The 55,059-nt window shown below is 67.6% G+C and carries 54 protein-coding genes, 1 tRNA gene and 1 pseudogene (2 of these 56 running past the window's edge); 23 read left to right on the forward strand and 33 right to left on the reverse strand.

Annotation, left to right across the window (positions count from 1 at the left end; translation table 11 throughout):
* Positions 1-225, reverse strand: the beginning of a protein-coding gene (locus tag ACLBWX_RS08285; protein WP_447676593.1) for a superoxide dismutase. 375 nt of this gene lie to the left of the window's left edge; the window shows 225 of its 600 coding nt (coding positions 1-225); the start codon lies at positions 223-225; the stop codon falls past the left edge of the window.
* A 232-nt stretch (positions 226-457) separates the two neighbouring features.
* Here ACLBWX_RS08285 and ACLBWX_RS08290 point away from each other — a divergent pair, with 232 nt between their 5' ends.
* A complete protein-coding gene (locus tag ACLBWX_RS08290) occupies positions 458-1,387 on the forward strand; it encodes a hypothetical protein (RefSeq protein ID WP_447676594.1) in 930 nt (309 codons plus the stop codon).
* Positions 1,388-1,414: 27 nt separating this feature from the next.
* On the opposite strand, the gene ACLBWX_RS08295 is transcribed toward ACLBWX_RS08290, so the two are convergent.
* From ACLBWX_RS08295 to ACLBWX_RS08310, 4 genes are all read right to left on the reverse strand, one after another.
* Entirely contained in the window at positions 1,415-3,205 is a 1,791-nt protein-coding gene (locus ACLBWX_RS08295; RefSeq protein ID WP_447676595.1) for an HWE histidine kinase domain-containing protein, read from the reverse strand.
* Between the two features lie 191 nt (positions 3,206-3,396).
* Positions 3,397-4,167, reverse strand: a complete 771-nt coding sequence (gene trmB, locus ACLBWX_RS08300) for a tRNA (guanine(46)-N(7))-methyltransferase TrmB (protein WP_447676596.1) — start codon at positions 4,165-4,167, stop codon at positions 3,397-3,399.
* Positions 4,168-4,171: 4 nt separating this feature from the next.
* A complete protein-coding gene (metK, locus tag ACLBWX_RS08305) occupies positions 4,172-5,350 on the reverse strand; it encodes a methionine adenosyltransferase (RefSeq protein WP_447676597.1) in 1,179 nt (392 codons plus the stop codon).
* A gap of 143 nt (positions 5,351-5,493) precedes the next feature.
* A complete protein-coding gene (locus ACLBWX_RS08310; protein WP_447676598.1) occupies positions 5,494-5,919 on the reverse strand; it encodes a helix-turn-helix domain-containing protein in 426 nt (141 codons plus the stop codon).
* Between the two features lie 488 nt (positions 5,920-6,407).
* On the opposite strand from ACLBWX_RS08310, the gene ACLBWX_RS08315 reads away from it, so the two are divergent.
* On the forward strand, positions 6,408-6,605 hold the full coding sequence (locus tag ACLBWX_RS08315; RefSeq protein WP_447676599.1) for a DUF2735 domain-containing protein: 198 nt from the start codon (positions 6,408-6,410) through the stop codon (positions 6,603-6,605).
* 217 nt (positions 6,606-6,822) lie between these two features.
* On the opposite strand, the gene ACLBWX_RS08320 is transcribed toward ACLBWX_RS08315, so the two are convergent.
* Positions 6,823-7,041 carry a hypothetical protein gene (locus ACLBWX_RS08320; RefSeq protein WP_447676600.1) on the reverse strand — a complete coding sequence of 73 codons (219 nt, stop codon included), beginning with the start codon at positions 7,039-7,041 and terminating at the stop codon, positions 6,823-6,825.
* Between the two features lie 105 nt (positions 7,042-7,146).
* Complete coding sequence (locus ACLBWX_RS08325; RefSeq protein WP_447676601.1) at positions 7,147-7,632, reverse strand: Lrp/AsnC family transcriptional regulator; 486 nt, start codon at positions 7,630-7,632, stop codon at positions 7,147-7,149.
* Between the two features lie 106 nt (positions 7,633-7,738).
* Between ACLBWX_RS08325 and ACLBWX_RS08330 the strand changes: the two genes are divergently transcribed.
* Entirely contained in the window at positions 7,739-10,132 is a 2,394-nt protein-coding gene (locus ACLBWX_RS08330) for a transketolase (RefSeq protein WP_447676602.1), read from the forward strand.
* A gap of 18 nt (positions 10,133-10,150) precedes the next feature.
* Here the strand turns inward: ACLBWX_RS08330 and ACLBWX_RS08335 are convergent, their stop codons facing one another.
* The 4 genes from ACLBWX_RS08335 to ACLBWX_RS08350 form a co-directional block, all read right to left on the reverse strand.
* Positions 10,151-10,681, reverse strand: a complete 531-nt coding sequence (locus tag ACLBWX_RS08335; RefSeq protein WP_447676603.1) for an inorganic diphosphatase — start codon at positions 10,679-10,681, stop codon at positions 10,151-10,153.
* Positions 10,682-10,818: 137 nt separating this feature from the next.
* On the reverse strand, positions 10,819-14,025 hold the full coding sequence (locus ACLBWX_RS08340) for a helicase HerA domain-containing protein (protein ID WP_447676604.1): 3,207 nt from the start codon (positions 14,023-14,025) through the stop codon (positions 10,819-10,821).
* 14 nt (positions 14,026-14,039) lie between these two features.
* A complete protein-coding gene (locus ACLBWX_RS08345; RefSeq protein WP_447676605.1) occupies positions 14,040-14,735 on the reverse strand; it encodes a hypothetical protein in 696 nt (231 codons plus the stop codon).
* The gene (locus tag ACLBWX_RS08350) at positions 14,732-15,772 is read right to left on the reverse strand and encodes an endonuclease domain-containing protein (RefSeq protein WP_447676606.1); all 1,041 of its coding nucleotides are present in this window, start codon (positions 15,770-15,772) and stop codon (positions 14,732-14,734) included. Before ACLBWX_RS08350 ends, ACLBWX_RS08345 begins: the two co-directional genes overlap by 4 nt.
* Before the next feature lie 284 nt (positions 15,773-16,056).
* Here ACLBWX_RS08350 and ACLBWX_RS08355 point away from each other — a divergent pair, with 284 nt between their 5' ends.
* The 4 genes from ACLBWX_RS08355 (at position 16,057) to ACLBWX_RS08370 (ending at position 17,814) form a co-directional block, all read left to right on the forward strand.
* Complete coding sequence (locus ACLBWX_RS08355; protein ID WP_447676607.1) at positions 16,057-16,821, forward strand: DUF72 domain-containing protein; 765 nt, start codon at positions 16,057-16,059, stop codon at positions 16,819-16,821.
* A 198-nt stretch (positions 16,822-17,019) separates the two neighbouring features.
* Positions 17,020-17,096 (forward strand) — tRNA-Arg (locus tag ACLBWX_RS08360).
* A gap of 130 nt (positions 17,097-17,226) precedes the next feature.
* The gene (locus ACLBWX_RS08365) at positions 17,227-17,451 is read left to right on the forward strand and encodes a hypothetical protein (RefSeq protein ID WP_447676608.1); all 225 of its coding nucleotides are present in this window, start codon (positions 17,227-17,229) and stop codon (positions 17,449-17,451) included.
* 54 nt (positions 17,452-17,505) lie between these two features.
* A complete protein-coding gene (locus ACLBWX_RS08370) occupies positions 17,506-17,814 on the forward strand; it encodes a hypothetical protein (RefSeq protein WP_447676609.1) in 309 nt (102 codons plus the stop codon).
* Positions 17,815-17,837: 23 nt separating this feature from the next.
* Here the strand turns inward: ACLBWX_RS08370 and ACLBWX_RS08375 are convergent, their stop codons facing one another.
* From ACLBWX_RS08375 to ACLBWX_RS08400, 6 genes are all read right to left on the reverse strand, one after another.
* Positions 17,838-19,130, reverse strand: a complete 1,293-nt coding sequence (locus ACLBWX_RS08375) for a Y-family DNA polymerase (RefSeq protein WP_447676610.1) — start codon at positions 19,128-19,130, stop codon at positions 17,838-17,840.
* Positions 19,109-19,582, reverse strand: a complete 474-nt coding sequence (locus ACLBWX_RS08380) for a LexA family protein (protein WP_447676611.1) — start codon at positions 19,580-19,582, stop codon at positions 19,109-19,111. Before ACLBWX_RS08380 ends, ACLBWX_RS08375 begins: the two co-directional genes overlap by 22 nt.
* A 97-nt stretch (positions 19,583-19,679) precedes the next feature.
* On the reverse strand, positions 19,680-21,227 hold the full coding sequence (locus ACLBWX_RS08385) for a P-loop ATPase, Sll1717 family (RefSeq protein WP_447676612.1): 1,548 nt from the start codon (positions 21,225-21,227) through the stop codon (positions 19,680-19,682).
* 133 nt (positions 21,228-21,360) lie between these two features.
* Positions 21,361-21,978 (reverse strand): hypothetical protein, encoded by a 618-nt coding sequence (locus tag ACLBWX_RS08390; protein WP_447676613.1) that lies wholly within the window; start codon positions 21,976-21,978, stop codon positions 21,361-21,363.
* Positions 21,979-21,990: 12 nt separating this feature from the next.
* Positions 21,991-22,458, reverse strand: coding sequence for a hypothetical protein (locus tag ACLBWX_RS08395; protein WP_447676614.1), 468 nt, complete (start codon positions 22,456-22,458; stop codon positions 21,991-21,993).
* A complete protein-coding gene (locus tag ACLBWX_RS08400; RefSeq protein WP_447676615.1) occupies positions 22,455-22,949 on the reverse strand; it encodes a hypothetical protein in 495 nt (164 codons plus the stop codon). The genes ACLBWX_RS08395 and ACLBWX_RS08400 overlap by 4 nt, the downstream gene beginning before the upstream one ends.
* Positions 22,950-23,419: 470 nt before the next feature.
* On the opposite strand from ACLBWX_RS08400, the gene ACLBWX_RS08405 reads away from it, so the two are divergent.
* Complete coding sequence (locus tag ACLBWX_RS08405) at positions 23,420-23,659, forward strand: hypothetical protein (protein ID WP_447676616.1); 240 nt, start codon at positions 23,420-23,422, stop codon at positions 23,657-23,659.
* 79 nt (positions 23,660-23,738) lie between these two features.
* Positions 23,739-24,431 (forward strand): recombinase family protein, encoded by a 693-nt coding sequence (locus ACLBWX_RS08410; RefSeq protein WP_447676617.1) that lies wholly within the window; start codon positions 23,739-23,741, stop codon positions 24,429-24,431.
* Between the two features lie 166 nt (positions 24,432-24,597).
* On the opposite strand, the gene ACLBWX_RS08415 is transcribed toward ACLBWX_RS08410, so the two are convergent.
* From ACLBWX_RS08415 to ACLBWX_RS08430, 4 genes are all read right to left on the reverse strand, one after another.
* Positions 24,598-25,035 (reverse strand): hypothetical protein, encoded by a 438-nt coding sequence (locus ACLBWX_RS08415; RefSeq protein WP_447676618.1) that lies wholly within the window; start codon positions 25,033-25,035, stop codon positions 24,598-24,600.
* A gap of 92 nt (positions 25,036-25,127) precedes the next feature.
* Positions 25,128-29,147: a hypothetical protein gene (locus ACLBWX_RS08420; RefSeq protein ID WP_447676619.1), complete on the reverse strand. Its 4,020-nt coding sequence runs from the start codon at positions 29,145-29,147 to the stop codon at positions 25,128-25,130.
* The gene (locus ACLBWX_RS08425; RefSeq protein WP_447676620.1) at positions 29,135-29,533 is read right to left on the reverse strand and encodes a hypothetical protein; all 399 of its coding nucleotides are present in this window, start codon (positions 29,531-29,533) and stop codon (positions 29,135-29,137) included. Before ACLBWX_RS08425 ends, ACLBWX_RS08420 begins: the two co-directional genes overlap by 13 nt.
* Positions 29,534-29,544: 11 nt before the next feature.
* Complete coding sequence (locus tag ACLBWX_RS08430) at positions 29,545-29,904, reverse strand: hypothetical protein (RefSeq protein ID WP_447676621.1); 360 nt, start codon at positions 29,902-29,904, stop codon at positions 29,545-29,547.
* 164 nt (positions 29,905-30,068) lie between these two features.
* Here ACLBWX_RS08430 and ACLBWX_RS08435 point away from each other — a divergent pair, with 164 nt between their 5' ends.
* Positions 30,069-30,227 carry a hypothetical protein gene (locus ACLBWX_RS08435; RefSeq protein WP_447676622.1) on the forward strand — a complete coding sequence of 53 codons (159 nt, stop codon included), beginning with the start codon at positions 30,069-30,071 and terminating at the stop codon, positions 30,225-30,227.
* A 158-nt stretch (positions 30,228-30,385) separates the two neighbouring features.
* Here ACLBWX_RS08435 and ACLBWX_RS08440 read toward each other — a convergent pair whose 3' ends face one another.
* From ACLBWX_RS08440 to ACLBWX_RS08450, 3 genes are all read right to left on the reverse strand, one after another.
* Positions 30,386-31,705 (reverse strand): tyrosine-type recombinase/integrase, encoded by a 1,320-nt coding sequence (locus ACLBWX_RS08440; RefSeq protein ID WP_447676623.1) that lies wholly within the window; start codon positions 31,703-31,705, stop codon positions 30,386-30,388.
* A 445-nt stretch (positions 31,706-32,150) separates the two neighbouring features.
* The gene (locus ACLBWX_RS08445) at positions 32,151-33,524 is read right to left on the reverse strand and encodes an O-antigen ligase family protein (RefSeq protein ID WP_447676624.1); all 1,374 of its coding nucleotides are present in this window, start codon (positions 33,522-33,524) and stop codon (positions 32,151-32,153) included.
* A 327-nt stretch (positions 33,525-33,851) separates the two neighbouring features.
* A complete protein-coding gene (locus ACLBWX_RS08450) occupies positions 33,852-35,009 on the reverse strand; it encodes an acyltransferase family protein (RefSeq protein ID WP_447676625.1) in 1,158 nt (385 codons plus the stop codon).
* 244 nt (positions 35,010-35,253) lie between these two features.
* Between ACLBWX_RS08450 and ACLBWX_RS08455 the strand changes: the two are divergent.
* Positions 35,254-36,347: pseudogene (locus ACLBWX_RS08455) on the forward strand (IS630 family transposase).
* Positions 36,329-36,907 carry a YARHG domain-containing protein gene (locus tag ACLBWX_RS08460; RefSeq protein ID WP_447676626.1) on the forward strand — a complete coding sequence of 193 codons (579 nt, stop codon included), beginning with the start codon at positions 36,329-36,331 and terminating at the stop codon, positions 36,905-36,907. Before ACLBWX_RS08455 ends, ACLBWX_RS08460 begins: the two are co-directional and overlap by 19 nt.
* Here ACLBWX_RS08460 and ACLBWX_RS08465 read toward each other — a convergent pair.
* The gene (locus ACLBWX_RS08465; RefSeq protein ID WP_447676627.1) at positions 36,829-38,145 is read right to left on the reverse strand and encodes a hypothetical protein; all 1,317 of its coding nucleotides are present in this window, start codon (positions 38,143-38,145) and stop codon (positions 36,829-36,831) included. The genes ACLBWX_RS08460 and ACLBWX_RS08465 overlap by 79 nt on opposite strands.
* A gap of 190 nt (positions 38,146-38,335) precedes the next feature.
* Between ACLBWX_RS08465 and ACLBWX_RS08470 the strand changes: the two genes are divergently transcribed.
* Positions 38,336-39,514 (forward strand): acyltransferase family protein, encoded by a 1,179-nt coding sequence (locus ACLBWX_RS08470; protein ID WP_447676628.1) that lies wholly within the window; start codon positions 38,336-38,338, stop codon positions 39,512-39,514.
* Between the two features lie 363 nt (positions 39,515-39,877).
* Here ACLBWX_RS08470 and ACLBWX_RS08475 read toward each other — a convergent pair whose 3' ends face one another.
* Positions 39,878-40,096 (reverse strand): DUF6894 family protein, encoded by a 219-nt coding sequence (locus ACLBWX_RS08475; RefSeq protein ID WP_447676629.1) that lies wholly within the window; start codon positions 40,094-40,096, stop codon positions 39,878-39,880.
* A 537-nt stretch (positions 40,097-40,633) separates the two neighbouring features.
* Between ACLBWX_RS08475 and ACLBWX_RS08480 the strand changes: the two genes are divergently transcribed.
* Positions 40,634-40,858, forward strand: a complete 225-nt coding sequence (locus ACLBWX_RS08480) for a hypothetical protein (protein ID WP_447676630.1) — start codon at positions 40,634-40,636, stop codon at positions 40,856-40,858.
* 245 nt (positions 40,859-41,103) lie between these two features.
* Positions 41,104-41,853 carry a methyltransferase domain-containing protein gene (locus ACLBWX_RS08485; RefSeq protein WP_447676631.1) on the forward strand — a complete coding sequence of 250 codons (750 nt, stop codon included), beginning with the start codon at positions 41,104-41,106 and terminating at the stop codon, positions 41,851-41,853.
* Positions 41,854-42,018: 165 nt separating this feature from the next.
* Here ACLBWX_RS08485 and ACLBWX_RS08490 read toward each other — a convergent pair whose 3' ends face one another.
* Both ACLBWX_RS08490 and ACLBWX_RS08495 read right to left on the reverse strand, forming a co-directional pair.
* On the reverse strand, positions 42,019-42,495 hold the full coding sequence (locus ACLBWX_RS08490; protein WP_447676632.1) for a hypothetical protein: 477 nt from the start codon (positions 42,493-42,495) through the stop codon (positions 42,019-42,021).
* A gap of 295 nt (positions 42,496-42,790) precedes the next feature.
* Entirely contained in the window at positions 42,791-43,693 is a 903-nt protein-coding gene (locus ACLBWX_RS08495) for a LysR family transcriptional regulator (RefSeq protein ID WP_447676633.1), read from the reverse strand.
* 96 nt (positions 43,694-43,789) lie between these two features.
* Between ACLBWX_RS08495 and ACLBWX_RS08500 the strand changes: the two genes are divergently transcribed.
* Positions 43,790-44,908: an aldo/keto reductase gene (locus ACLBWX_RS08500; protein WP_447676634.1), complete on the forward strand. Its 1,119-nt coding sequence runs from the start codon at positions 43,790-43,792 to the stop codon at positions 44,906-44,908.
* A gap of 100 nt (positions 44,909-45,008) precedes the next feature.
* Here ACLBWX_RS08500 and ACLBWX_RS08505 read toward each other — a convergent pair whose 3' ends face one another.
* Entirely contained in the window at positions 45,009-45,224 is a 216-nt protein-coding gene (locus tag ACLBWX_RS08505; protein WP_447676635.1) for a hypothetical protein, read from the reverse strand.
* Positions 45,225-45,288: 64 nt separating this feature from the next.
* A complete protein-coding gene (locus tag ACLBWX_RS08510) occupies positions 45,289-45,492 on the reverse strand; it encodes a hypothetical protein (RefSeq protein WP_447676636.1) in 204 nt (67 codons plus the stop codon).
* Positions 45,493-45,974: 482 nt separating this feature from the next.
* Between ACLBWX_RS08510 and ACLBWX_RS08515 the strand changes: the two genes are divergently transcribed.
* The gene (locus ACLBWX_RS08515) at positions 45,975-46,154 is read left to right on the forward strand and encodes a hypothetical protein (protein ID WP_056471896.1); all 180 of its coding nucleotides are present in this window, start codon (positions 45,975-45,977) and stop codon (positions 46,152-46,154) included.
* Between the two features lie 24 nt (positions 46,155-46,178).
* Here ACLBWX_RS08515 and ACLBWX_RS08520 read toward each other — a convergent pair whose 3' ends face one another.
* Positions 46,179-46,361 (reverse strand): hypothetical protein, encoded by a 183-nt coding sequence (locus ACLBWX_RS08520; protein WP_447676637.1) that lies wholly within the window; start codon positions 46,359-46,361, stop codon positions 46,179-46,181.
* 79 nt (positions 46,362-46,440) lie between these two features.
* Positions 46,441-47,349: a LysR family transcriptional regulator gene (locus ACLBWX_RS08525; RefSeq protein ID WP_447676638.1), complete on the reverse strand. Its 909-nt coding sequence runs from the start codon at positions 47,347-47,349 to the stop codon at positions 46,441-46,443.
* A gap of 105 nt (positions 47,350-47,454) precedes the next feature.
* On the opposite strand from ACLBWX_RS08525, the gene ACLBWX_RS08530 reads away from it, so the two are divergent.
* Positions 47,455-47,898, forward strand: a complete 444-nt coding sequence (locus tag ACLBWX_RS08530) for a PACE efflux transporter (RefSeq protein WP_447676639.1) — start codon at positions 47,455-47,457, stop codon at positions 47,896-47,898.
* 206 nt (positions 47,899-48,104) lie between these two features.
* On the opposite strand, the gene ACLBWX_RS08535 is transcribed toward ACLBWX_RS08530, so the two are convergent.
* Positions 48,105-49,013, reverse strand: coding sequence for a LysR family transcriptional regulator (locus ACLBWX_RS08535; RefSeq protein ID WP_447676640.1), 909 nt, complete (start codon positions 49,011-49,013; stop codon positions 48,105-48,107).
* Between the two features lie 154 nt (positions 49,014-49,167).
* On the opposite strand from ACLBWX_RS08535, the gene ACLBWX_RS08540 reads away from it, so the two are divergent.
* The 5 genes in view from ACLBWX_RS08540 to ACLBWX_RS08560 are tightly spaced (at most 54 nt apart) and all read left to right on the forward strand, a layout consistent with a single transcriptional unit that may run on beyond the window.
* The gene (locus ACLBWX_RS08540; protein WP_447676641.1) at positions 49,168-50,694 is read left to right on the forward strand and encodes an ABC transporter substrate-binding protein; all 1,527 of its coding nucleotides are present in this window, start codon (positions 49,168-49,170) and stop codon (positions 50,692-50,694) included.
* Between the two features lie 54 nt (positions 50,695-50,748).
* A complete protein-coding gene (locus ACLBWX_RS08545) occupies positions 50,749-51,663 on the forward strand; it encodes an ABC transporter permease (RefSeq protein WP_447676642.1) in 915 nt (304 codons plus the stop codon).
* Positions 51,664-51,713: 50 nt separating this feature from the next.
* Positions 51,714-52,613: an ABC transporter permease gene (locus ACLBWX_RS08550; protein ID WP_447676643.1), complete on the forward strand. Its 900-nt coding sequence runs from the start codon at positions 51,714-51,716 to the stop codon at positions 52,611-52,613.
* Between the two features lie 38 nt (positions 52,614-52,651).
* On the forward strand, positions 52,652-54,073 hold the full coding sequence (locus tag ACLBWX_RS08555; RefSeq protein WP_447676644.1) for a M20 family metallopeptidase: 1,422 nt from the start codon (positions 52,652-52,654) through the stop codon (positions 54,071-54,073).
* A gap of 2 nt (positions 54,074-54,075) precedes the next feature.
* Positions 54,076-55,059 carry the 5' portion of an ABC transporter ATP-binding protein gene (locus tag ACLBWX_RS08560; protein WP_447676645.1) on the forward strand. 630 nt of this gene lie beyond the right edge of the window, so only the first 984 of its 1,614 coding nucleotides appear in the window; the start codon lies at positions 54,076-54,078; its stop codon lies beyond the right edge, outside the window.

Consider the following 55,059-nt stretch of genomic DNA (forward strand, 5'->3'; position numbering starts at 1 on the left):
GTAGTGCTGGCCGGCATTGTTGAAGAGCGGCTGGTTGTTGCCGTAGGCCGAGGTCAGGACCTCCTCGACGCTCTTGCCCTCGAGACCCGTGCCCTCGAGCAGCTTGTTGCCGGTGTCGACATAGGCCTTGTGGTGCTTGTCGTGGTGAAACTCGAGGGTTTCCTTCGACATGTAGGGGCCGAGCGCGTCGTAGGCGTAGGGCAGTTCGGGCAGGGTGAAGGTCATGGGCAACTCTCCGGCTCGTGAGACATTGGACGGGGGACGCCGCGCGACCTGCGCGCGACCCTCGCACCAACGCGCCGTTACGTAAGTCGATGCCGGGGCGAAGTCGACCACCATCGACGGAACCGCGGCCCGCGCGGCCGCCCCGGGCGGCCGGTCGCGCATTTTGCAAATGCCTCCCAGGCCTTTAGTGTGCGCACCGCACCTGAAGGTGCAGGCGTTTGTCGAGAAGTCCATGAGCATCGCGCTGTTCGCGCTGGCCGCCGTCATGATCGTCGGCGGCATCGTATCGGTCATCCAGGGTTTCCCCTTCGTCCGGCTGGAGAGCGGCCTCGCCATGACCATCGCGGGCGCCACGACGGCCTCGGCCGGCGCCGTTGTGCTGGGCCTGGCGGTGATCGCGGGCCGCCTGCGCAGCCTCGCGCAGTCCCTCGGGGACGCGCGCGCCGCGCCGCCCCGGCTCGCTCAGGTCGAGCCAGGGTCCGCCGGACCCGCGGCGGAACCGGGCGCCCCCCACCGCGCCCGGCCGAGCCTGGCCGCCACCGCCGCGAGCCTGGGCGCCGGTGCGGGCCTGGGTGCGAGCCTGGGCGTCGCCTCCACCCGCCCCGGCCTGGAACCGACCTTCCTCGATCCGGCCCCGGAGCCGCCCGAGCCGTCCGCCGCCGAGCCGTTGCTGCCGAACCTGCTGCCCGCGGAAGAGCCGCAGGTTCATCCGCACCCTGCCGATTCCACGACGGAACCGGAGCTGCGCGCGACGGAAAGCGACCTGTTCGCGCGCCCGGCGCCCGGGCCGGCGGCCCCGCCGGCGGGCGCGCCCCTGTTCGTGGGGCCCGAGCCGGAGCCCGTCCACGAGCCGGCGCCCCATCCCGCGCCCGAACCCATCGCCCTGCGCCCCTCCCTCGTCGAGACCGGCGAGCCGGTGGAGGTGCCCGCCGACAAGCTGGAGCCGGCTCCGGAGCCGCCGGCGGCGGAGGCCGCGCCCGTCGTCGAGGAGGAGCCCCAGGTGGTGGGCACCTACGCCTCGGGCGGCAACACCTACGTCATGTATTCCACCGGCGTGATCGAGGCGGACACGCCGCGCGGCCGCTTCACCTTCGGCTCCCTCGACGAGCTGAAGGCGTTCGTCGAGGCGGGCGGGGAGAGCGACAGCCGCGGCGCGGCCTGACCGAAGGGGTCGGGCGCGTCGGCGCCCTCACGCGAGCGGGTTGAGCGCCGCGTTGCGGATCGGCAGGGGCGCGCGCATCGTCAGGGCAAATCCTTCCGGCGGGTAGTCCATCGTGACCTCCGCCCGCACCTGAGCCGTCAGCACGCGCTGGAGCAGCCGCGAGCCGAAGCCCTGGCGCTTGGGCGGGCTGACCGCCGGGCCGCCGCTCTCGACCCAGGTGAAGTGCAGGGTCCCGGCCGGGCCGCCGGGCTCCAGTGCCCAGGTGATCGCGACCCGGCCGTCGCGGGTCGACAGGGCCCCGTACTTGGCGGCGTTCGTGGTCAGCTCGTGGATCGCCATGCCGATCGGCACCGCGATCTCGGACGACATGTCGACGGGCGGCCCCGACAGCTGGATCCGGGCGTCGCGCTCCCCCGTGGCGTCCAGGGCGCCCTCCGCGTAGGGCTTGAGTTCGTTGGCGAGCAGGGTCCGCAGGGACGCCGTCTGCCAGGTGTCCTCGGTGAGGACCGAATGGGTGTGGGCCAGCGACATGATCCGGCCGACGAAGGCCTCGTAGAAGCTCTCGATGCTGGAGGCGGTGCGGGCCGTCGATCCGACGATGGCCTGCACCGTGGCCAGGGTGTTCTTCACCCGGTGGTGCAGCTCGCGGATCAGCAGGGTCTGCCGCTCCTCCGCGAGCCGGCGCTCCGTCACGTCGGCCACGACCCCGATCAGGCGGCGCGGCAGGCGGTCGGGGGCGTCGCGCTCGAAGCGCCCGGCGAAATCGAGGGTCCGCCAGGCGCCGTCGCTGCGGCGGATGCGGCCCGAGACGGACAGAATGGTGTCCTCGCGCAGGGCCCGCGTGATGGCGGCGCGGAAGCCGGCACGGTCCTCCGGGTGGAGCAGGGTCTCCAGGAATTCGCGCTTTCCCACGGCCCCGTCGGCGGGACTGCGCCCGAAGATCGCGAACATGCGATCGTTCTCCCAGACGGCATGGTCGTCCAGCATGTGCCACTCGAAGATCCCGAGGGCGGCGAGCGAGGTGGCGATGCGCAGGCGCTGCTCGCCGGCGCGCAGGGCCTCGCGGGCCTCGACGCGGGTGGTGACATCCTCCACGACGCCGACGAGCGTCGTCGGCCGCGCGGCCCCCTCGCTCGCCGGGGCGGCCTGTCCCCGGACCTCGACGTCGATCGCGGCGCCGTCGCGGGCGCGGCGCAGGCGGCACTCGAAGGCGAAGGGCCGGGCTTCGCGCAGGGCGGCACGAACCTGGGCGCGGATGCGGGCGACCTCGCCGCCCTCCAGGGCGGCCTGGAGGAGGCCCCAGGTGAGCGGGGCGTCGGCGGCGTGGCCGAGGAGATGGGCGGCCCGGCGCGACAGGACGACCCGGCCGTCGCTGAAATCGTAGCGCCACTCGCCGAGCCCCGCCGCCGTCAGGGCGGCGCGGTTCTCCTCGGCCCGCACGACCTCGTCGGGATCGACCGCCTCGACGACGAGGACCTGCAGGTCGTCGCGCCTCGGCGCGGGACGGATGCGCATGTCGAGGCCGGTCCCGTCCGCGCGCAGCCAGCGCCGGATGCAGACGCGCTGGGCCACCGCGCCGAGGACCGAGAGGGCGCGCCCGTCGAGCGCGCCGGGCGCGTAGCCGAGGAGGTCGCAGAGGTGGGGGTTGGCCTCGCGGATGAGCCCGGCCCCGTCGACCACGAGGAGACCGATCGGTGCCTGGACGAAGGCGGTGCCGTGCAGATCCCGACCCGGCCCGGCATCCGGTCCCGGATCGGGCTCCGAGGCCGGGTCCGCTCCGACGCCCGCGGTGGAAGATTGGTCCGAAGCGTCGTGCACGCCACATCCTCGCTCAGCGGGTCCGACGTCGTGTCATGGACTCGCGGCCGCGCTCCGCCGTCAGGCTCGGACGCGATCGGCGTCCATCTGACAACCGAAGACCGGGCGGGACAAGGCCGGGATCAGATGGGGAAGGCCTGTTTCCCGAACAACCCCATCAAAAGGATGACGGCGACCCGGGAGCCGCTGCCCTAGGGTGCGACGCGGCGGAATTCGAGGTAGCTCGGCGGACGCCCCGCGGCCAGGGCCTTGGCCTCGTAGCGGGTGCCGGGCCAATCGGGCCAGGGCCGCGTCCAATCGGGAGCCGCCTCGGCGGTCCAGGCGAGGCCGGGACAGCGCGCGGCGCGCACGAGGGTCCAGCCCGCGTAATCGTCGATGTCGCTGGCAAAGCGGAACACGCCGCCGGGCCGGAGCACGCGGGCGATCTCGGCCAGGGCGGTGTCGGAGACGAACCGGCGCTTGCGTTGCCGGCGCTTCGGCCAGGGATCGGGGTAGAGGAGGTAGACGCGGGCGAGGCTGGCGTCCGGCAGGGCGGCGAGCAGGGCCGTGGCGTCCTCGTCCCAGACCCGGACGTTGCGCAGGGCGGCCTCGTCCACCGCGCGCAGGAGCTTGACCACGCCGTTCACGAAGGGCTCGGCGCCGATGATGCCGGTGCGGGGATGGGCGGTCGCCTGGGCGGCGAGGTGCTCGCCGCCACCGAACCCGATCTCGAGCCAGACCTCGTCGACCGGCCCCGGAAACAGGCTCGGCGGGTCGAGGTGCCCGCCGGCCGGCGGCAGGCTGAGGCGGAGTTTCGGCAGCAGCTCGGCCAGGCGATGCTCCTGGCCTGCGCGCAGGCGCTTGCCCTTGCGGCGGCCGTAGAAGGCACGATCGGCGCCTTCCACACCCGGACCCTCCGCGATCCGGCCCTCGGAGCCGTGTCCGCCCGGATGGGGCGGGAGATGGTCCCGCCCCAGGCTCATGGGATCAGGACAGGGCCGACTTGAGGCTGTCGGCGAGGTCGGTGCGCTCCCACGAGAAGCCGCCATCGGCCTCCGGCGCGCGGCCGAAATGGCCGTAGGCGGAGGTGCGGGCGTAGATCGGCTTGTTGAGGCCGAGCTTCGTGCGGATGCCGCGGGGCGACAGGTCGAGGGCGTTCATCAGCACGTCCTCGAGCCGGGCCTCGTCGACCTGACCGGTGCCGTGCAGATCGACGTAGATCGACAGGGGCTTGGCCACGCCGATGGCGTAGGCGAGCTGGATCGTCGCCCGCGTCGCGAGTCCGGCCGCGACCACGTTCTTGGCGAGGTAGCGGGCCGCGTAGGCCGCCGAGCGGTCGACCTTCGTCGGATCCTTGCCCGAGAAGGCGCCGCCGCCGTGGGGCGCCGCGCCGCCGTAGGTGTCGACGATGATCTTGCGGCCGGTGAGGCCGGCATCGCCGTCGGGACCGCCGATGACGAACTTGCCCGTGGGGTTCACGTGCCAGACGGTCTCCTCGGAGACCCAATTCTGCGGCAGGGCGGCCAGGATGTAGGGCTCGACGATGGCGCGCACGTCGGCCGAGTCGAGGGACTCGTCGAGGTGCTGGGTCGAGAGCACGATCTGGGTCACGCCGACCGGGCGGCCGTTCTCGTAGCGGACGGTGACCTGGCTCTTGGCGTCGGGGCCGAGCTTGGCGGCGTCGCCCTGCTTCGCCTTGCGGGCGTCGGCGAGGTCCTTGAGGATCTTGTGGGCGTAGTAGATCGGCGCCGGCATCAGCTCGGGCGTCTCGTCGGAGGCGTAGCCGAACATGATGCCCTGGTCGCCCGCGCCCTCGTCCTTGTTGCCGGACGAATCCACGCCCTGCGCGATGTCGGCGGACTGGGCGTGCAGGTAGATCGCGATGTCGTTGTTCTTCCAGTGGAAGCCCGACTGCTCGTAGCCGATATCCTTGACCGCCGCGCGGGTCAGCTCGGTGAGATGGTCGAAGGTCACCGAATCCGGGCCGCGCACTTCGCCCGCGATGACGATGCGGTTGGTGGTGGCCAGGGTCTCGACGCCGAGGCGCGCCTCGGGCATCGCCGCGAGGTAGGCGTCCACGACGGTATCGGAGATCCGGTCGCAGACCTTGTCGGGATGGCCTTCGGAGACCGACTCACTCGTGAACAGGTAGTTCGAACGCGGCATTGAAGGCCCCCGATAGCTGTGAGCGCCCAGGCTGTCGCGGCGCCATCCTAGTCGTTCAGGGGCGAGTGTCTGGCAGGCAAGCTGCGGAGGGTCAAGGCGGAAGACCGGACAAATCCGTCAAAGCGAACGAACAGACCGATAAATCAGCCGCGGAGCTGGCCGCCGATCGCGTGCAGGATCGCGGCGAACTGATGCCGGTCCTGTTCGGGGAAATGGCTGTTCACGTGCTTGACCACGACGTCGGCCAACCCGAGCCAGGGATTGTCGCCGGCGTAGACCTGCTGCCGCGCTTCGGCGAAGCCTGGCGTTGCGGCGTCTGCGGGAATCGGCGCGTCGCCGCGATCCATTCCGTCGAAGAAGTAGGCGATCGGCACACCCGTCAACCGGCTGAAGGTGTCGAGATGGATCGCGCTGATGCGATTGGTCCCCTTCTCGTATTTCTGCAGCTGCGCGGCCGACATCCCGAAGCTCTGAGCGACGCGCTTCTGGGTGAGGGACGCCTTCTTGCGCTGCTCGGCGAGCCGCTGTCCCACGTGCACGTCCCGTGCGTCGGTTTTCTGCCCAGCCATCTCGCCCGTCCCACACTCTGCTTCGCGCCCTTGCGGCGCCCGGGCATGACGAGGGCTCGACCATTCGCCCCGGCGAAGGCTCCGCTGCGGAGACGACATCCCTTCCGTTTGCCCGGCGGGACGGTATGGCCCCCTCCCGCACGCGTCAAACCGAAGCCGGCAGCAGCCGAGCCGGACGCGGCCGATCGTGTGGACAATCGGATCCGATCTCACGCCGGCCACGGGGGCATTCCCGGTGGAACTCGCACGCCGGTGCCCGAGCCGGAACCGGACGCAGCGAAACCGGTCAGGTCAGGAAACGATCATGCCCGCTTTCGCGCCTGGAACGGTCAGAGCTATTGACCGATCCTGAAAGAATATGCGGCACGCCTATATTTCTCGCATCCTGATGATTTCGCGAGCCCTTCATGATGCAAAACGTATCTGGCGCGCCTATACTCATCGTCAACGGCGCCGCGAAGGCAGCGCATAAAAGGACCGTACGATCCATGACTATGGGACACCATCAGCAAACCGCCACCATCCTGCCTTTCCGCGCGCGGCAGGGATCGTCGCCCCTCGGATCGACGCTGCTCGGCAAGTCGAACGCCGAGACCAAGGCACAGAACCTGCCTCACGCGACCTACCAGGACAGCTGGTACCACCAGGCCGCCATCGAGGAAGCGTCCCGCACCCGCAAGCCGTAAAGAGCCGCTCCCTTCGAGGGCGCTGGCCACACCGGTATGGCGCGTCACACCGATGCCGCGGCCCGGCACCGCGCCGAAGATCCGGCGACGGCGCGTCGATGCAGGTCGAGAGCCGCGACCTTCGACGCCGCGCCTGTGAACGAGGACGCAGCGTTCGCCTCCGGGTCTCGCGAAAGACGGTACGCCTCGCGCGACGGGATACCGCGCGATCGCGCTGCTAGCCCCCGGCCCGCCGCTCGTGCCGCCAGAGCGCCACGGCCTGTCGGCGCGCCTCGTAGGCTTGGCGCATCGGCGAGCCTTCTTCGCCGCGTCCCTCGGGGCTGTAGCCGAAGTGCAGGACGCCATCGGGACCGTGCCGACGGGTCACCTCGAACCGCCAGGCTTGGTCGGCGCGCGCCAGACCCGCTTCAGTCTCGGCGAGTCGGTTCGTGTGCATGGTCGCGGCCTCGCAGGGGAGAGGTATGGGTAACGTCGGCCGGCGTCGTTTGCTCCCGCTTCCGAACCGGCCGCGCGTGGCCGGAGGACGTCCGCACCGGGCCGCTCAGCCACGCTCGACCAGCGGGATGGGCAGTGCGTTCGCGCGCTTGACCTGGCCCAGGGCGAAACTCGATTCGATCGCCGCGACACCGTCGAGGCGGGTGAGCTTCTCCTTGAGGAAGCGCTCGTAGGCCTCGAGGTCCTCGACCACGATCCGGAGCAGGTAGTCGCGCTGCCCGGTCATCAGGTGGCAATCCACCACCTCGGGCCAGCGGGCGACCGCTACGGCGAAGCGGTCGAGTTCCTCCTCGCGCTGGCGCTCGAGCCGAACCGAGGCGAAGACGCTGACCGGCAGGCCGACCGCGACCTGATCGACGACGGCCACGTAGCCCTTGATCACGCCCGCCGCCTCCAGCAGGCGCACCCGCCGGGCGCAGGGCGAAGCGGAGAGGCCGACCCGGTCGCCGATCTGCTGTACCGTCAGACGGGCATCCTCCTGCAGGCAGGCGAGAATGCGGCGATCGATGGCGTCGAGAACCGGTTTTGGCATGAACGGCGCCCCTGGAAGACTTTAGCGACCTATCTGAGCCAGGGAGCGGCGTTTCGACAAGCGGATTTGGCCAGTTTCACCACCGGAAGGCGCCTAGGATCGTGCGATGAGCGATCCGCGACTGCCCTACCTCGCCGCCCTGGCCGCCAAGAGCCTCTGGCTCGCGACCTGGACCATCCACAACGCCAACCACCTGCGCGCCTCCGCCGACGGGCTGAAGGTGGGCGGGCACCAGGCTTCCTCGGCCTCCCTCTGCGCGATCATGACGGCGCTCTACGGCGCCGTGCTGCGTCCCGAGGACCGGGTCGCGGTCAAGCCGCATGCGAGCCCGATCTTCCACGCCCTGCAATATCTGTTCGGCCACCAGACCCGGGAGAAGCTGGAGACCTTTCGCGGCTTCGGCGGCGCCCAATCCTATCCCTCGCGCACGAAGGACGTGGACGATGTCGACTTCTCCACCGGCTCGGTCGGACTCGGCGTGGCGCAGACGCTCTTCGCGTCGCTGACCCAGGACTACGTGCGGGCCAAGGGCTGGGGCGGCGACCGGCCCGAGGGCAAGATGGTGGCGCTGATCGGCGACGCCGAGATGGACGAGGGCAACATCTTCGAGGCCCTCCTGGAGGGCTGGAAGCACGGCCTGCGCAACACCTGGTGGATCGTCGACTACAACCGCCAGAGCCTCGACGCGGTGGTGCGCGAGGGGCTGTGGGCGAAGTTCGAGGCGATGTTCCGCAACTTCGGCTGGGACGTGGTGGTGCTGCGCCACGGCTCGCTTCAGCAGGCGGCCTTCGCGGAGCCGGGCGGGGGGGGCCTCAAGGCCTGGATCGAGGCCTGCCCGAACCCGATCTACTCGGCGCTGGCCTTCCAGGGCGGCGCGGCCTGGCGCCGGCGCCTGACGGAGGAACTCGGCGACCAGGGCGAGGTCTCGGCCCTGATCGACCGGCGCTCGGACGCCGAACTCGCCGCCCTGATGGGCAATCTCGGCGGCCACGACCTGCCGATGCTGCTGGAGGCCTTCGAGGCGGCCCGCGCCCATGACCGCCCGGTCTGCTTCATCGCCTACACCATCAAGGGCCACGGCCTGCCGCTGGCCGGCCACAAGGACAACCATGCGGGCCTGCTGACGCCGACCCAGATCGAGGCCTTCCGGGCCGAGATGGCGATCCGGCCCGGCCACGAATGGGAGCCCTTCGAGGGCCTCGCCGTCGCCCCCGACGCCATGCGCCGCTTCCTCGCCGAAGTGCCCTTCGTGCAGCGGGGCCGCCGCCGCTACGCGGTGCCGGCGATCCCCGTCCCCGAGCGCCTCGTGGCTCCGAAGCAGGCCGCGCTCTCGACGCAAGGAGGGTTCGGCCTGCTGATGCACGAGATCGCCAAGTCCGACTCGGCCTTCGCCGCCCGCATCGTCACCACCTCCCCCGACGTCACGGTCTCGACCAATCTCGGCGCCTGGGTGAACCGGCGCGGCCTCTTCGCCAAGGAGGCGATGGCCGACATCTTCCGCAAGGAACGCATCCCCTCGACCTTCAACTGGACCTTCGCGCCCTCCGGCCAGCACCTCGAGCTCGGCATCGCCGAGTCGAACCTCTTCACCGCCCTCTCGGCGCTGGGCCTGTCGCATTCGGTCTTCGGCGAGCGCCTGCTGCCGGTGGGCACCCTCTACGATCCCTTCATCGAGCGCGGCCTGGATGCCCTGAACTACGCCTGCTACCAGGATGCCCGCTTCCTCCTCGTGGCGACGCCGGCGGGCGTCACCCTCGCGCCCGAGGGCGGGGCGCACCAATCGATCAAGACGCCGCTGATCGGCCTGGGGCAGGACGGGCTCTCGGCCTTCGAGCCCGCCTTCGTGGACGAGCTCGCGGTACTGCTGCGCTTCGCCTTCGCCCACATGCAGCGCTCCGGCCCCGCCGAGCCGGATCCGGCGACCTGCCTGCCCGATGCGGCCGGCGGTTCGGCCTATTTCCGGCTCTCGACGCGGAGCCTGGAGCAGCCGGCCCGGGAGATCGGCCCGGACCTCGCCGCCGACATGGTGGCGGGCGCCTACTGGCTGCGCCGGCCCGGCCCGAACGCGGAGGTGGTCGTCGCCTATCAGGGAGCCATCGCCCCGGAGGCGATCGCCGCCACCGGCCTGATGGCCGAGGACCGGCGCGACGTCGGCCTCCTCGCCGTCACCTCCGCCGACCGGCTGCACGCCGGCTGGACGGCGGCCCAGGGCCTGCGCGAGCAGGGCCGTCCCGAGGCGTCGAGCCACATCGAGCGCCTGCTCGCCGAGGTGCCCGCCCATTGCGGCCTCGTCACCGTTCTCGACGGGCACCCGGCCACCCTCGGCTGGCTCGGCTCGGTGCAGGGCCACCGCACCCGGGCGCTCGGCGTCGCGCAGTTCGGCCAGACCGGCACGATCGCCGACCTCTACCGCCACTTCGGCATCGACGCGCACGGCATCGCCACGGCGGCCCAGGCGATCGCTCCCGGCCGTCGGATCCGCCACCTGCGCCTGGCCTGAGGCACGTCCGCCGCCGGGCTAGGCCGACGCCGCGCGCGCGCCGATGGCGACCAGCTCGCGCGCCCGTTCCGGACCCGAGCGCCGCAGCGGCGTGAAGCGCCGCCCGCTCAGGGCGTTGTAATGCGCGAAGAAGCCCTCGACCTCCTCGACGAAGCCGGACCGGAGCTGATCGATGTGCTCGAGATCCGCATGGGTACGGGCCTGGACGGCGACACCGAGGAGCCGATCGTTGCGCTCGACCTTGTCGTCCTGCTCCCGCTGCTCGGCCTCGATCACGCCGAGGAGGCGCACGGTGAGCAGGCACCCCATCGCGATCGGCGCATCGAGCAGGACGAGGATGTCGAGAGGATCGCCGTCCTCTCCGAGGGTGGAGGGGATGAACCCGAAATCGAACGGAAACAGGCTTCCCTCGGGCAGGACGGCCTTGAAGCGGAAGGTCCCGATCTCCGGATCGTAGGCATACTTGTTCCGGCTGCCCTTCGGCGTCTCGATGATGACGTTCACGTGGTCGTCGGCGTCGAAGGTCGGCAGGTTCGTCAACGGTTTCATCGCGGTCGCTCTGCTATCGGGGCGGCGGGAAACGCCGCCGGGAGGCCGTGCCCCCCGTCAGCGATGAACCGCACGCGCGCGACTTCGTTCGCTTCCGGGTTCGGGGCCGCCCGCGCCGCGGCCGCGGCCGCGGCCGCTCATGCCGCGCCCTCGGCGGCCTGCGCCGCGGAGGCCCGCGCCTTCGCGATCACCTGCTCGGGCGTGGGCGGGTTGGCGGGATGGTGGCTCAGGCAGAGCGGGGTCCGCAGCTTCGACGGCCGCCCCGACCCCTCGCTGGCGAAGTAGAACTCGCCCGCCTTGAGCTTGCCGATATCGCCGCCGCCGCCCCCGCTCGCGGCCAGGATCTCCTGGGCCGCCGCGATGGTGGCCGGCGCGCTCTGGCGCCCGAAGAACTGCGTGGTGCAGTTCGAGACCACCTGGTTGTGGATGCCCTTCGGAACCTGGGTCGCGACGATCATCCCGAGGCCGTACTTGCGGCCCTGCGCCACGAGCTTGATCCCGCTGCCGAGGCTCGGCGAAGTCCGCTGGGCCGGCAGGAAGCTCTGAGCCTCGTCCATCACGTAGAGCCTGCCGCGCGGCGACGGGTTCTTCTTGATCCAGCCGAACAGCGTCATCTGGAGGCGGTTCACGAAATCCTCGCGGGCCGCCTCCGAGCCGAGGCCGGACAGGTTGATCACCGAGATGCGCGTGCGCGCCGGATCGCGCCCGGTGAAGAGCCGGCGCGGGTCGAGCACCGTGCCGCCCACGCGCAGGAGGGGGTTCGTCGCGATCGCGGCATGGAGCTGGTCCGCCATGGCCTGGGCGTACCGGGAGGCGCTGCCGATCTGGCTGACCCCGTCCGGCAGGTCCGCGAGCAGGTCCATGAAGGCGGGCAGGTCGGCACCACCCCGCTCCGCAAAGCATCGCAGCGCGTCGGCGAGGACGCCGCGCTGGAGCGCGTTCTTCGCGCCGGCGAGCGGACCCAGGGTCTCGGCCGCCATCTCGATGGCCTGCTGGCGCTCGTCCCGGTCGGTCCCGACCTCGGCGAAGTCCGGAAGCACGGACAGGAACAGGGGATTGCCGGCATGCACGCCTGGCGTCCACACGACCACCTCGACCGTCGCGCGATAGCGGAGGGCCCTGGCCGCGTCGTCCGGGGAGAGGCCCTCCGGCGGCTCCGGCCAAGCGTCGCCGAGGCGCGCGAGGTCGTTGTTGGGGTCGATCACGATGGCGGGAATGCCCGCCAGCGCCGCCTCCTCCACGAGGCGGCGCAGCAGCACCGTCTTGCCCGACCCGGAGCCCGCGATGATCGCGGTGTGCCGCATCAGCAGGCGGGTCGCTAGAGAAACGGGCGGCGCCTCCGGCGTGAGGCGGTGCCCGACCGGGATCGCGTCCGGCACGCCCGCGGCCTCCGCCTGGGGTTCGTCCGGGACCCGGGGCGCCGACGGGGCGACCGGCGCGGCCGGGGTCGTCGGTGGTCCGGCCTGCGCGACGGTCAGGCCCTCTTGGATGGCAGCGGGATCGTCCCCCACGCCCACGCCCAGCCCCGCGCGAGGTGCGTGGGCGAGCCCCGCCTCCCGGAAGAAGGCACTCGTGAGGAGCGGCTGCTCGGCCCGGAGCCAGCGCTCGAAGCGATCGGACAGGCCCTCGGCCTCGGCCCGCGCCCGCAGGTCGCGCAGGGCCACGAAGATCCGCAGGTCGTCGTCCGAGGGGTCGATCAACCGGCCGCCGGCCGCCGTGAAGGCGTCGAAGAGCTGCTTCGTCTTGGCGCCGCCCGGCATGGGGCCGCGCCGCGCGAGGAGCAGGGCGCGATCGGGGATGCGCGCCGAGATGCCGGAGGCGGTCAGCGCCGCGCGCAGACGGGCCTGGAAGGCGATGGCGTTCTGGTGCTGGAGCGCCCGGTAGCAGAGATGGCGCTCGCGATCGTTCTCGTCGCGGTGGATGAAGGTCAGGCGGCCGTGCAGGGGCGGGATCTTCTGGTCGGGCTCGCCCTTGCTCGCGACGTCGAGGGTGTCGTCGGGATCGTCCTCCAGGGCGTAGATGTCGAAGGCGTCGCGCAGGAGCTGGCCGAGCCAGGCATCCTCGACGCTCCGGATGCCCGTGATGTCCGCCGCCCGGCAGGCCGCGGCGAGGTCGAACGCGCTGTCCGGCACGGCGACGCGCGGCTGTTCGGCCGGGTCGATGAGCGAGGTGCAGAGCCCGACCGCCTCCGTGGCGAGGCAGTGGCGCCGGAAGGCGTCGCAGCGCATCAGCAGCGTGCGCGGCATCATGCCGAAGGCGGCCGCCTCCGCGATCGCCCGCTCGCCGAACGGCCAGGTCTCGGTCGGGGCTTGGAAGCCGGTCTCCGCATAGGCCGTCGCCAGCCGTCCGGAAATGAGGGCGGTGGCGGCGGAACGCTCGTTCATGCCGACGAGGCCCCGGGGCTCGCCGAAGCGCTCGCGCATCGGCTGGAGCCCGCGCACCTTGATCCGCTCCCAGGATTCCTGAAGGCAGGTCACCACGGTCATGCTGCGGTCGCAGACGATGCTGAGCTCGAGGAGCCCGGCCGAGAGCACCTCCGTGAGGCTCGTCTCCGGCTCCAGGCCGTCGCCGCCCGCGAGACGGCTCGTGTCGATGATGCCGTCGATCTGGTCGACGGCGATGAGCGTCGGTCCGCTCAGTGCCATGATCCAGCACATGCCGCGCACGACCTCGACGGGGGCGGGCGGCGGCGTCTTGAAGCCGAGGGCGGTGCGCTCCGCCGGGTCGGCCTCGTAGCCCTGGAGCCAGGCATGCGCGAGGCCGACGGCGCTGAAATCCTGCGAGCGCAGGAGGCAGAGCGCGCGAAACACGTCGAGGTGCTTGAGGGCGCGTCCGGGATCGACGCTCATCAGGGCTCGCACGAGGACGTCGACGATGCGGCGGGTATCGATGCTCGGCGTGTTGAACGCGGCCTCCACCTGCTCCTCGACCTTGAAGCGGCGCGCGACCCCCGCCAGCACGGCGTCCGATTGCCGGCGGCCGTTCGGCATCGTCTGGAGGAGCGCGGTGACGAAGCTCAGGGCCGCGCTGCGCCAGAAATCCGTCAGTCCGAGCACGTCGAGGGGCACGAACCAGGCGCCGGTGGCCCAGGCCTCGCGCCGGAGCTGCCCGACGAGGTGGGTCTTGCCGACGCCGGACTGGCCGACGAGAACCTGCCCCGGGGCGCGATCGGCTGGCTGCCGGGCTTTCCGGTGCAGGTCGGCGACGATCTCGGGAACGAGCCGTTCGTTGGGTCCGCCGGTCGGCTCGGCGTCGATCCAGATGCTGTCGAGCGTGCGCACCCAGTCGAAATCGACCCGGCGCAGGGCGTCGAGGGCCTCATCCGGGCGGACGGCGTCGCTCATGGGGAGGGCATCTCTCACGATTGGATCCAGAGGATGTGGAAGGGCTCGCCGGCCGGGGCGTAGGCCGCCTCGCGCTCGGCGGCGTCCAGGGATTTCGGATCGCTGAACTGACTGAGGCGCGCGGTGGGGTCCCCGCGCAGGATCGCGGCGAGGCCCGCATCCAGCGTCGCGCGGTCGAGGTCGGCGAGATGCGCGCGCAGGGCACTCAGGCGCACGGCCGTGGCCCGCTCGCCGCCCGTCAACGCGAGATACGCCGCCTCGATGCGTGACCGCAGCCGGTCGGGCTCCGGCCCGGGCACGGGCTTCGGCTTCGGCTTTTGCGCGGCTTTCGATCCGGGTGCCGCCCTGGCCTTCGGACGGGGCGGCGACACCGCTTCCGGCTCGGCGGGCATCGGACCGACGAGATCGGCCAGGGTCGCACCGCTCGCCGCGAGATGCGCGTGCAGCCGCTCCAGCCAATCCTGCAGGACGCGGAAGCTCGGCGGCAGCGGGTCGCGCAGGTGGGTGCCGGCCCAGTCCCAGCCCTTGTCGGTGACGGTGAGCCGGAGGGAGCGGCCCTGCTTCCGGGCTTCGAGGAACCGGCCCGCGACGAGGGCCTCGCGGTCGCCCTTGTCGATCTTCGGCACGAGGGCGCTCTGGAGGGCGCTCCCGCAGCGGCCCAGCAGGCACCAGAGGATCAGCGCCTGCCTCGGGGTCGGCGTCTCGCTCATGGGTCATCCTCCTGCCTGCGCCGCCGCAGGTCGACGACGGCGCGGATCTTCTCGATCGCCAGGGCAAGGTCGGCCGCGACCTGTTCGTTCGTCAAGCGCAGGACGAGGTAGCCGGCCGTCAACAACTCGTAGTCGCGGTGGCGGTCGGCGCCGAACTTCGATTCCGCCCGATGCTCGGGGCCGTCGAGCTCCACCACGACGCGGTAGGCCGAGCACAGGAGATCGACCCGGTGCTGCACGCCCCAGGTGCCGACCGGCACCAGCGCGTTGCAGGCGAAGAGGCCGAGGAGGTCGGCGTCCTGCGCCAGCGCGGCGGCCACGCGCCGCTCGCTGGCGCTGGCGTGATGCGCACCGGGCAGGGGCGCGATGAAGCGTTCCCCGGCCGTCGCCTGCGGGCGGACGAGTTCGAAGGCCCCGTAGAGGAGGCGGTCATAGGGGGCGACCGCCGGCGGCGGCACGGCGAGCGCCGCGACGGCCGCCGCCCCATGCCGGGCGCCCCATTCCAGCGCCTCGATCACGGGGCGTGCCCGGTCCCCGGAGGCCGGATCGACCTCCCAGACCAGAAGGACGCCCGACGAGCCGATGGTCCGGAGCAGGTGGGCGAATTCGAGTTCCCGCGCCATGCGCGGAAATCGCGGCGCGAGGCCGAGCCGGGCGCGCTCCTCCGCCGCCTTTCGCCAGGGACCGGAGCCGGGTGCCGCGATGCATGCCGAACCGGACGCTGACGGCGTGAGGTCCGCCCCCGGAGATTGGGCTTCCCACGCCGGCGGGGCGGCGTCCGGCTCGGCCCAGCGGGGCCAGCGGGCCAGGGCGAGTTCGGCGAGGTCGTCGAGCAGGCGGTCGAGGATCGCCGGCGCCGACAGCAACCCGCGGCACGCGACGAGAAGTGCGCCGCGCATCGGGTCGGGCCTGTCCGCCAGGATCGCGCCGATTTCGTCGCGACCGATGCCCAGGATCGTCAGCCGCTCGCCGGCCGCCAGGCCGCCCACGCGCCGGGCGAGCGCGGCCGCCTCGATCTGCGGCCATGGCACTGTCATCGGCTCCGAACCAGGCATCAAGGCGGAGACTGCGAGATCGCCATGAGGTGGTTCCTGAACCGGGGACGCGGCGCGCTGGGAAGGCGTGAGCGCGGCGCGGAACGTCCGGTCGGCCCGTGAATTCGATCAACTCCGGCGGCGTGCGCAGGTTCAGGGTGGGCATGCGTCCCATGCGGGACGCGTGCCGCCGGACGGCCGGCGGCATCGCCGGGCGGGCGGCAGGGTTTCTTCGTCCACTTCTCGTGGAAGGATCCCACCGCCGGTGGACGGGCGGAGGGCACGGCGTGATCGCGATCGGAACGGCCGGCTGGAACGTGCCGAAGGGCTGTGCGGATGCGTTTCCCGCGGCCGGCAGCCATCTGGAGCGTTACGCCCGACGTCTCGACGTGGTGGAGATCAACACCTCCTTCTATCGTCCTCACCGGGTCGAGACCTACGCGCGCTGGGCGGCCTCGGTGCCCGAACAGTTTCGCTTCGCCGTGAAACTCCCGCGCACGATCACCCACGAGCAGCGCCTTCGGCACGTGGAGATGCCCCTGCGGCGCGTCCTGAGCGAGGTCGCCGGGCTCGGCCCGAAGCTCGGTCCGCTCCTGCTGCAGATGCCGCCGAGCCTTCCCTTCGACCCCCAGCTGAGCGCCGGGTTCCTCCGGAGCCTTCGGGACGCCCATGGCGGCAGCATCGTCTGCGAGCCACGGCATGCCAGCTGGTTCGCGCCGCAGGTCGAGGCGCTGCTGGCGGAACTGCGGATCGCGCGCGTGGCCGCCGATCCGGCGCCGGTGCCCGGCGCGGGGGAGCCCGGCGGCTGGCCCGGACTGCGCTACCATCGCCTCCACGGTTCGCCGACGATCTACGCCTCCCCCTATACGGCGCAGGCCCTCGACGCGCTCGCCGTCCGCCTGGCCGCGGAGGCCGCGCAGGGATGCGAGAGCTGGTGCATCTTCGACAACACCGCCGCCTTCGCGGCGACCGGCGACGCCCTCGCCCTCCGCGAGCGCCTCCACTCGCCGGAGGACCGGACGGCTCGCCTCCACCAGCGTGGCGCCCCCTGACGCGCCAGCCCGGGCAGCCTTCGAACCGGCACTCGCGCGACCGGATCCCCGCGCGGGCTCCGGCGCCGGCTCGAACCCGCGGACGCGGCACGATCCGAGAGGGAGCCGCACCTGCGAAGCGCCGCCTCCACGCCCCCGCGGCCCGCCACAGACCCGTTGCGCCGAGCCCCCGCATGGGCTACCAGAGCGACACGGTCAGCACCCGTAGCTCAGCTGGATAGAGCGTTGCCCTCCGAAGGCAAAGGTCACACGTTCGAATCGTGTCGGGTGCGCCAATCATTTCAAGCACTTAGCCCCCGCCGGGCAGCTTGTCTCACACAGTCATCTCACATAGCCGCCGAATTGGCGCCGCGTTTCGATCCGTGCCTAGCTGTGTTCGGCAGTCATGGATGAAACGGACCGGACATGGGTTGGCTCGGCGGGCATAGAAAATTCGCGATCGTGCTGGCGAGCACACCGCCCAAAACGGTCTTCGTCAGCGCCGACGATTATCGGGTGACCGACGCCGGCGCGCTGCTGTTGGAGAACCGTACCACCTACCTGCCGTTCTCGCCGCGCGTTCTTCGGGTCGCCTTCGCTTCCGGTCGGTGGCTCTCGATCTCGACTGACGTGCCCGTGCACGATTTGTGATGGATCTTCGTACCCGGCACCGGCTTTGTAGGTGGCTGCCGAAAAGGATCGAGAATGTCGAAGTGGTGGATCAACGGCGCTCCCTACACCTGTGAGAACAAGCGCTTCATGACCAACACGGCCAAGGGGCAGCCGCATGGTTCAGGGCAAGCCGGAGGGAGCGTCTTTCCGAACGCTCTGGTCAATAACGGCTACAGCCTCTGGCTGGAGCACGTCATCGACAAGAACAACAACTCCGAAGCCTTCTGGCTCATGTGGTACGACGACAAGGGACGCCCGACGATCCCGGCTAGCGGCGTCATGTGGCCCGACGAACTCCGGGGTATGATCGCGCAGCTCTCGGCTTTCATCGATCCGAAGTGACGCTCTAGGCGGATAGCAAGAGTTCACGCGTGCGCCGTCGGCAGCTCCGACACCTGCGTGGTATAGCGTGGGCTGCGCATCTCGAACTTCGTCGACCAGGTCCGCTTCTCGATCAGGCCTGCCCGGGCCGGGACGACGGCGCCCCGACCAAAGCGCGCGTTGCAGGCGTCCATAGCAGCCATCAGTGGCGCGCTGCGCTCCCGGTCGAGCTGACCGATCAGCGCTCGTGGTGCATCCTCCAGCAACTTCAGGTCGGTGGTGACCACGCCGGCCTTGCTGTAGCGCCAAGGCCGATCGCCCGGCGCTTCGCGCCAGGTCCGCGCCACGCCGGCCTGTGCCGCCTTGATCAGCGCCAGCGTGTCGTTCGTCGCCTCCGGCAGCGTCACCGTCGTAGAGACCGAGCGCATCGGGTCACCGCGGTCGTGCTCGCTCGTATGGTAGAAGACCGAGACGTGCGTGGTGCCGAGGCCGCCGCGCCGGAGCTTCTCGCCGAGCCGTGTCGCATGCGTGGCCACGGCCTGTTCCAGGGTCTCACGCTCGGTGATACGGCGAGAGAACGAGCGGGTCACCGCGCAGCCCTTGCGCTGGGCCGGCATGAGTTCGAGTGGCAGGCAGGCCAGCCCGCGCAGTTCGTAGATGATGCGTTCGCCCACCACCGTCATAGCCTTGCGAATCGGGCGCGGGTCGAGGTCGCGGAGGTCGGCCACCGTGTCGACCCCGAGGCCGATGAGCTTGGTGAGCGAGGCCCGGCCGATGCCCCAGACTTCGGCCACCGAGATCCGGCAGAGCCAGTGGTCGTAGGCGACCGGGTCGGTCAGGTCGCAGACGCCGTCGAGATCCGGAATTGTCTTGGCGATGTGGTTGGCGAGCTTTGCCAGCGTCTTCGTTGGGCCGATGCCGACGCAGGTCGGGATGCCGGTCCAGGCCCGCACCGTGGAACGGAGGTCTCGCGCGAGCGTCACCCGGTCCCGGTCGCGCACATCCGAGAGATCGAGGAAGCTCTCGTCGATGGAGTAGATCTCTACCGCGGGCGAGAAGTCTCGGTAGACCGCGTTCGTGCGGGCGCTCATGTCGCCGTAGAGGGTGTAGTTCGAGGAGAAGACGCGCACGCCCTCGCGCTGGCACTGCTGGCGGATTTTGAACCAGGGATCGCCCATCTTGATCCCGAGTGCCTTAGCCTCGGCCGTACGCGCGATTGCGCAGCCGTCGTTGTTCGAGAGCACGATGACCGGCACTCGGGCGAGCTTCGGGTCGAAGACGCGCTCGCAGGAGCAATAGAAGCTGTTGCCGTCGATCAACGCGATGACCCGGGCCATCGCACCAGCCCGGCGCGCGCCACGTGCCAGCGGATGGAGAAGCGCACCACACCCCAGATCTCGCCTTCGATAAGATCCTCGACGGCGAAGGCCGGCAGGTCGGGGTTGTCGAAGGCGAGGCGCTTGACGTTGCCCTCGATGATGAGGCGCTTCAGGCTCATGGTGCCGTCGACGATCGCCACGACGACGCTGCCGTTTCCGGGCTTGAGGCTGCGGTCGGCGATTGCCAGATCCCGGTCGAAGATACCGGCGCCGCGCATGCTGTCGCCGGAGATGTTCCAGGCGAAGGTCGCGGGCGGGTTCGGAGCGAGCCAGCGGGGGAGCTCAAGCGAGCCTTCGAGAAAGTCGTCGGCTGGCGACGGGAAGCCCGCACAGAGCGCGGCCCCCTGAATTGGAACGCGCACCAAGCCGTCCCCAGCTCTCGCAAGATCGGCGACCCGATAGAGGCCCACAGCAGCATCCTTCCGTGATGGAACGGAAAGAGAACAGACAGCCGTATGGTCCTAGGTCAAGCTCGGCTATGCCGACTGTGGATAGTGGGGATAGGGGTTACCGCGAGCAGACCGCACCAAGGGTTCGAGCTTCGCTCGATTTGAAGGTGCTCTGACAGTCAGGGCAGGTGATATCGCCCTCCTCCACGATCCGCAGTTCGGCACAATGAGGACAAATAACCAGGAAGAAGTCTAGCGCTTCCTCCAAACTGGCATCTGCCGTAACCGCAACTGCGAGCCTCGGATCGACAACCCCATAAAGATATTGAGGACGATTTCCTGGGTTCGGAAGCTCTCCAATCTTAACGACAGCACCAGATCCCTGCCACTTCTGAACTTTTGATCGAGCCGCCTGCGTCGTCACCCTAAAGACGTCGTTGGCCAATTTATTTATTGTGAAGTTTAGCTCTCCCACTTTTTTCAAATCTGTGTAGATGCCTGGGTAGAGTTCTTTTGCCCTCTCTGTCGAAAACCCTATGAGAGCTGATTTTACAGTCTTGAAATCTATCCTTGGCCCATATCGACCAGTCCGTGTGTGTTCATCCACGATCTTTTTACAGATACGCACCATATCTCGCGGCGATCCGTGGGCAAAATATGATATCAGCCTATGAACATCGTACCCTGCGTCGCCCGTTAATATCTGGTCGAAGCGACGAATTGCGCCGCCTGAATAGGTCGTCAGGCGCTTACTAAGTACAGTCTCTAAATCTTCTACAGACCAATCTAATACGTACTCAATGAGCCGATCTGGGCGCCCACCTGCTTCCAGATAAGCTTCTTTCATTTGGTCCCACAGGAAAAATTTGAATGCTACTCCAGGGGTTTCGAGCAATGGCAGATCAATCAATAAAGGCTCCAGAAATTCAAAGGTTTTCTGAGCATCACTTGCAGTTATCGAAAGCTCGTCGACCCGGTCCACGAGGATGTAAGTTGACTTGAAACCAAATTTTTGGACAATCGGCAGCAGTGCTTCAAATTGAAAACGGATTGTTTCATCCATTCTCTTGGTAGAATTAACTGCTGCATCAAATTTGCCATAGCCAAATTTCGCAGTGACAACATTCAGCAATCCGACAACCACTCCACCATATTTTCTAAAGAGATCGCCAGCCTTATCGCCAATTGATTTTATGGAAGATATCGACTCTTTGAATTTTTCAGCCGAAATATTTCCAAGCAAATTCTTCGAAAGGCCAACAATTACGCGGCGATCAACCTCATCAAAACCTTCGGGCAGATAGCCGCGATCCTCCACTTCAATTAGAACGGCAAGCAGAAGTACTCTAGTTATATTTTCCAGATGATATTCCGCGCTCGCTTCTTTGGGCTGCTTTATGTTCTCGGTTGGAAACCTATCGTATGTCACACATAAAAATTGATTTGACTCCAAACTGCGCTTTTCAATCATAATTTTCTGGGCTGTTTTGCCACCACCTCGTGGAGCGAAAACAACATTACTCTTAGGACTTGCGGGATCCCCAACAACTGCGGGGAAAAAGGGCGGATCGACAAAATATCTATCAATTAGAGGCTCATTCGCCGCGTTAGTTGAAGCAAAGGGGTCTTCTGAAAAGCCGAAGGATGCTAGGAATTCGCTCGACACGCCAAACCCTCGGTGCGATCTACCTGCCACAATGCGGCTTCCCGTGTAGCATGAGTTTTCGCCCTGAGTCCCCATGTACTACCTCCATTCCTGTCGAAAGAAGCCCGAGTAGCTAGTGGCACATCCTTGAACCTTACGCGGTTGTCTTCACTGCGTTGGCCGTCGAGCCGAACAGGCTAGCGTTTGCCATAGGCTTGCCGGTTAGCAGCGCTTGTGCACGGTTGTTCTGCGCGTTGACGGCCAGGGCTCCCAGAACCCCATTGAATGCGTCGCCGATCGGGCTGTAGCCCTGCGGGGCCGAGAGTGCGCCGGCGCGCGCCGCGGCAGACTGCGCCGCCTGCGTGGCGTCGCCGGTGGCGTTCAAGGTCGAGATCAGGTTGCCGCGGGCGTCCTCGACGCTCGACCGCGCCTGATTCGCGTAGCTCTGACCCTGGTCGGCGATGGCAAGTCGTTGCGTGTCATAGGTCTTCTGCAGCTCGGCGTTCTGCTGAGCCTGCGCCGATGAGTTCAGATTTCCGTCGCGGGCGAGCGCGAAGGTGAGGGTCTTCTGCGCCTTCCCATATTGGTCGTCGAGCTGCGGTAGGGCGAAGCCCGTGTAGCTGTCGCGCTGTTTGGTGAAGAAGGGCTCGTCGAACTGGCTGAAGGTGTCGTTGACCTGCTGCGTGCCCGCGCGGATCGTCGCCTGCCGGGCGGCTTCGTCTGCCTGCGCCTGCTTGGCCGCCTTGCCAGCGCCGCCGTCCTTCTTGCTCATGTCGGTCGCCTCTTAGTGGGCCGTGGCGGATAGCGCCATCTCGGCCAGGGGGATCGCGGAGGCGGGCAAGGAGGGCGGAAGGAGCCGCGCCATCTCCATGCTCGCGCAAAGGGTGTCGAGGTTGTTCGCGATCATGCGGGCGATCAGCGGGAGCCCGGCCGGTGCCGCCTCCCGTCGCTCGGGTGACCCGACCGGCTCGGCCCAAGCGTTCACGAGCCCGAAGACGGCGAGGCACCCCTGATGCAGGCTCGTCTCGGAGAAGTGGGCCGGCAGGGCGTCGCGCGCGGTATCCTCAGCGCGGAACAACGCGGCGACAAGCGCCTCACGCTGCCAGCGCGGAATCTGCCCGGCCCCTTGACCGCGGACGACCGCGGCGAACGCCTTCGAGAGGTTCACGACAATCTGTTCGTCGTCCAGCGACGTCGCGGCCTTCTGCAGACAGGCCAGGATCTCGGGTGCGGCGTTCGTCTCGGGCTTCATCGGGCGCGTTCCTGGCAGGGCTTGGGGAAGGGGATGATCTCGCAGCCGTTGCGCTTGATCGCGGTCGGGATCACGGCGGCCGTGGGTAGGGAACCCACCCGCCGCAGCGATCTCAGAACGCCATGGAAGCGGAGAATGCCGGCATAGGGCTCGTGCTCGATGGTGTGGCCGGAACGATTGCTCGGCGGGCGAAGCCAGAGGGCCAGAAGTCGGTCGGCCGCGGAGAACCCTGCACGGACGTCCTCCACGCCGCAGTAGGGCGGGAGGTACCGTTCGCAACGCTGGCGGCAGACAGGGAACAGCCGCCGCAGCTCGGACACCTGTTCGACCGTGAGATGAGTGCGAGCCGCGCGATTGATGAGCACGCTGAACACGAGCTCAAGGTCGAAGACGAGGCCAGCGGCGTTGTCGCGCGTGACGGCGTGATCCAACCAGAGCCACACGGAAGTGTAGTCGTCGTCTCTGGACAGGGCGGCTTCGATTGCGTTCACGGGATGCTGTAACTCTGAAGAAGCTCAGACAATGTAGCACTCTAAGCTGCTGAAAGTAAAAGAATATCTGCTTCGTCGAACTTGTGACAAATCCTTATAGAAGAGACGCTAGACAACGTGTCGGCTCGATTTTGCGGCCAGAATTTTTCTACGCGGGGGTGTCGGCGATTTCTCGCGCAAAGTGAGGGTATACCGGCAGGGTGCACCCCACCCCCTACCGGCAGGCGTCAAGCGGTCTGCGACGTTTTGGCAGGCTGGCTCGAAGATCAGACAAGCATCAGACACGCCCGATAGGGGTTCGTGTCGCCCTAGGCACTTAGCGGACGCCTTGTCTTACAATTGTCTGCTGTGTCTGGTGATGTATGTGATGAATACATTTTCGCGGATCCGAGCCTTGAATACTTTCATTGACAGCGCGCATTGCAAGACGCCACCTTTAGCTCTTGGAGCCATACACACGAGGTTGTTACATGCTTGAGATCTACTCGCAGCCCGACGTCCGGGCCTATGCCATCGCAAGCGCGCTCGGCGCTGCAATCGAGACCGTCCTGACCTGTGATGACATCTCGAAGGAAGTCGGCGAGCGCTTAACGGGGCTACTTTCTCTGGCCCGAGCCGAAGCCCTGCGCCTCTCCGACGACCTTGATCCTATGGCCGTGGACATCGCCCCGCGCGGATCGTCGTCAGCGGCCCCCGGCGTCAGGAGCTGAACGCACATAGGCCCCTCGATACGCCCTTGCACATTTGCCAAACGTCGGTATGGTGATTGTGCAAACGAGGTTCCGAGCCATGAACGGCCGCATCGCTGTCGCCTACTTCCGGGTCTCCACGAAGCGCCAGGGCCGCAGCGGTCTCGGCATGGAAGCTCAACGCGAGGCGGTCGAGCGCTTCGCCGAGACGCAAGGCATCTTCCTCGTGAGCACGTTCACAGAGGTCGAGACGGGCAAGGGTTCCGACGCCCTGGAGACCCGCCCGCAGCTCGCCGCGGCCATCCGCGACGCCAACCTGCGCCAGTGCCCCGTGCTCGTCGCCAAGCTCGACCGACTGAGCCGCGACGTGCACTTCATCTCGGGCCTGATGCGGACCCGCGTTCCCTTCGTCGTGACGGAGCTCGGTCCCGACGCGGACCCCTTCATGCTCCACGTCTACGCAGCCTTGGCCGAGAAGGAGCGGGCGATGATCTCGACCCGCACCAAGGCCGCCCTGGCCGCTGCGAAGGCACGGGGCACCAAGCTCGGTAACCCGAACGGAGCGGCCCACCTGAAGGGTCGTGACAACGGCAGCGCGGTCGAGGCGCTCAAGGCCGGCGCAAATGAGCGAGCCGCTGGTCTCGCCGGCTTGATCGCCAGCATACAGGCCGAGGGAACCACGTCGGCCAACGGGATCGCTCAGGCGCTGAACGCCCGGCACATCGCGACGGCGCGCGGCGGCAAGTGGACGGCGCGCAGCGTCCTCAACGTCCTGGAGCGCCTGGCCGCCTAGGTCAGACCGCAGACCACAAGCACCCCGGAGGATCCACGGCCATGCTCATTCTCATTGGCTTCGTCGCGTTCTGTCTCGCCTTCGCGGCCCTGCCTGCCCTCGCCGGACAAGCTGCAGGCGCTGCGCTGAAGCAGAAGCCGGAGACGCCCCGGCGCTGACGACCCTTTCAGTCGAAAACACCGCCGGCCGATGCGTCCTCGTGCTCGATGATAGGCGCGTCCAACTCGGCCAGCACTCGACGCGCCTGTTCTGCCCGAACGACGAGCTCGGCGCGAGACATGGTGTGAAGGGCCTTCTCCTCGCTGGCATCTGTCGTCCCGACGCCTGAGAGCTGCACGAGGGCCTTGGCGGCCATGACGCGGCTCGCGGCCGGGTGCTTCTTGTCCTCGGCGACTTCGATCAGAACGCCGACGCCGACCTTGGCCCCCTCCGTCTTAAGCCGGTAGGCGATGGCGGCCTGAACTTCGACGAGGACATCTTGTCGGCGCATGAGCACGCCGCCGCGGGAGGCAGGCTGCACATACCCGGCCGCCTGGGCTGCCACGGTGGGGTCGTTGCTATGGCTCATGTGACGGACGAATGCCTTTTCCTGGGGTGTGAACAACCCTGACTTCCTTGGCATGCCGATATTCCTATTTAGGATTTCAATGAAATTATATAGCAGATGCTATACATGCCGCAATCCGACCTCTTGGTTCAGGCTTGTCGCCCGGCTGATCGAGCGAGGCATCGGGCGCCGGCGGCCTGCAGCGCCTCCGCTCCGAATTTCATCTTGAGCTTCAAAGCGAGCGCCTTTTCCTGACCGAAATCGCGTTCGAGCCGCTTGTAGACGGGCCCGACCATGAGCGACCGAGGACGGGCCCCGAGCTCCAGTGCGATCTCGAAGGCCGTCGTCGTCGGCTCGCGCATCTTGGCCTTCTCCACGAGGATCGGCGTTGCCGAGGTCCGCTGCGGCGGCCAAGTCGCCCCGGGCTTCCGATAGAGCCGCAGGTCCGCACCGTGGTCGCCTCGGTGGAACAGGTGGACGGACAGGCGGTGGGCGCCGACCGTGTAGATCTCGTCGGCCAAAGGCAGCATCGCGTTCGCGGCGTGCACCTTCGTCGCCAACAGGATCTCGAACGGCGACGGCGCCTGCGGCAGGTCGAGAGCGACCGAAGCGGAGGTCCCGGCAGGCTGGCGCGAGACGTCTCGATACGACGCCTGGATCGCAGCCAGCCATGCGGGAGGCTCCACCGGGACGAAGCTGGCGAGCTGGCCCACGACGTCCTGAAGGGCCTCCTCGGGGTCGGGATGCCGCGCCGTATCGATTAGGACGAGCCCGGCATTCCGGCGGCCATGTGCCTTGTATCGAAAGCAGCGGAAGTCGAGGAAGGCGTCCGGCAATGCAGTGGCGCGCCGGCCTCGAACGGCGCCGGGCTCGAAGTCGTGACGTTTCCCTAAGAGGTTATAATAGGGAAATGTCACGAGTTCGCCGCCTGTCCCTGGCCGGTCGTCATCCGCCCGGGTGAATAGGGTCGAGAGGGCGACGCCCTGTGTCTCGCGGCCCGCCCGTTGCCGGAAGGCCGCCGCGCCGTCGGTGCTGTCCGCGAACAGATCTGGCAGCACCGCCGCGGCGTCGCGTGCGTCATTCGGGACGAGGCCTCGGGCCAGGAGGACCGCCACCATCGGCACTTGGTCGAGCACGTCGCCTTCCGTCACCGCAGCGTCGACTGCCAGGTCCGTCGGCGTGCTCGTCAGCATGATCGAGACGAGCGGATCCCGGGCGCCCCGCCGGACCGAGCGGGCACGGCCCTCGACCTGGACGAGTTCCGTCTGGACCTGACGCCGAAAGGCCTCGGCGAGCGGATGGGGGTGCGCGTACGTCGAGACCCTGCGACCGGCACCGTCCCGCATGAGATGCGAGCCCTCGGCGACCGGGTACCATCGGCCCCCGCATGGAGGGATCAGCTCGCCGGATGCGACCGACCCGTATTGCTCGACGGCCAGCGGCGAGGCCTCGGGCCTCCCGATCACGACAATTGCTCCGACGCCTCGCCACCCGTCGAACCCGCGCAGGGCGTTGAAGTGCCCGACCGCGACGTTGTTCGGGACGAGGCCGCGGATGTGCCGGTCGAGGGCATCGTAGCCGACGACCGCCACGTCGGGGCCGGGGGTATCGCCACGGACCCGCCTGCCCCTTCCTCGATGCAGGAACGCCTGCACCTCGATCAGCCGCAGGATGTGCCCCACCTTCGCGGCCTGTCGCTTCTCCTCGGCGTCCGTGCTGGCCGTGACGAGGCTCGACTTGCCGAGCGCCCGGTCGGTCAGCGCCGTCCGGTGGACGTTCGTCTCGGCAGCCTGGATCGTTGCCGTGACATCAAGGTCGGGGAGCCAACACCTTGCCACCTTGGGCACGAGCGTCGCGTCGAGGTAGAGGATCGGTCCGCCAATCCAGTGTCGGTGCATCTCGTCCTTCCAACGCAGGCGGATGGCGGGGTGCCCTTCGTCGTCCGAGATCGCCTGCAGGGTGTGCGGGGCGACCGTCGCGCCAGAGCGCAAGAAGGTCGCGACCTCGCTCCAGAACCGCCGCACCAGAGCTGCTACGCCACCGGCGCCCCCATGCTCGTCCAGGGCGATGGCAGCCGCCTCCGGCGGCAGGTCGCGGCGGATCGGTAGCGTCCCCCTCAGGTTCCAGGCAAGCGCCGCAGCGCGATCCGCTAGCGAGGCCGAGAGCCTGGCTTCGACGAGCGCCTCTCGCTTCAAAAAGCCGGCGTGCCCGTCCAGAGCCACGGCGAGACGTCGACCGATCTCCAGGTACTCAGTGCGCCAGGCGCCCCCGCCAGGCCAGCGCGCCAGGCGGACGAGATCCTCGACCTTCACCTGGACGGGCCGCGGACCGCAGCCCCCGAGGAAGGACAGCCAGGGCGCCTCGTCGAGCACAAGCAGGTCGAAGGGGTAGCCGAGGTGCCTGCGCTCGGTCGTCATGAAGACCGACGGTGCGGCGCTCGTCAGCATGGCGTGCGGGAAGATCCATACCTGCACGTCTGCGTCGAACTGTTGCCGGTAGGCGCAGGCGTGGCTTGGCATCTGCTCAGGCTTGCGCGGGTGATAATCGCACCAGATCTTCCTCCGCGGTGCACCACAAACCTGTGCTGCCTTTCCTCCAGCTGCACGGACCTGCTCGACAAGGGAGTTCATCGGACACATCAGGCGATGTGGTCGGGCTGGGTCCGGCTGTCCGGTTCCGCGCCACACCTTGGCGATGATGCGGCCAGCCTTCCGATTGAGGCGTCCGGCGATATCATCGGCCGTGACGTGGGTCGGGACTGAGATCGCCACCCGCAACGATCGATCGTCTCGCACGGCGCTGTGCACCTCGCTTAAGGCGGCCTCGGTCTTTCCGAGACCGACCCCGGCGCCGATTGCGATCTGCGGCATGGCGTGGCCGTCGAAGAAGTGTTCTGCAGCCTGCATGTCCCTGATCTCGTCCGACGTCATGGACAGAGCACGGGCGCGGCGCTCGCCTGCCGCCGGCAGGATCCTGGCGAAGGCTTCGTCGACGGCACTCCGGAGCGCTACGGAGGCGTCGGCAACGCTCATGGTCGGGAGGGAACGGCCAGGGTCGCAGCGTTGCCCGACGGCGGACAGCACGGACGCCTTGCGCCGCTCCTCCGCGCGGACCCATTCGACTAGAGCCGGCAGGCCCTTGATCTTCTCCTCGACGTACTCGGCCGTGTGTACCTGCGCGATGCGAACGGCCGAGCGCGCAGCGGCGGCAATGGCCTCGATCATGGGCGCCACGTCCGCGTCCGGCCCGTGCTGGCCTATCCACGATGCCACGGCCGCGGTCATAGGCGCGTAGAAGCCCTGCCCGCCCGGGCCGTCTCCGATGCTCTCGACGTGGTGGTCGAAGCCGGAGCTTTCGCCGCGATAGGGATCTGTTACGACTTCGGCGGTCACGTCCGAAGCGCCGCTTCCTGGTGCCTTCGCCCGCGGCGCATGCCCGGCCGTCCCCGACCATCGGGGCAGGATAGGAAGGGGGACGGACACGACCTCGCGCGTTCCGACAAGAAGGCCAGATCGACGCGGGACAGGATCGACCATGGCGTCCTCGAAGATCGGGCGGCCGATGTAGTTCACCTGGACGACGTTGTAGACGGCCGGGTCAACCGGCGAGACGCGACGCCAGCTACGCTTCGGGACACCCGGCGCCTGGATCTTCTCGGCCAAGTAGATCTTGAGCTCGTCGGCTGACAGGGGCACGTCATGCCAAAAGCCCAGCCGAAGCCGGAGGCCGGGCTTGATGCCCTGACCCGCCGAGAAGGCCCACCAGCACGTAGCGCCATGGAAGGGTTCGGGCATGAGGCCGACAGCGTAGCGTACGGCCGCCTCGGGCTCTGCGCGCCAGTCCAGGCCGGGCGGCAGGGGAATGCCGTCGAGGTCATGCAGCGACCAATGCCGACGAACGTCCTCGAAGTTGATCTTCTGTCGCCTGATCGCTGTCAGTTCTGGGTGCTTCGGCTCGCCGCGGATGACGCACGAGCCGGGCGACAGCGCCACCTGGTCGAGTACGCGAGCGAAGTCCCTGATCGAGGCGACGGGATGACAGACGGGCCGGAAGTTCATCGCGCCGCGCTCATAGTCGCCTGTCACGACTTCGCCGGTTGCGGCGGCACGCATGATGCGCTTCACCATCCGCTTGCCGTCGAGGTTCTGGAGTTCGGTCAGACTGTCCACGAGCGGCCCTCCGGGTTGGGCCAACGAGTACGGGACGCGACGTCGAGGGCGTGGCGGGCGAGCGTGCGGTCGAAGCGGCGGACGCACTCGATCCCCCGCATCACGCCGGCCCGGTTGTTCTTGCGCAGGTGCGGCGGGATGCGGACGTAATAGGCGATGTCCGGGCCGCCATCTTCGCCCTTGATCCAAAGGATGGCGTTGGCCTTTCGGCCGGCGCCGTTGGCGCCGAGATCCGCCTTGGTCATGGGCCGCACCTGGATGAGGCAGGCAGGATCGGCGTCGAGAAACTGTGCGTTGCCGGCGGCGAAGTTCGGGGCCGTCTGCCACTGGATCGATAGGTCGTCGCCCTGCGCGGCGCGGGCGATCGTCGGGATGAGGTCCGTCATCGTCTCGGCCCTTAACGCAGCGACGTGCGGGCGGCCTCGGCGCGCTTGGCGCGTGCGGCGGCTCCCCGGTTCGACTGAGCGGTCCAGGGCTGCGCCTGCTCCATGAGGGCGACGAGGCTCTCCGTGACGACGAGCGTCCGGCCTTCGGACTTGATGAAGGTCAGCCGGCCCTCGTGGGCGGCCTTGTAGAGCCCGGCCGGCGAGATGCCGCTGACCTCGGCGGCGAGCTTCATCACCAGGTGCGGACGGTCGCGCCAGGGCACGGATTGCGTTCCGGCTTCGCATTTCGAGGCTCTAGCCGAGGCTTCGGGCAAGCCTTTCCTGGTCGCGCCCGAGGTGATCGAGCGCGCCGTCTGTGTTCCGCGAAGCATGTGCTGTCCTCGACGCTGTTGCGTGTTGGACAGTCACATTAAGCATGAAGACCATGCTGTCGAATCATCGCGTTGGTGGAATCCTGCGCCTATTCAGAGTTGTTTGAAGGTAGAAAAATACTACCGTGGGAATGATTCGTGGCCTCGCGAATCGAGGATCTGACGTGCTCGATGCGCTCGGCGGTCGCGCCTTTGCCGAACATAAGGATCGCCACTTCGCGAGCCAATTTATTCACGATCACGTTACCGGTGCGTGGATTCCGGCATTGATCCTTCAGGATGACCGCCAGGATGAAGGCCCTGCGAGCCTCTCGCTTGGTTAGCGCCGAAGGACGGCCCGCCCCGTTCTCTGACGGCCTCCTGCCACCCACTACCTCACTCGGGGGGTCGCCCGGCTTCCAGTCCGGCGCGAAGAACTCCACGACGCCATGGCGACCGCGTCCGGAACGCCAGGGTGGGCCCGGGTCATCGTCCACGTCGCTCATGCTGTTGCCGCAACGACGTTCAGGCGAGCTACGGGTGCTGGAGCCAGGGCCGTCAGGGTACGCCGGATGAGGTCTTCCGTGGCGTCGACGATGTACGCCGAATAGTGCTGCTCGATCATCTCCACACTCGTGTCGTGGAGCGCAGCGACAAGCCGGACAGGTAGGCCGGCGGTTAGCTTCCGAACGATGGAGCTATGCCGGAGACACAGCATCACCGTGTCATCCGGCATCCCGGCCGTTTTCAGAACCTCTTCCCAAGCCTCGTAGCCTTCATAGGCGAACGCCCACGGCTGTCGGGCGTCCTTCTCCCATCCGCGGCCCCGCCCGACCCCCTTCCGCTTGAAGGCCCAACGCAGAAGCAGGGGTTCGTGACCGTGACGCCCGCGAGCGAGCGGTTCGAGGCGTTCGATCACATCGGGGGCGACTGGCACGGCGATGAACTGAACCTTCTTATCGCCGGTCCCCTTCTTCGTGGTCGGTACCATGAGGCGTTGCTGCGCGACCTGCAGGCCGGAGACCGTCACTCGCGCGAGCTGGCTGAACCGTGCGCCGGTAGCGGCCGCAGCGAGGACTAGAGCTCCGAAATCGCCCGTATCGTCCACGATGTACGCCGCGTCGACGATCCGCCGGATATCGGCATCGGAGAAGATCTGCTTGCGTGCCGTCGTGCTCACAGGGGTCCGCTTTGTGCCAGCCTTGATCTCGGCCGGGATGTTTCCCGGCAGCATCGCCCGGTGGACCTCGTAGGCTGCGTTGAGTGCTGCCCTCACGTCGTTGAGGATGCGGTTCACCGTCGTGGTGGCGAGCTTTTCCGGCAGACCATCCTTCCACGTCTTGATGACGGCTGCCGTGAGCTTGGCCAGAGGCACCGCCGAGAAAGTCTCGTCTGTGAGGACCCGCCGGTTGAGCGAGTATTCCGCTGCCCGGCCCGCCGTGGCATGTCGCTTCTTGCGAGCCTTTGTGTAGGCCTCAATCGCCGAGCGCACCGTAGGAGCTGCTTCCACGATCGCGGCAGCCTCCGCAGCGTCCCACTCTTTGACGCGCATCTCCGCCCAGGCGAGCGTAGCGGCCTTGGCCTTCGCGTAGGACAAGGCTCCGGCGCGGGCGCCGTCATCGTCGGCCTCGGCGATCTTGGCTTCGTCACGCTTCCCGTCGAGGACCACCTTGGCGACCCACGAGCCGCCCCCCTTCTTCCCAGGTGTCCGGTACCCAAGCGAGACACCGCCGCGTCCGCCGGCGATGCCGTTCCAGTAGGGATTGCGGTTGACGGCGAGCTTGCCGCGCTTGGCTGCCGTATCGAGTGCCGCGCTGGCCATCGTCTGTCTCACATTTTCTCTCACATGGAGGTGCTAGAAGTACATGAGAAAGCTGTGGACAGGAAGCCAATTTCCCAGTCGTGAGAAGTTGTCAGGACTATCAGGATTGTATATCCACTACCCTCCGAAGGCAAAGGTCACACGTTCGAATCGTGTCGGGTGCGCCAATTTATTCAATAACTTAGCTGATCTACCCGATCGGTCGCTCCGTACCGCGGGAGCACGCTGGATCAATCGGAATTTTTGCGGCCGAAGGCTCCGCGTCGTGACAGCGAAGTGCCTCAACTGACCTGAGGCGAATCACGCATAGGCCGTTGGCAGCCCTCCCCTGCTTCGTCCGACCCGCCGGGCCTGATGTCAGCCGCGGCGACGATGCTCCTCGTCGACCCATAGGTCGGCCGCAAGGGCTTCCTTCACCTCCAGCCCCGCGCATTCATGGCGAGCGTCAGACGCTGGGGATCGCCGGCTCCATCAGGACCTTGTCCCCAGCAGGCGCGCGGGGATGGGTGGCCACCCGGCCATCCGGAGGAAGCTGGACCCGGATGAAGGCGAGCAGACCCGCGAGCGCCAGGACGTGGACATTCCAATCCTGGAAGATCCCCGGCGTGGTCATGCCGTTGAGCACCAGCATCAGCACGCAGGAGGCCACGAAGCGCCGGCCGCCGAGGTCGAGCTTCATGCCCCAGGAGAGGGTGGTGAGCAGGACGACAAGCGCGAAACCGATCCCGATCATGCCGGTGCCGGCCCAGGCGCTCAGGAACATGTTGTGCGAGTTCGTGAGGAGGACATCCTCCCACCCGAGGGTCTCCGCCAAGGTCCCGGCCGGGACGAGGAGCTGGATGAAGCGGTCGCCGGCCGAGAAGCCGGAGCCCGCGAGCCGGTCGTGCGTGGCGGCGATGAAGGTCGGCCAGAAGGCCGAGCGCCCGGTTCCATTGGCGAGTTCGACGGCGGGCTTCTGAAGGATCGTGGCCAGAAGGTCCAGGAGTTCAGGGAAAGCCGCGAGGTCGAGCATCAGGAGGACGAAGGCGGCCACCGCCGTAAGGGCGCCAGCGATGCCGAAGCGGCGCAGCACGCGATCGCGCGACGACATCAGCAGGGCCGGGCCGACCGCCACCAGGGCGCCCGTGCTGGCCGCCGATCCGGCGATGACGAACCCGGCGAAAGCCACGGCGAAGTAGGTGCGCCTGCGTCGCTTCGGCGGCCGGAAGACGACGAGGAAGCCCAGCATCGCGCAGACGAAGGGCATCATGTTGTTCTTGGCGGCCGAGAACACGATGCCTCGCGCGAGGCTGTCGAGGATGATCGGCGTCACGGCGGCGAGCCAGGCCAGGATGATGATCGCCAGGATATCGGCGAAGCGCGATTCGATATCGGTTCTGTCGAAGATCACGATCGAGGCATGAAAGAAAATGAACAGTTCCGCACTACGATAAAGCGTAAAGGTCGGTACGATCGACCAAGCGGTACTCAGCATATTCATGCCGATCATCAGCGTGAAAGGCAGGTAGGGCATCGCGAAGGGCAGCAATGCGACGCGCCGGTCGAGCGCGATCTTGCTGAAGAGGTAGAGCCCCGTCAGCCCTGTCAGGATCAGGGTGACGATGTTCGAGGCGCTCAAGCCCTCTTCGAGCACCGCGTTTCCGTCCTGCCGCGGGACCGTGAACACCAGCGGCATGAACGCGAAGGTGCACACCAGCACCATCGGCAGCAGGAGCCGGGCGTCGAGCGGCCGAACGGCCGCGGCCAAGCGGTGCCGCGCGAAAGGATAGAGCATCACGAACCAGACCGGGATCGCCAGGGCGAGAAACAGGTTCAGCACACGTGTCCCTTCCTCGTGGCCCCGGGTTCGGCCGCCCCATGACGGGTCGCGGCTCGGCGATGACGCCAGTTCGACCGGGAAGCGTTTCACCGGCGTAAACTGCTCCCGAAACCCGGCCGGACTTCGGCGTTATCGTAGATATCGGTAAACACCTTCGATGGCACGGCGTCGCGAAGACGGACGACGGCCAAAGCTGATGCACGGACGGCGCGAAGCGATGGCTGCGAGGACGCCGTCGGCCCCTCGGGGATCAGGCCAGGCGCGCTGACCACCGCCGCAGGGTCAGGATGAGGCGCGCAACCGACACGGCCCGACGAAGCCTTCGCCTCAAGGTTTCGCCGATGCGGGTTGCGGTCCTTCGGCCTTCGTGGGGGAAAGCCCTGTATCCGACTGAGGAAAGTAACGGTCGCGCCACGCGATGATCGGACGTTCGAGCGCGAAGGTCAGAATGGCGCCCAGCCCGATGGCGCCCAGATACTCGCCAAACAAGATCGTCGTTTCGGAAAGATTCAATCCAAGCTTTGCACTACCGATGGCAATCAGCTTCGTCATGCTGATATGCCAGACGTAGATCGGGTATGAGATGAAGCCGATATACGCGAGAGGCCTGAAAAGGCCGGGCATGCGAGCGATGAAGGCGGCTTTATAGACTGCGAGCAGGAAACACACGCCCGTGAATGCGGCGAGGCTGTATCCCAGGATGGAGAAGGTGGCTGAGCGATGAGGCAGGAGCCAGAGACCGATTGTTCCGACCAGCAGACCACCGAACCACACGGGCCGGTAGGCGAGGAGGCGGCAGAACGCATCACCGTAGAAAGTCGACATGACGGCGAGGGCCACCCCGCAGGCCAGGGCATCGGCCCGATAGTGCGTCTGCCACTGGATCGCGACGGGATCGACGCCCAAGACGACGGCGGCAGCCCGCAGTACCGGACTGACGAATATGATCGAAGCCAATATTATCAGGATGAATTTCGGGTCGATGGGCCGGCGATGCGTCGCGAACGCCATCAGCGCAGCAAGCAACAAGTAGAAATGCTCTTCGACCGCTAGAGACCAAAGATGATTAAGGGAACTTCCGGTGTAATTTTGAACGTGAAACAGATTTTGGAAAAGATAAGTGTCCCATTGCTTGTCGCCCACGACCAGCTGAGCGGCCAGGTATAGATAGCAGACGGGCCACAACCGAAGCGCACGGCGCACCATGAAGCGGCCGAAATCGAATCTCTGATCTCTCAGATACTGCGAGAATACGACTTTCCCTATCAAGAAGCCGGACAGTACGAAGAATAGATCGACACCGGCCCATCCAAGCGTGCGCCCCGGCGCGAGGATGTAAGACGCGAAGCCGCCGCCGTCGTAGGCCGCGTTGAAGTGCCAGCCCATAGCGAGCAGTATCGCGATACCGCGCACGAGATCCAGGCTCAGGTCCCTCTGCTTTGTCGGACCTGTACTTGGCGCGCGGAAAGCGTTCGAATGATTCACGTCGGCGCCCCCTCCTCATTCGCTCGGCACTTGGCCGCAAATCTTCATGACGCGTGCACGCGTCTTCCGTGTGGACGCCGACCTTCCATGCCCCATGCGTACTATTTTATGAGAGCCAATAAATCGTTAGCTGCCTGAGGCATTGATAAGACGCGGACATTCTGTGGTTCTGTTGAGAGTTTATAAATCTCATACCAAGTCTCGCTGATCAGGACTCACGCGGGGTAGCGTCGGCATCTCGGTCGTGATTCTTTGCTTGGGTTTGGAGCCTGAAGAGGATGCGATGGCTGCTCCGGTGCCGCTGCGATCGGACTTCGATGCGCAAGCCCTGCGCGGTCTGGCCTCGGGGGCGCGTGACCCGGCCCAGACCCGCCGCCTGTTGGCGCTGTCGGTGATCGCGGCGGGCGGCTCGCGCTCGGAGGCGGCCGCGATCGGCGGGGTCGGGCTGCAAACGGTGCGCGACTGGGTCGTGGCCTTCAACACGGACGGCCCGGACGGGCTGATCGACGGCAAGGCTCCTGGGGCCCGTCCGCGCCTGAACGCCGACCAACGCGATGTCCTCAAGGTGCTGGTCGAACAGGGACCGACGCCGGCCGCACACGGTGTGGTGCGGTGGCGGTTGTGCGATCTGGCCCAAATCCTGTCCGAGGATCACGACGTGTCAATCTTCGAGCAGACCCTGAGCCGGGTCTTGCGGGCGATGGGCTACACCAAGCTCTCGGCCCGGCCGCGCCATCACGCCCAGGATCCGGGCGCCGCGGCTGTTTTTAAAAAGACTTCCCCGACCGTCTGGCGGACATCGCGCAGGCTGTCGGCGGCAAGCCGGTAGAAGTCTGGTTCTGCGACGAGGCCCGTGTCGGCCAGAAGAACACCCTGACCGACGCTGGGCCAAGCGCGGGACGCGACCCTCGGCCCCCAAGGACCAGCGCACGGCCTCGGCCTGCATCTTCGGGGCGATCTGCCCGGCCCGGGGCGTCGGGGCAGGCTTGGTCATGCCCCGCTGCACCACGTCAGCGATGGCCCATCACCTCGAAGAGATCTCCGCAACCGTGGCTCCTGGCGCCCACGCCGTCCTCCTGCTCAATCAGGCCGGCTGGCATACGACCAGGAAGCTGCCGGTTCCCGACGACATCACCCTGTTGCCCGTGCCGGCGCGCTCACCCGACCTCAACCCGGTCGAGAACCTCTGACTGTTCCTTCGCGACAACTGGCTCGGAAACCCGATCTTCCAATCCCATGCCGAGATCCTCGACCACTGCTGCGACGCCTGGAACAAGCTCATCGCCCAGCCCCGGCATCATCTCCATCGGACTGAGCCAATGGGCACATGGGTTCTGATCAGTGAAGGTTGGTACGACACGCTGTTTACCGAGGTTGTCCGCCGAGACGGATGGGTCAACATCAGACTTCCCTCCGGACAGACGGGATGGGTCAGCGCTCGATACGTCGGCTGCTGCCGCACAGTCGCGAGCAGCCCTGGCACGCCAAGCGGCGCGGCCGCCTCGTCGTGCGAGGAGCTGTGGACGGAACGGAACGCGATCTTCAAAGCGGCCGGCTACTGCTTTCGCACCCCACAGGCCATTCGAGCGTTCGGCAACGCCGGTTGCCAGCACGACAATGAGGCCGACGTGCCTCTTTCGGCTCGCGAACGTGAGCAGGTGGCGGGGATTCGTATCTCGGAGCGCAGCCTGGGCTGCACCCATAGGCGCCGGTCACGCTCGTCGCGCCCCGGTCAGGCCGGCGCGACCGGCGTGACGCGCGTTGCGTTCGATGCGCCCGCCCGGCAGACCTCGCCCGAGGCCACGGATCGGGCCGATGGTCAGGCGGTCAGCAGGCCGTCGGCCGGGATGTGCACGGTGAAGGCCTTGCCCTCGTCGATCCAGCCTGGCCCTTGCTGACCCTGATTGATGCTCGCGGCTTCCTCGGCATTTCCGGCGAAGTGATGCAGGCCCGTCTGCGTGTTGAAGAAGCGCTCCAACGTGATGTGCCCGGCGCCGTTCGCATCGTGGTAGGCCTCGAACGCCACACCCTCGTAGCTGTAGTTCGGGAGGTTCGCCCGGATGATGTCGCGCTCGTTCACGCTGTCGGTGAAGAAGTGGGTGCCCGTCTTCGTGTCGAGGAAACGGAAGACATCGTGGGTGCCGGCGCTCTCGTCCGGCGTCGACCAGGGCGAACCTTCGTAGGTGAAGTTCGGTATCGTTGCCTGGATCTGCGCTTTTTCCGCCGCGCTGGTCGTATAGAAGTGATCGCCGGTCTTGGTATCGAAGAAGCGAAAGACGGGGTCCGGCTGGTTCGCTCCGGCACCGGAGGCCCGGATCGCCGGATCGGTCACCGCGGAACTGGCGCTGCGCGCCGCATAGACGGACACGTCGTGCTCGGCGCCGTACCGCACGAAGGTGTCGATGAACCGGCCGCCGTCGAGAAATTGCGACGGCGTGAGGGTCGTTTCCGTGCCGTCGATGCCGGGAAGGTAGTCCAGCGCACCGCGGTTGACGTAGTTGGCCGTCAGACTCGGGATGGAGGCGGCGACATCCTGGGGCGTGACGCCATCGCCGATGGCCGTGGACAGCCCCACGGACACCGTGCCGGCATAGATCGGATCGGAGCTTGCGGTCTGCCCGATCTGCGCCCTGTAGAGCCCCAGGTAAGGCACCGGATCATCGGCGATCTCGTAGTTGATGATCCGGTCGTCGGGGGCTGCGGAGATCAGGGCCCCCGGTGAACCGAACGTGGCGCCCTGATAGAGGACGTCTCCGGTGTCCGGATGGTTCGCCATGAAGACCTGCGTGAGCGCGCCACCGAGGCTGTGCCCGGTGACGATCACCGTGGCGTCGTGCTGTGCCGCGTAGCCGTCGACGGCCGAGATCAGCGGAGCGAACTTTTCGTAGTCGGCATTGATGTTGCGCAGGTCATTGAGCCAATCCTGCCGGTCGTCACTGCCGCGAAAGCTCAGGACGACGACGGCCTGACTGCCGAAGGCTCCCGTCACGGCCGCGCCGTAAGCGTTCTGGTTGACGTAGGTGCCGTTGGTGAGCCCGGTGGCCGAGAGCGGCGCGAACCCGGCGGGAAGACCCGCGAGAGTGTCGGAATAGGTGGATGCGGCGATCGTCGCCAGCGTTGCCGCTACCGTTCCCATCTTCGAATTCTCCTCGCAGGTGCTGGCATCGGCGGCGATACGTGGGCGCGGCCTCGGCTCTCTCGACCGACGGTAACGCAAGCTCGGCCGAAAGCGATCCGGAGGTTCGGTCCAGGAGGCCCCGGTCGATCGTGCGCGGGCGGCGCGCGCCGAACGGCGTCGCCCTCCCCGAACATCGGTCGCTCCGTTCGTGCCCGAGTTCGCCGAATCGACCCGCTTCGGCCTGCAGCCTGGGACGAGGTCCGCGGCGCGCCCGAAATCGGTTGGTCATCATTGCGCGGCTAGGCTTGCGGACCTGAGCGAGACCACGATGCCTCGAATGGCGGCCCGAGAGCCACTCCAACGGTTCGACACGCTCGATGCATTGCGCGGGGTCGCCGCCCTGTGCGTCTTGATCCTGCATTGCAGCAGCTGGACCGGAAAGCAGAGCCAATTCGGCTATCTCGCGGTAGACTTTTTCTTCTGCTTGTCCGGCTTCATCCTCGCCCACACCTATGATCACCGCTTACGACAAGGCATGACCCCGGCCACGTTCCTGCGCGGCAGGATACGGCGATTATACCCCCTGTACCTGATGGGCGCCTTCCTGGGTCTCCTCGTGCGCTTCGGAGAATCCGGGGCGAGCCTTCTCCACAGTCCCGCCGCTCTCCTCGGGCTCACCATCCTCGTGAGCTTGACCTGCCTCATGATGCCGTTCCCGTTCGGCGTTCCGGAGCGCGCAGCCTGGCCGTTGAACAGCCCCTCCTGGTCCTTGTCGTTCGAATTGCTCGTGAACGTCGTCTACAGCGTCTGGCTCTGGCGCCTGACCAGGCCGTCTCTTCTCGCGGCGATCGTCGCCGGCTGGATTTGTCTCGTTTGGGCGACGGTCGCGCTCGGCAGCTTGGAAGGAGGAGACACCACCGCAACGCTGCCGATGGGGTTCGCGCGCGTCGCCTTCTCTTTCCCGCTCGGGGTCTTCATCGCGCGTCTTTACGGCGACGGGCGACTTGCCTCGATCCCCGCGCGACACCCCTTCCTACCAGCCATGGGTCTCCTGCTGATCCTGTTCTGCCCACCTTTTTGCGATCGCAAGATCATCGAGATATGCTCGGTGACGGTCGCTCTGCCCTTTGTCCTGGTGCTCGGAATACGCGCGCGTCGCGTGATCTCATGGCAAGCGGGCAGCCGTTTCCTAGGCCGCCTCTCCTATCCACTCTACATTTTACATTATCCGATCTTTCTGGCCGTCAAGGCTTTCGGCCCCATGCCAGTCGACAGCGACATCGAATCCTTTGCAGTCGCGGGCGCGGCATCCCTCCTCGCCTTGCTCGTCGCAAGTCTGGCTACACGGCCGGAAATCGAGATGCCTTTCCTCAGAGCCCGTCTCTAGCCGAGGTCATCCGGGTCCGGCGGCGCGGTTCCCGACGAGCAGGGCGGCCGTGATGCCCGGCGCCGAGCGCCGCGATGGCCGGCCCACCGCCTGGATTGGCGCCCGACCCTTCACGAGGCGGACCTGAGGCATCGGACACCGGCATGCACAGGGGACGCCCCCCCCTGAAACACCGACAGCCCTTGGCGCACACCGGGTGGCCTGCCTTCGCTAACTCCCCCTGCGCTACGAGAGCCCGCTGCGAGCGAGGGCCGGTCCGGCTGCCGCCACCGAGCCCGTTCGGCATTCTGGGCGCCGCTCCGGAATACCTGTCGAGCCAAAAAGACAGTTCGGCGCTCAGGACACGGAACTCTTCCCTGCGTTTTACGTAACCTTGATCTTCTTGAGAACGATGCCTTTTTGATTTCTGATATTCAGATCCCAAGCCGCCGCCGTCTCCGTCAAGCTGCCATCCGCATGCATTTCGTCGATCACGATGAGAGCCTGCTCTACCGCTTTATCGATGTCTTCGACCTCGATTCCCAAGTCGTCACGTAAGAACGACTGCCCGTCCGTGAGATCGAAGAAGAAATGCGGCAACAATGTAAGCCTCCCAGGATGGTTCATGTGAGCCGGTCAAACGCTGGGACTTAAGTAATTTCAAGTCTGCAGGGATTAAAAAATCACTTGATCGCTCGGCTTGGGCGCATCAAATAAGAAACTCGGCAGTGGGCGATTCCGTTGAATATTGTCCCATTGGCTGATAATTGATGCAACTGTGTTGGTCGACCAGGGACAAGGGCATAGTCGTGCACGCTGAAACAGATCCCGAAAAACCCTCACCTCCCCAGAACGAAGATCAGCACGCGGAAGTGATCCGCGCGCATATTCGAAACATCGTCAAAAAGATTATTGCGCACAATCCGAGCCGGATAGACTAAAAATCAGGCAAATGGTTGCAAAATAGTGGTATGCTTCGCGAACGCCTAGCCTACAGGACATAGAGCGACGCGTTCCTGCAGACTTCCTTGCTCTCTTTGGTCCGGAACCTGATCCATCGGGATCGTAGAGAGCGCGAGACGTTTGCAGGTTCCCGATTAAAACCTGGCCGCAGCGCCGCAGGGACATGGCCGCAGGGACATGGCCGCGGTGGCATCCGCCGATTTCGCCATGGGCTTGGCAGAAGAACTCATTGCCGCGCCACGGCAAGGTGTCGGTCCGGCCGGGAGCGGTGACGTGCCTGGCATGGCGGCGTCACCGTCCATCGTGACGGCCGCATCGACCTCGCCGGACGCCCGTGTGGCCGTCCCGATGATCCGTCGCATCGCCGGTCGGCTCGAAAACCGGCGGGCGGCGCGGCGCTGACGAATCCACCCGAGATCGACGAATCCCCTTGCGCGGCGCCGTTCGCAGATCACGGCACGTTCGCGACAGGCGCACGGCGTTTCGCAATTGTCCCTGGGGCTCCGCGAGCTGGATTCACAGTCAAGCGTCACCCCAAAACATCACCGGATGAAGCAGGCAGCAGATGCGCGACAGTTGATCTGTCCCGGAAGTCCATTACCATGCGGTCTCGCGGACTGAGCAGACTCCGCAGGAGCATGCAATCAATGTACGATTTTGATTGGCATCGAATGCACCGTGAGAAGACAGAGCAGTCCGCAAAACTCACGCTATCGGTCATACGAGACATCTTCGACGTCGACAGCATTCTGGATATCGGGTGCGGTGACGGCATTTGGCTGAAGACAAGCAGAAACCTGGGTTTCAATGTCTGCAAGGGTATCGACGGCCCTTGGACGAAGATGGAAAATCTACAGATCCCGAAAGAGGATATAAAGATCGGAAACCTTGAAAACACATTTGAAATGGGTCGTCGGTTCGATCTCGCGATCAGCCTCGAAGTTGCCGAGCATATCAAGAGCGACGCATCGAACGTGATGGTCGACAACCTTACGCGGCACAGCGATCTATTGCTGTTTGGCGCGGCCATACCCTATCAGGGCGGCTTCCGTCATATCAATGAGATGTGGCAATCTTGGTGGGCCGATCAGTTCGCTGAGCGCGGATACCGGTATTTTGACGTCATCAGGCCGCAGATCTGGCACAGGGATGACGTCCATTACTGGTACAAGCAAAATGCGCTGCTCTACGTCAATACAGAAAGAAAAGATCACATCGAAACGGTCGAGAAATATATCAAGAGCAATTCTCTGAGCACCTACCCCTTGAACTTGGTGCACCCCGAAAAGTACGAGGACATCGCGTCCTACAGTCAGATCGCCTTCAAGCCGCTCCTGCGCAAGCTGCCGTCGCGGCTCACCACGAAGGTGAAGGACGTTCTCCTGAGACGAATATAGATCCTGTCTCAATGACCGAGGCCGGAATGCGCGATCCGAGTGCGTCTCCGACCCGACGCCGATCGAAGGCCGCCGCGGATCGTGCGGCGCGGTCGACGTGCGAAGGTGCCTCGCTCCGCCACTCCACTTGGCCACCCGGCTTGGCCACCCGGCTTGGCGGCCGCGTCACCGACCGGGCATGCGCCGGATCTGACTGATGTTTTCCGTTGAGAGATCCGCGTAGAGGCTGCGCCCCGGCGCCTGCGGAGAGGGCTGCTCGGGAGCCGGCCGCGCGACCTTTGCGGGCGCACTCCTTGCCGACTCGCCCTTGGACTTGAGATCCACGACCCGCTTCCGATTGGCGAAGTCGTCGTCGATCGTCGTCTTGTAGGACGGCGTGGTTCCGCATCCCTCGCAGATCGACACGGTCCAGGACTGCCATAGGCCGTTCGTCTTCTCCTCGACCGAGGCGGCCCGTTCGCGCTGGGCCGACGCCAGTTGCAGGGTATCCAGGTCCTTCGCCTGGCTGGGCACGGGCGCAGCACGAAGCTCGCCCAGTTCAGCGTCGATCTTGCCCCCTCCGCCCGGCACGGGCGCCGAAGATTGCGCCAATGCAGGTGCACCAAGGCCGATGACGGCCAGAAGAGCGATTCGGAAGCGCATGGGCAACTCCATTTCGCGATCAACTCTGTAGGAAGACATCGGTTCAAGCCGATTTGTAGAAAATTCAACGGAAATTGCTTCAGATCTCCGAAATCGGACGATGTCTCAAGGGTTGCGAGCCTCGACGGAGAACTCGTTCGCCCATGGTCGTCCTCTGGACTTGAGCAGATCGAACGGTGTCTTCTCCACCGGGGATCTGATGAGCGCCGCGTCCTGCGAGATCCATGGCGCACGGCCCGAACAACGGTCCCCCGGACCCGATATGCTGAGAATCCGTCGGTCCGCGATCCCGATGCTAGGTGGAGCGGCCGTCCGTCCAACGCAGGGCGTCGATCAGCGCGCGCAGGGCGGGCGTCACCTGTCGGTCGGGGTAGTAGAGGTGGCACCCCGGAAAGAGCGGGCACCAATCCGTCAGCACCTGCACCAGCCGACCGGCGGCGAGGTCGGCCGCGACCTCGCTCTCCAGCATGTAGCCGAGACCCGCCCCAGTCTTCACCGCGGCGGCGGCGAGCCCGCCATCGGTCACCACCAGTTGCCCGGCGGCACGCACCCGCACCTCGCGCCCGTCGCGGGCGAACTCCCAGGGGAGGAGGCCGCCTCCGCCGACCAGGCGGTAGTTGACGCAGTTGTGGCGCTCCAGATCGGCCGGCGCCTTCGGCTCGGGATGGTCCGCGAAGTACGCGGGCGTTCCCACCACGACGGTGCGCAGGTCGGGGCCGACGCGCACCGCCACCATGTCGCGCTCCACCGTCTCGCCGAAGCGGATACCGGCGTCGAAGCCCGCCGTGACGATGTCGGTCAGGCGGTCGTCGACGACGACCTCGACCGAGACCGAAGGGTGGTCGAGGAGAAACCGGGGCAGAGACGGCTCGAGAATGGCGCGGGCCGCGTAGGAGAACGTCGTCAACCGGAGGGTCCCCGAGGGTGCGCCCCGCCACTCCGCGAGGGCGGCCAGCCCGCGCGCGACCTCCGCGAGCGCGGGATCGAGGGAGCGCAGCAGACGCTCGCCGGCGGGCGTCGGGGCGACGCTGCGCGTCGTGCGGGCGAGGAGGCGCACGCCGAGGCGCGTCTCCAGCCCGCGTATCGCGTGGCTGAGGGCAGAGGGCGACAGGCCGAGATCGGCCGCCGCCCGCGTGAAGCTGCGGGTGCGTGCCACCGCCGCGAAGGCGGAGAGATCGTCGAGGTCGCCGCGCCGCATTGCTGCATTCCGCTCACAGGCCCTTGCGGTTCGGCCCGGCTAATCGTTCCGGCGACAGCGCCCCATCCTTGGTCCAGTCATCGACGGGGCGCAACAATGGATCTGACGCAGTACCGCACGCTGGGCCGCTCGGGGCTCGCGGTGAGCCCGCTCGCACTGGGCACCATGACCTTCGGCACGGCGCGCTGGGGGCTCGACGAGGCCGGCAGCCGCGCCGTGTTCGATGCCTATGTCGAGCGCGGCGGCAACTTCGTCGACACGGCCGACGTCTATGCCGGCGGGGCCAGCGAGACCATGGTCGGCCGCTTCGTCGCCGAGCGCGGCCTGCGCGACCGGATCGTCCTCGCCACCAAGTCGGGCTTCGCCACGGGCAACGGTCCGCATGCGGGCGGGTGCGGGGCCAAGCACGTTCACGCGGCGATCGAGGGCTCGCTGCGCCGCCTCGGGACGGATTGCATCGACCTGTACTGGCTGCACGTCTGGGACGGGGTGACGCCCGCGGAGGAACTGCTGGAAACGATGGCGTGCCTCGTCCGGGCCGGGAAGACCCGCTACTGGGGCCTGTCGAATATGCCGGCCTGGTACGCGGCCAAGCTCGCGACTCTGGCTTCCGTGCGCGGGCTGCCGGGCCCGATCGGGCTGCAGTACGTCTACTCCCTCGTGAATCGGGAGGTCGAGGACGAGCACGTCCCCCTCGCGGCCGCGTTCGGCCTGGGCCTGGTGCCCTGGTCTCCGCTCGCCTGCGGGCTGCTCACCGGGAAGTACGAGCGGGCGGCGGTGGAGGCGTCGCCTGCGCGCGGGTCAGGCCTGCCGAGGGAGGCCGCGGAGGTGGGCGCCGAGCGGCCGGCCGCGGACCGACGCCTCGATGGCGCCAATCCGTTCGGCGACAGCCTGTTCACGCCGCGCAACTGGGACATCGTGGATGCGGTGCGGCGAGTGGCGGATGCGGTCGGGCAGCCTGCGGCGCGCATCGCCCTGACATGGGTCGTGAGCCGCCCCGGCGTGGCCTCGACCCTGATGGGCGTCAGCCGGCCGGCACAGCTGGACGACAACTTGGCCGCCCTCGGTCTCGCGTTGTCGCCCGAGCACCGCGCGGCCTTGGATGCAGCGAGTGCGCATGCCGAACCGCGCTTGATCTATGGCCTCTCGCGACCGCCGCTGCGGCGGCAGGTGGTCTTCGGCGGCAGCGAGGTCCGGGGTTCGACGGACGCTTAGCCTCACGGTGGCCTTCACGCGGATCGCTAGCGCGTCGCGCTGTCGAGGGGCACGTCCCGATGGGGGTACGGGCAAGCTCGCGGCCGATCCCCGTGCGGCCTCAGCCCACGAGCCAATGGGCTGCGAGCATCACGATCGAGCCGGCGACCGCCATGCCGAGCAGGGTCACGCTGCTGACCTGATCCACCTTGTCCACCGTCAGCCCGAGGCGGTGCTCGCGGTTCATGGTGGTGCCCGCCGCGCCCGCCCGGTTCGCGTCGGGAACGTCGGCCGCATCCTGGCGCGGATTGGCATCGAGGTGGGTCAGCGTGGTCATCGGCAGGTCCTGGTGAGCGGGGGAAGCAAGGTCGCGGTGGCGGTCGAGGCGTCGCCGGCCGCGATCAGGCGAAAGAGCCGAAGCCTTCGAAATTGGACGACGGGGAAACGCCCTGAACGGGCAGGCCGGAGGGATGTTCGGCGACCGCGAAGCGGCGCTCGTCCTGGCCCCGTTCCGGGCATCCGGTGCGTTCGGCGGCGGACACTTGGCGCACCGCCGCGGATGCGGTCACCGGGGGACGCGGGGCGGGCGTGATGGCGTTGCGCATTCGGGAAACCCTACTGGTATGCCACGGCTGTCGGGATGCGAGCAGGGAATGCCTCGCGGCGATCGACGTTCCTCCCGGGTGCGAAGCAAGGAGTCGCAGGGCGATCTCGACGCGCGGACCTTGAACCTGTGCTCTCGAAAGGAACGAGCCGGATCTCGGGTGGATGCAGGCCATGGGATCGACGGTCGCGCCGGACGGTTCCTGCCGGCCGGAGGGTCGGTCGCCCGGTCCGTTCTCCTGAGGCGCGACGCGTGCGGGCGAACGGTTCCGCCCGGGGAGCGGCGGAGGGGACCGGACCGGCGATACACCTTCCCGGCACCGGTTCCCCATACCCGTGCCGAAAGCAACGCGCGAAACGATCCGGCGTGGCGGGCCATGCCGAGACCGCTCCACCACGCGCAGGCGAAGTCCATCCCGTCATCGGCCATCAAGGCGCCACGAACTTGGCTGATGAACCCGGACCGTCATCTCAAGGATGAACCATGCAATCCGCCCTCGGCCGACTCGCGACGGTTCTGAAAGCCACGCTGGCGATCGGTCTTCTGGCTGCGCTGTCCTTGTATTCGGCCGATATCGCCGACCGGAAGGGCCTGAATCCCTTCGCCGCGGCCCTGGCGGAACCGGTCTCAACCGGATCGGTCCGGGCGATCCCGAACCGGTAAGGCGCACGCCCTTCGGCCGCAGATCTACAGGGTCTCGCCGGCATCCGGACTCGCGACGAGCTGCTCGGCCTCGAGGGTCGTGTAACCCGCCAGCCAGTCCGCGCTCTCCTGCGATCCTGCCGGATAGGGATTGGCGGAGACGGGCCGCTCCTCCGTCCGCGCAGCACTGCCCTCGATCCAGATTTCGTTCGAAGCGACGACGGTCATGGACGCACCTCCTGCCTCAGGGAAATGGTCCCTGGGGCGGATGGTTCGCCGGACCCGCTCCATCATCGGCGGCGGCCCCTCAGCCCGGCCGACCACGCCCCGCCGGAATCCCGATCCGCTCTGCCGCGAAGCGCTCGCGCAGCCAGGCCGAGGCGGGGCCGCAGGGGCGCTGCTTGTGCCAGACCAGCTCCAGGGCGATGGGACAGTCGCCCTGGTCGAACTGGAGGTCCGGCGTCACCAGGTGCGGCGCGGTCTGGGACGCGGCGATGACGTGGTCGGTGACGAAGGCCCAGCCGATCCCGTGCTTCACCATCTCGAGGATCACCCAGTGGCTCTCCACCCACCACACCTCGGCGGCCACCCGCAAGCGGCTCTTCTCCGGCCCGTCGCTGCGCGCGGCGACCAGGATCTGGCGGTGGCGCTTCAGCTCCTCCCATTCCACCCGCGCCTTGGCCAGCGGATGGTCGCGCCCGCACACGAGCTTGAGGGGCACCCAGCCGATGGTCTGGAACCCGAGTTCCGTGGGCAGCGCCTCCTGCCGCCACATCACGCCGAGGTCGGCCGCTCCGGACTGCACCATGCGGCTCACGTCCTCCATCAGCGGGAACAGCAATTCGAGCTCGACGAAGGGGAAGCGCCGGGCGAAATCGGCGAACAGCGCGCCGAGGGCGTGCTCGGGATAGAGTTCGTCGATGGCGACCACCAGCCGGTTCTCCACCCGCTGCTCCAGGCTGCGCGCCACGCCGACGAGGTGTTCCCGCCGGTCGAGCACCACCCGCGCCTCCAGCAGCAACCGGGCTCCCGCCGGGGTGAGCACGGGATTCCGGCCCGCCCGACTGAACAGGTCCACCCCGAGATCCGCCTCGAGGTTCGACACCTGCGTGCTGACCGCCGACTGCGCCTTGCGCAGCAGGCGGGCGGCGCCGGAGAAGGACCCGGCCTCGGCGGCTGCCACGAAGGCCTCGAGTTGATCGAGTGAGACGGCCATCTATCTGTTTTCGAGATACGTTCCAACTTGCTGGCCCTGGTATCGCAGATAGAAGGCAGCGGACCAACGCGATTTTCCGAGATCCGATCACACCGAGCCCCAACCATGCGAAGCACGCGCGACCGTATCCGCCATGCCCTCCTGTTCGAGATGTTCGGGCTCGCGCTCATCATTCCGCTCGGGACGGTGCTGTTCGGCCTGCACGCCAGCGCCATGGGCGTCATCGGCGTCGGCAGCGCCCTGATCGCGATGGCGTGGAACTACGTCTACAATCTCGGTTTCGACCGTGCGATGCAGCGGCTGACCGGGCATACGCGCAAGAGCCTCCCGCTGCGGGCGGCGCATGCGGTGCTGTTCGAGGCCGGCCTGCTCGTGATCCTGCTGCCGCCGATCGCCTGGTACCTCGGCATCGGCCTCGTCGAGGCTTTCTTCATGGATCTCGCGATCGCGGCCTTCTACGTGGCCTACGCCTTCGTCTTCAACCTGGCCTACGATCGGGCCTTCCCGCTGCCGAACTGGGGCGCGGTTGCGGCGGAGCCGTGTCGCTGAACGCGGGGATGGCCGGGGCTGCCGCTTAGAGAGGGTCGGGATGCCTCCGCCGGAACCATCGCCGCCCGGCCCGGCGATCGGCAGCCCTCGGCGGTGAAGCGGGTCCGATGCCCCGTCCCTCGCCGTCGCATGGATCCGCGAGGGACCGAGGGGACGAGGCGCGTCGGGTGCCGGGCTCCGGGTCGCGTTTGCCGGCACCGGATGTCTCACGCGCCGCCGGGCTCCGCGGGCGGCAGCGCCGCAATGAGTTGGCGCAGGAACGCCTGCACGGCGTGCGGCAGCTTGCGGTCGCGCATGACCTGGACCTGGATGCCCCGCATCAGGCTGGCCCGGGAGCGCACCGGGATGCACACGAGTTCGCCCAGGCGCACCGGCGTCTGCACGGACAGGGCGGACATCAGCGCCAATCCCCGGGTGCGGCGGACGAAGGGCAGCAGGGCCGAAAGGATGTTGGCCGTGAGCGTCGGCTCGATGGTGATCCCCTCCGCCAGGCAGGCCGCGTCGAAGACCCTGCGGGCCGTGGTGTCGAGGGTCGGCACCGCGATCGGGTAGGCGGTCAGGTCCGCGAGCTGGATCGAGGGCTGGCGCGCCAGGGGATGGTCGGGGGCGCTGAGCGCGACCATCTCCACCAGATTGTCGTAGGCCACCGCCACGAGGCTCGACGGAGCCATGGCGAAGGTGATGCCGATATCGGCATCGCCCGCCGCCACCACGTGCGTGACCTGGGCCGGCGGCAGCATCTGCACCTCGAAACGGATGCCCGGATGCGTCGAGTGGAACTCCGCGATGGCGTTCGGCAACAGGTCGAGGGCGAAGCCCTCCGAGGTGGCGATGCGGATGAAGCCCCGGGCGAGGCCCTGCAGCTCCTGAATCTCGGCCGCCACCTGCTCGGCCCGAACCAGCGTCTGGTGCGCGTGCGCGGCCAGCAGCTCGCCCGCCGGGCTCGGCACCATCCCGCGCGGGCGCCGCTCGAACAGGACGCAGTCGAGCTCGGCCTCGAGATTGGCGATCTGCCGGCTGATCGCCGAGGCGGCGACGTTCAGCTGCGCGGAGGCCGCCGCGATCGAGCCGGTACGGGCGACCGCCAGGAAGTACCGCAGGCTCGCGATCTGCATATCGATCCTCCGTTGCCGGATCGGCACGGCAGCAATCGCCAAATTCTACTTGTTGCGATGCGAAATGCACAACACCATGGCAGGGCTAAAAAAGCGGCACAGCGAGGCGTGAGGCGCTTCGCCGGCTGGCCCCGCGGCGAGAGGATCCGGGATCATGGCGAGACACATCTCCGCGGCACGCGCCGCGCTCACCCTGCTGATGCTGGCGACCAGCGTCCCCGCGCTGGCCGGAAAGGCCAACGACACCCTGGTCTACGCCTCCGACACCGAGCCGGAGAACGTCAGCCCGTATCACAACAGCGCCCGCGAAGGCGTCATCCTGGCCCGCAACGTCTGGGACACCCTGATCTACCGCGACCCGAAGACGGGCACCTACCAGCCGATGCTGGCCACCGCCTGGAAGTGGGTCGATCCCGTCACCCTCGAGCTGACTTTGCGCGAGGGCGTGACCTTCCACAACGGCGATCCCTTCGGCCCCGAGGACGTGGCCTTCACCTTCAACTACGTGCTGACGCCGGAAGCCCGCACGGTGACGAAGCAGAACGTCGACTGGATGAAATCGACCGAGGTCGTCGATGCCCGCACGGTTCGCATCCACCTGAAGACCGCCTTCCCGGCGGCACTCGAATACCTTGCCGGCCCGACCCCGATCTTCCCGGCAGCCTATTTCAAGAAGGTGGGCCTCGACGGCTTCGCCAAGGCGCCCGTCGGCACCGGCCCCTACCGGATCACGTCGGTCGAGAACGGGCGCGGCGTGAAGATGGAGCGGTTCGCCAAGTACTGGCCCGGCAGTCCGATCGGCCAGCCCAAGATCGGCAAGCTCGAATTCCGCGTCATCCCCGACGCCGACAGCCGCATGGCCGAACTCGTCACCGGCGGCATCGACTGGATCTGGCGCGTGCCGAGCGACCAGGCCGATCAACTGAAGGCCGCCCCGAACGTCACCGTGCTGAGCGCCGAGACCATGCGGGTCGGCTTCCTGCAATTCGACACCCTGGGACGCGCCACCGCCAACTCGCCGCTCAAGGACGTGCGCGTCCGCCAGGCGATTTCCTACGCCATCGACCGCAAGGCCATGGTGGACAACCTCGTGCGCGGCGGTAGCCGGGTGATGAACGCGGCCTGCTTCATCGACCAGTTCGGCTGCACCGACGAGGGCGTGCCCCGCTACGCCTACGACCCGGCCAAGGCCAGGGCGCTCCTGAAGGAGGCGGGTTATCCGGACGGCTTCGAGATCGATCTGGGCGCCTACCGCGAGCGCGACTATGCGGAGGCGGTGATCGGCTACCTGCGCGCGGTCGGCATCAAGGTGCGCCTGAACTACCTGCGCTACGCGGCCCTGCGCGACCTGATCCGCGGCGGCAAGGTCTCGATCGCCTTCCAGACCTGGGGCTCGTTCTCGGTGCTCGACGTGTCGGCCTTCACGGGCGTCTACTTCCGCGGTGGCGACGAGGACCTGACCAAGGACCCCGAGACCATCGCGGCGCTCCAGGCCGGGGACGGCGCCACCGACCCGGCCGTGCGGAAGGTCAAGTACGCCGAAGCCCTCAAGCGCATCGCGGCCCAAGCCTATGCCCTGCCGATGTTCTCCTACTCCACGAACTACGCCTTCACCTCGGACCTCGCCTTCACGGCGCAGCCCGACGAGCTGCCGCGCTTCTACGCGGCCCAGTGGAAGTGACGGTCGGTCCCTGACGCCGAATCGACCGCCGACATCGAACGAGGGAACCCGGCCGTGCTCAGGTTCATGATCCAACGAAGTCTCGTGGCCCTCGCGGTCGCCGTGACGGTGTCGGTGGCGAGTTTCATGCTGCTGCACCTCTCCGGCGACCTCGCCACCGCCATCGCCGGGCCGGAGGCGACCTCCGTGCAGGTGGAGGCGATCCGGGTCCAGTACGGCCTCGACCAGCCGCTCCTGGCGCAGTTCGTCGCCTGGGGGGCCAAGGCGATCCGGCTCGATTTCGGCAACTCGTTCTATTTCCGCGAGAGCGTGATCGACCTCCTGGCCGCCCGCCTGCCGATCACCCTGTTCCTCGGGGTCGTGGCCCTGGCCGTGGCGCTCTTCGTGGCGATCCCCCTCGGGGTGCTCGCCGCGGTCAAGCGCGACACCTGGATCGACCGCGCCGCCCTCTCGGTCTCGGTGCTGGGCCAGGCCATGCCGAGCTTCTGGTTCGGCCTGACCCTGATCATGATCTTCTCGGTGAACCTGCGCTGGCTTCCGGTTTCCGGCAACACGACCTGGAAGCACTTCGTGCTGCCGGCCGTCGCGCTGGGCTACTACGCCATGCCGGCGGTGATGCGCCTCACCCGCAACGGCATGCTCGAGGTCCTGGCCTCCGACTACGTCCGTACCGCCCGGGCCAAGGGCCTGCCCCCGCGGAAGATCCTGATCCGGCACGCGCTGCGCAACGCCGTCATCCCGGTGATCGCGCTCGCCGCCGTCCAGTTCGGCTTCATGCTCGGCGGCTCCATCGTCATCGAGGCGGTGTTCTCGCTCCAGGGGCTCGGCCAGCTCGCCTGGGAATCCATCGCCCGCAACGACTTTCCCGTGGTGCAGGCGATCGTGCTGGTCCTCGCGATGATCTACATCGCCCTGACGCTGGCCGCCGACCTCCTCAACGCCCTCCTCGATCCCCGGCTGCGCCAATGACCCTCCAGCCATCCGCCTCCCCGCTCAGTGCCGGCCTTCCGGAGACGCCGATGACCCTCCCGGTCGACAGCGCGGCACCGCCCTCCGCCGCCCGCTCACCCACCGCCCTGGCGCTTCGGCGCGGGCTGCATCACGGCGGCTTCCTGATCGGCGCCGGCATCCTCGGGATCATCCTGCTCTGCGCGCTCGCCGCTCCGCTGATCGCGCCCCACGATCCCTACGCCCAGGACGTCTCCCGGCGCCTGATCCCGCCGATCTGGCAACAGAAGGGCACTTGGGACCACGTGCTCGGCACCGACAAGCTCGGGCGCGACTATCTCAGCCGCCTGATCTACGGCAGCCAGATCTCGCTCCTCATCGGGATCGCGGCCGCCGCCATCTCGGGGGTGATCGGAACGACGCTCGGCCTCTGCGCCGGCTATTTCGGCGGCAAGGTCGACGCGGTGGTGAGCTACGTCGTGACCACGCGGCTGGCCATGCCGGTGGTGCTGGTGGCGCTCGCCATGGCCTCCCTGGTCGGCGGCTCGCTGAAGGTGGTGGTGCTGGTGCTCGGCTTCCTCCTCTGGGACCGCTTCGCCGTGGTCACCCGCGCGGCGACCCGGCAGATCCGCGACCAGGACTTCATCGCGGCGGCGCGCGCCACGGGGTTCTCCCCGGCCCGCATCCTGTTCCAGGAGGTGCTGCCGAACATCCTCAACGCGCTCATCGTGGTGGCGACCCTGGAGATGGCGCACGCGATCCTGCTCGAGGCCGCCCTGTCCTTCCTCGGCCTCGGCGTCCAGCCGCCCCTGCCCTCCTGGGGCCTGATGATCGCGGAGGGCAAGCCGTACATGTTCTTCCAGCCCTGGGTCATCACCATCCCGGGCGTCGCGCTCCTGGTCCTCGTCCTGGCGATCAACCTGCTCGGCGACGGCATCCGCGACGTGACCGCTCCCGAGGGGCGGCGCTGAGCCCCCGCACCGACCCGTCACCGAGATCGAGTGAGTCCATGTCCCGACACGATGCGATCGCGCGCGCCGCGCGCCACTACGACGAGGGCGCTTTCCTCGAGGTCCTTCAGGATGCCGTCGCCCGTCCCACCGAGAGCCAGACCTCCGGCCAAGTGCCGAAGCTGCGCGCCTATCTCGAAGACTTCCTCGTTCCGCTGATCGCGCCGCTCGGCTTCGAGAGCCGCATCCTCGACAATCCGGACGGCACCCACGGCCCCTTCCTCATCGCCGAGCGCCACGAGGGCGATGCGCTCCCCACCGTGCTGATCTACGGCCACGGCGACACCGTGCGGGGCTACCCCGAGCAGTGGCGCGACGGCCTCGACCCCTGGACCGTCACCATCGAGGGCGAGCGCTGGTACGGGCGCGGCACCGCCGACAACAAGGGCCAGCACATCCTCAACCTCGGCGCGCTGGCGGCGGTGCTGGCGGCGCGGGACGGGCGCCTCGGCTTCAACACCAAGCTGCTGATCGAGATGGGCGAGGAAGCCGGCTCGCCCGGCCTGCGCGAGCTCTGCCGCGCCGAGGCCGAGGCCCTGAAGGCCGACGTGCTCATCGCCTCGGACGGACCGCGGGTCAGCGCCGAGCGGCCGACCGTCTTCCTGGGTTCGCGCGGCGGCTACACCTTCGAGATGCTGCTCGATCTGCGCGACGGCAGCCACCATTCCGGCAATTGGGGCGGCCTGCTGCGCAATCCCGGCACGGTGCTGGCCAACGCCATCGCCACGCTCGTCGATGGCCGGGGCCGGATCCTCCTCGATGCCCTGCGCCCGCCCGCCATTCCCGACAGCGTCCGCGCGGCGCTGGCCGACATCACCGTCGGCACCGACCCGACCGCGCCGAAGATCGATCCGGATTGGGGCGAGCCCGGCCTCACCGCCGCCGAGCGCGTCTTCGCCTGGAACACCCTCGAAGTCCTGGCCTTCAAGACCGGCGACCCGGATGGCCCCCTGAACGCCGTGCCGCCCACCGCCAAGGCGACCCTGCAGCTGCGCTTCGTCGTCGGCACGGACTGGGAGGGCATCCTGCCGGCGCTGCGCACCCACCTCGATGCGCACGGCTTTCCGATGGTCGAGGTCCGCGCCGCCCGCACGGAGGTGTTCCGCGCCACCCGGCTCCCCGTCGAGGACCCGTGGGTCGACTGGGCGCTGGCGTCCATCGCCGAGAGCACCGGCAAGCGCCCGGCGCTGCTGCCGAACCTCGGCGGCTCCCTGCCCAACGACGCCTTCTCGGAAATCCTCGGCCTGCCCACCCTGTGGGTGCCCCATTCCTACCCGGCCTGCCTCCAGCACGGCCCCGACGAACACCTGCTCGGGCCGCCCTCGCGCGAGGCCCTGATGCTGATGGCGGGCCTGTACTGGGACCTCGCCGAAACCGGGCCGGCGGTGCTCGCCCGGCGCGAAGCCCTCGAGGGAGCCTGAGCATGAGCGAGCCCGTCGTCCGCATCCGGAACCTCACCCTGGCGCTGCCGAAGGGCTCGGACCGGCCCCATGCCGTCGAGGACCTCTCCCTCGACCTGATGCCGGGCAAGATCCTCTGCGTCGTCGGCGAATCGGGCTCGGGCAAGTCGATGAGCGCCTACGCGCTCACCGGCCTCCTGCCCCGCGCGCTGGAGCCGGTCGGCGGCGAGATCCTGTTCGAGGGCCGGAACCTCCTCACCCTGGACGAGCGCGGCTGGCGGTCCCTGCGCGGGCGCCGCATCGCCATGGTGTTCCAGGAGCCGATGACGGCCCTCAACCCGGTCATGCGCATCGGCGACCAGATCGCCGAGATGTTCGAGGCGCACGACCTCCTCACCCCGGCCGAGCGCAGGGCCCGGGCGGTGGCGCTCGCCACCGAGGTCGGCCTGCCCGACCCGGCGCAGATCGTGCGGGCCTACCCGCACCAGCTCTCCGGCGGCCAGCGCCAGCGCGCCATGATCGCCATGGCGCTCGCCCTCGAACCCTCGATCCTCGTCGCCGACGAGCCGACCACGGCGCTGGACGTCACCACCCAGGCCCAGATCCTCAAGCTCATCCGCGACCTGCAGCGGCGGCGCGGCATGAGCGTCCTGTTCATCACCCACGATTTCGGCGTGGTGGCCGACATCGCCGACCACGTCGCCGTGCTGCAGCGCGGGCGACTGGTGGAGCAGGGCAGCGCCGAAGCGGTCCTGCAGGACCCGCAGCACCCCTACACCCAGGCCCTGCTCGCGGCCGTGCCGAGCCTCGTGCCGCCGGCGCGCGCCTCCCGCGAGGCCGAGCCGCTCGCCCTCTCGGCCATCGGCCTGACCAAGACCTACACCACGCGAGCCGGCCTCTTCGGCAAGCCGCGCGTGGTCGCGGCGGTCAAGGAGGTGGCCTTCGACGTCCGGCGCGGGGAAACCCTCGGCCTCGTCGGCGAATCCGGCTCGGGCAAGTCCACCACC

The organism is Methylobacterium sp. M6A4_1b (assembly GCF_053345175.1).

What these genes read in the sequence shown, in the direction of transcription:
- ACLBWX_RS08520 (WP_447676637.1), bottom strand. Translation starts at nt 46,361, where the DNA reads ATGACCGTCGTCGCTTCGAACGAAATCTGGATCGAGGGCAGTGCTGCG.
- ACLBWX_RS08395 (WP_447676614.1), bottom strand. Translation starts at nt 22,458, where the DNA reads ATGAAGCCCGAGACGAACGCCGCACCCGAGATCCTGGCCTGTCTGCAG.
- ACLBWX_RS08430 (WP_447676621.1), bottom strand. Translation starts at nt 29,904, where the DNA reads ATGCTTCGCGGAACACAGACGGCGCGCTCGATCACCTCGGGCGCGACC.
- ACLBWX_RS08330 (WP_447676602.1), top strand. Translation starts at nt 7,739, where the DNA reads ATGAGCGATCCGCGACTGCCCTACCTCGCCGCCCTGGCCGCCAAGAGC.
- ACLBWX_RS08555 (WP_447676644.1), top strand. Translation starts at nt 52,652, where the DNA reads ATGTCCCGACACGATGCGATCGCGCGCGCCGCGCGCCACTACGACGAG.
- ACLBWX_RS08510 (WP_447676636.1), bottom strand. Translation starts at nt 45,492, where the DNA reads ATGCGCAACGCCATCACGCCCGCCCCGCGTCCCCCGGTGACCGCATCC.
- ACLBWX_RS08440 (WP_447676623.1), bottom strand. Translation starts at nt 31,705, where the DNA reads ATGGCCAGCGCGGCACTCGATACGGCAGCCAAGCGCGGCAAGCTCGCC.
- metK (WP_447676597.1), bottom strand. Translation starts at nt 5,350, where the DNA reads ATGCCGCGTTCGAACTACCTGTTCACGAGTGAGTCGGTCTCCGAAGGC.
- ACLBWX_RS08370 (WP_447676609.1), top strand. Translation starts at nt 17,506, where the DNA reads ATGTCGAAGTGGTGGATCAACGGCGCTCCCTACACCTGTGAGAACAAG.
- ACLBWX_RS08550 (WP_447676643.1), top strand. Translation starts at nt 51,714, where the DNA reads ATGACCCTCCCGGTCGACAGCGCGGCACCGCCCTCCGCCGCCCGCTCA.
- ACLBWX_RS08345 (WP_447676605.1), bottom strand. Translation starts at nt 14,735, where the DNA reads ATGAGCGAGACGCCGACCCCGAGGCAGGCGCTGATCCTCTGGTGCCTG.
- ACLBWX_RS08425 (WP_447676620.1), bottom strand. Translation starts at nt 29,533, where the DNA reads ATGACGGACCTCATCCCGACGATCGCCCGCGCCGCGCAGGGCGACGAC.
- trmB (WP_447676596.1), bottom strand. Translation starts at nt 4,167, where the DNA reads ATGAGCCTGGGGCGGGACCATCTCCCGCCCCATCCGGGCGGACACGGC.
- ACLBWX_RS08525 (WP_447676638.1), bottom strand. Translation starts at nt 47,349, where the DNA reads ATGGCCGTCTCACTCGATCAACTCGAGGCCTTCGTGGCAGCCGCCGAG.
- ACLBWX_RS08480 (WP_447676630.1), top strand. Translation starts at nt 40,634, where the DNA reads ATGGCCGCGGTGGCATCCGCCGATTTCGCCATGGGCTTGGCAGAAGAA.
- ACLBWX_RS08490 (WP_447676632.1), bottom strand. Translation starts at nt 42,495, where the DNA reads ATGCGCTTCCGAATCGCTCTTCTGGCCGTCATCGGCCTTGGTGCACCT.
- ACLBWX_RS08535 (WP_447676640.1), bottom strand. Translation starts at nt 49,013, where the DNA reads ATGCAGATCGCGAGCCTGCGGTACTTCCTGGCGGTCGCCCGTACCGGC.
- ACLBWX_RS08340 (WP_447676604.1), bottom strand. Translation starts at nt 14,025, where the DNA reads ATGAGCGACGCCGTCCGCCCGGATGAGGCCCTCGACGCCCTGCGCCGG.
- ACLBWX_RS08325 (WP_447676601.1), bottom strand. Translation starts at nt 7,632, where the DNA reads ATGCCAAAACCGGTTCTCGACGCCATCGATCGCCGCATTCTCGCCTGC.
- ACLBWX_RS08485 (WP_447676631.1), top strand. Translation starts at nt 41,104, where the DNA reads ATGTACGATTTTGATTGGCATCGAATGCACCGTGAGAAGACAGAGCAG.
- ACLBWX_RS08460 (WP_447676626.1), top strand. Translation starts at nt 36,329, where the DNA reads ATGGGCACATGGGTTCTGATCAGTGAAGGTTGGTACGACACGCTGTTT.
- ACLBWX_RS08375 (WP_447676610.1), bottom strand. Translation starts at nt 19,130, where the DNA reads ATGGCCCGGGTCATCGCGTTGATCGACGGCAACAGCTTCTATTGCTCC.
- ACLBWX_RS08350 (WP_447676606.1), bottom strand. Translation starts at nt 15,772, where the DNA reads ATGACAGTGCCATGGCCGCAGATCGAGGCGGCCGCGCTCGCCCGGCGC.
- ACLBWX_RS08335 (WP_447676603.1), bottom strand. Translation starts at nt 10,681, where the DNA reads ATGAAACCGTTGACGAACCTGCCGACCTTCGACGCCGACGACCACGTG.
- ACLBWX_RS08465 (WP_447676627.1), bottom strand. Translation starts at nt 38,145, where the DNA reads ATGGGAACGGTAGCGGCAACGCTGGCGACGATCGCCGCATCCACCTAT.
- ACLBWX_RS08405 (WP_447676616.1), top strand. Translation starts at nt 23,420, where the DNA reads ATGCTTGAGATCTACTCGCAGCCCGACGTCCGGGCCTATGCCATCGCA.
- ACLBWX_RS08320 (WP_447676600.1), bottom strand. Translation starts at nt 7,041, where the DNA reads ATGCACACGAACCGACTCGCCGAGACTGAAGCGGGTCTGGCGCGCGCC.
- ACLBWX_RS08505 (WP_447676635.1), bottom strand. Translation starts at nt 45,224, where the DNA reads ATGACCACGCTGACCCACCTCGATGCCAATCCGCGCCAGGATGCGGCC.
- ACLBWX_RS08315 (WP_447676599.1), top strand. Translation starts at nt 6,408, where the DNA reads ATGACTATGGGACACCATCAGCAAACCGCCACCATCCTGCCTTTCCGC.
- ACLBWX_RS08540 (WP_447676641.1), top strand. Translation starts at nt 49,168, where the DNA reads ATGGCGAGACACATCTCCGCGGCACGCGCCGCGCTCACCCTGCTGATG.
- ACLBWX_RS08495 (WP_447676633.1), bottom strand. Translation starts at nt 43,693, where the DNA reads ATGCGGCGCGGCGACCTCGACGATCTCTCCGCCTTCGCGGCGGTGGCA.
- ACLBWX_RS08515 (WP_056471896.1), top strand. Translation starts at nt 45,975, where the DNA reads ATGCAATCCGCCCTCGGCCGACTCGCGACGGTTCTGAAAGCCACGCTG.
- ACLBWX_RS08365 (WP_447676608.1), top strand. Translation starts at nt 17,227, where the DNA reads ATGGGTTGGCTCGGCGGGCATAGAAAATTCGCGATCGTGCTGGCGAGC.
- ACLBWX_RS08390 (WP_447676613.1), bottom strand. Translation starts at nt 21,978, where the DNA reads ATGAGCAAGAAGGACGGCGGCGCTGGCAAGGCGGCCAAGCAGGCGCAG.
- ACLBWX_RS08500 (WP_447676634.1), top strand. Translation starts at nt 43,790, where the DNA reads ATGGATCTGACGCAGTACCGCACGCTGGGCCGCTCGGGGCTCGCGGTG.
- ACLBWX_RS08290 (WP_447676594.1), top strand. Translation starts at nt 458, where the DNA reads ATGAGCATCGCGCTGTTCGCGCTGGCCGCCGTCATGATCGTCGGCGGC.
- ACLBWX_RS08530 (WP_447676639.1), top strand. Translation starts at nt 47,455, where the DNA reads ATGCGAAGCACGCGCGACCGTATCCGCCATGCCCTCCTGTTCGAGATG.
- ACLBWX_RS08410 (WP_447676617.1), top strand. Translation starts at nt 23,739, where the DNA reads ATGAACGGCCGCATCGCTGTCGCCTACTTCCGGGTCTCCACGAAGCGC.
- ACLBWX_RS08310 (WP_447676598.1), bottom strand. Translation starts at nt 5,919, where the DNA reads ATGGCTGGGCAGAAAACCGACGCACGGGACGTGCACGTGGGACAGCGG.